General features: G+C 71.4%; 55 protein-coding genes (2 of these 55 only partly in view). 25 read left to right on the forward strand and 30 right to left on the reverse strand.

Annotated elements, in window-relative coordinates; translation table 11 throughout:
- The 3 genes in view from COA07_RS11975 to COA07_RS11985 are tightly spaced (at most 30 nt apart) and all read left to right on the forward strand, a layout consistent with a single transcriptional unit that may run on beyond the window.
- Positions 1 to 1,517: the 3' portion of a TonB-dependent receptor gene (locus COA07_RS11975; RefSeq protein ID WP_066711694.1), read on the forward strand. 1,240 nt of this gene lie to the left of the window's left edge; 1,517 of the gene's 2,757 nt are visible here — the last part of the coding sequence; its start codon lies off the left edge, out of view; the stop codon is at positions 1,515 to 1,517.
- Between the two features lie 30 nt (positions 1,518 to 1,547).
- On the forward strand, positions 1,548 to 3,347 hold the full coding sequence (locus tag COA07_RS11980; protein ID WP_096641054.1) for a methyl-accepting chemotaxis protein: 1,800 nt from the start codon (positions 1,548 to 1,550) through the stop codon (positions 3,345 to 3,347).
- A gap of 5 nt (positions 3,348 to 3,352) precedes the next feature.
- Positions 3,353 to 4,441 carry a DUF2332 domain-containing protein gene (locus COA07_RS11985; RefSeq protein ID WP_245842144.1) on the forward strand — a complete coding sequence of 363 codons (1,089 nt, stop codon included), beginning with the start codon at positions 3,353 to 3,355 and terminating at the stop codon, positions 4,439 to 4,441.
- 107 nt (positions 4,442 to 4,548) lie between these two features.
- Here the strand turns inward: COA07_RS11985 and COA07_RS11990 are convergent, their stop codons facing one another.
- From COA07_RS11990 to COA07_RS12045, 12 genes are read right to left on the reverse strand one after another with little or no spacing between them, the layout of a single operon-like run.
- Positions 4,549 to 5,190: a hypothetical protein gene (locus COA07_RS11990; RefSeq protein ID WP_096641056.1), complete on the reverse strand. Its 642-nt coding sequence runs from the start codon at positions 5,188 to 5,190 to the stop codon at positions 4,549 to 4,551.
- A complete protein-coding gene (locus tag COA07_RS11995) occupies positions 5,187 to 5,645 on the reverse strand; it encodes a hypothetical protein (protein WP_096641058.1) in 459 nt (152 codons plus the stop codon). Before COA07_RS11995 ends, COA07_RS11990 begins: the two co-directional genes overlap by 4 nt.
- Positions 5,642 to 6,979, reverse strand: a complete 1,338-nt coding sequence (locus tag COA07_RS12000; RefSeq protein WP_066713846.1) for a FliI/YscN family ATPase — start codon at positions 6,977 to 6,979, stop codon at positions 5,642 to 5,644. Before COA07_RS12000 ends, COA07_RS11995 begins: the two co-directional genes overlap by 4 nt.
- Positions 6,976 to 7,572, reverse strand: a complete 597-nt coding sequence (locus COA07_RS12005) for a FliH/SctL family protein (RefSeq protein ID WP_169924234.1) — start codon at positions 7,570 to 7,572, stop codon at positions 6,976 to 6,978. Before COA07_RS12005 ends, COA07_RS12000 begins: the two co-directional genes overlap by 4 nt.
- Entirely contained in the window at positions 7,569 to 8,078 is a 510-nt protein-coding gene (locus COA07_RS12010; protein WP_096641061.1) for a hypothetical protein, read from the reverse strand. The genes COA07_RS12005 and COA07_RS12010 overlap by 4 nt, the downstream gene beginning before the upstream one ends.
- Positions 8,075 to 8,845: a type III secretion system inner membrane ring lipoprotein SctJ gene (gene sctJ / locus COA07_RS12015; RefSeq protein ID WP_096641063.1), complete on the reverse strand. Its 771-nt coding sequence runs from the start codon at positions 8,843 to 8,845 to the stop codon at positions 8,075 to 8,077. The genes COA07_RS12010 and sctJ overlap by 4 nt, the downstream gene beginning before the upstream one ends.
- 26 nt (positions 8,846 to 8,871) lie before the next feature.
- On the reverse strand, positions 8,872 to 9,282 hold the full coding sequence (locus COA07_RS12020; RefSeq protein WP_066713577.1) for a hypothetical protein: 411 nt from the start codon (positions 9,280 to 9,282) through the stop codon (positions 8,872 to 8,874).
- A 12-nt stretch (positions 9,283 to 9,294) separates the two neighbouring features.
- Complete coding sequence (locus tag COA07_RS12025; RefSeq protein WP_231738799.1) at positions 9,295 to 9,606, reverse strand: hypothetical protein; 312 nt, start codon at positions 9,604 to 9,606, stop codon at positions 9,295 to 9,297.
- A 43-nt stretch (positions 9,607 to 9,649) separates the two neighbouring features.
- Positions 9,650 to 10,771 (reverse strand): hypothetical protein, encoded by a 1,122-nt coding sequence (locus COA07_RS12030; protein ID WP_096641065.1) that lies wholly within the window; start codon positions 10,769 to 10,771, stop codon positions 9,650 to 9,652.
- A complete protein-coding gene (gene sctC / locus COA07_RS12035; RefSeq protein WP_141396531.1) occupies positions 10,768 to 12,741 on the reverse strand; it encodes a type III secretion system outer membrane ring subunit SctC in 1,974 nt (657 codons plus the stop codon). Before sctC ends, COA07_RS12030 begins: the two co-directional genes overlap by 4 nt.
- A gap of 17 nt (positions 12,742 to 12,758) precedes the next feature.
- On the reverse strand, positions 12,759 to 14,780 hold the full coding sequence (locus COA07_RS12040) for a flagellar biosynthesis protein FlhA (protein WP_083957037.1): 2,022 nt from the start codon (positions 14,778 to 14,780) through the stop codon (positions 12,759 to 12,761).
- The gene (locus COA07_RS12045; RefSeq protein ID WP_141396532.1) at positions 14,777 to 15,463 is read right to left on the reverse strand and encodes a lytic transglycosylase domain-containing protein; all 687 of its coding nucleotides are present in this window, start codon (positions 15,461 to 15,463) and stop codon (positions 14,777 to 14,779) included. The genes COA07_RS12040 and COA07_RS12045 overlap by 4 nt, the downstream gene beginning before the upstream one ends.
- Positions 15,464 to 16,049: 586 nt before the next feature.
- On the opposite strand from COA07_RS12045, the gene sctU reads away from it, so the two are divergent.
- From sctU to COA07_RS12110, 13 genes are all read left to right on the forward strand, one after another.
- Positions 16,050 to 17,201, forward strand: a complete 1,152-nt coding sequence (gene sctU / locus COA07_RS12050) for a type III secretion system export apparatus subunit SctU (RefSeq protein WP_066713567.1) — start codon at positions 16,050 to 16,052, stop codon at positions 17,199 to 17,201.
- A gap of 1 nt (position 17,202) precedes the next feature.
- Positions 17,203 to 17,550, forward strand: a complete 348-nt coding sequence (locus COA07_RS12055; RefSeq protein ID WP_245842141.1) for a FliO/MopB family protein — start codon at positions 17,203 to 17,205, stop codon at positions 17,548 to 17,550.
- Positions 17,547 to 18,557, forward strand: coding sequence for a FliM/FliN family flagellar motor switch protein (locus COA07_RS12060; protein WP_096641071.1), 1,011 nt, complete (start codon positions 17,547 to 17,549; stop codon positions 18,555 to 18,557). Before COA07_RS12055 ends, COA07_RS12060 begins: the two co-directional genes overlap by 4 nt.
- Positions 18,558 to 18,563: 6 nt before the next feature.
- On the forward strand, positions 18,564 to 19,286 hold the full coding sequence (locus COA07_RS12065; RefSeq protein WP_066712821.1) for an EscR/YscR/HrcR family type III secretion system export apparatus protein: 723 nt from the start codon (positions 18,564 to 18,566) through the stop codon (positions 19,284 to 19,286).
- Positions 19,287 to 19,296: 10 nt separating this feature from the next.
- Positions 19,297 to 19,566 carry a type III secretion system export apparatus subunit SctS gene (gene sctS / locus COA07_RS12070; protein ID WP_066485463.1) on the forward strand — a complete coding sequence of 90 codons (270 nt, stop codon included), beginning with the start codon at positions 19,297 to 19,299 and terminating at the stop codon, positions 19,564 to 19,566.
- 1 nt (position 19,567) lies between these two features.
- Positions 19,568 to 20,344, forward strand: a complete 777-nt coding sequence (sctT, locus tag COA07_RS12075) for a type III secretion system export apparatus subunit SctT (protein WP_066712819.1) — start codon at positions 19,568 to 19,570, stop codon at positions 20,342 to 20,344.
- Positions 20,341 to 20,691: a LuxR C-terminal-related transcriptional regulator gene (locus COA07_RS12080; RefSeq protein ID WP_066712818.1), complete on the forward strand. Its 351-nt coding sequence runs from the start codon at positions 20,341 to 20,343 to the stop codon at positions 20,689 to 20,691. Before sctT ends, COA07_RS12080 begins: the two co-directional genes overlap by 4 nt.
- Positions 20,692 to 20,833: 142 nt before the next feature.
- Positions 20,834 to 21,442 carry a hypothetical protein gene (locus COA07_RS12085; protein WP_066712817.1) on the forward strand — a complete coding sequence of 203 codons (609 nt, stop codon included), beginning with the start codon at positions 20,834 to 20,836 and terminating at the stop codon, positions 21,440 to 21,442.
- Between the two features lie 128 nt (positions 21,443 to 21,570).
- Complete coding sequence (locus COA07_RS12090) at positions 21,571 to 22,440, forward strand: DUF6683 family protein (protein WP_096641073.1); 870 nt, start codon at positions 21,571 to 21,573, stop codon at positions 22,438 to 22,440.
- A 28-nt stretch (positions 22,441 to 22,468) separates the two neighbouring features.
- Complete coding sequence (locus COA07_RS12095) at positions 22,469 to 22,663, forward strand: hypothetical protein (RefSeq protein WP_141396533.1); 195 nt, start codon at positions 22,469 to 22,471, stop codon at positions 22,661 to 22,663.
- A gap of 99 nt (positions 22,664 to 22,762) precedes the next feature.
- Positions 22,763 to 23,275, forward strand: coding sequence for a hypothetical protein (locus tag COA07_RS12100; protein WP_096641077.1), 513 nt, complete (start codon positions 22,763 to 22,765; stop codon positions 23,273 to 23,275).
- A gap of 80 nt (positions 23,276 to 23,355) precedes the next feature.
- On the forward strand, positions 23,356 to 24,204 hold the full coding sequence (locus COA07_RS12105) for a hypothetical protein (RefSeq protein WP_096641078.1): 849 nt from the start codon (positions 23,356 to 23,358) through the stop codon (positions 24,202 to 24,204).
- A gap of 80 nt (positions 24,205 to 24,284) precedes the next feature.
- Positions 24,285 to 25,484 (forward strand): CoF synthetase, encoded by a 1,200-nt coding sequence (locus COA07_RS12110; RefSeq protein WP_169924235.1) that lies wholly within the window; start codon positions 24,285 to 24,287, stop codon positions 25,482 to 25,484.
- Here COA07_RS12110 and COA07_RS12115 read toward each other — a convergent pair.
- The 6 genes from COA07_RS12115 to COA07_RS18325 are packed head-to-tail and all read right to left on the reverse strand — an operon-like array spanning position 25,460 to position 31,259.
- Complete coding sequence (locus COA07_RS12115; protein ID WP_169924236.1) at positions 25,460 to 26,437, reverse strand: Rieske 2Fe-2S domain-containing protein; 978 nt, start codon at positions 26,435 to 26,437, stop codon at positions 25,460 to 25,462. The two genes, COA07_RS12110 and COA07_RS12115, sit on opposite strands and share 25 nt — an antisense overlap.
- The gene (locus COA07_RS18320; RefSeq protein WP_169924237.1) at positions 26,434 to 27,564 is read right to left on the reverse strand and encodes a GNAT family N-acetyltransferase; all 1,131 of its coding nucleotides are present in this window, start codon (positions 27,562 to 27,564) and stop codon (positions 26,434 to 26,436) included. Before COA07_RS18320 ends, COA07_RS12115 begins: the two co-directional genes overlap by 4 nt.
- On the reverse strand, positions 27,540 to 28,682 hold the full coding sequence (locus COA07_RS12120) for an ATP-grasp domain-containing protein (RefSeq protein WP_096641084.1): 1,143 nt from the start codon (positions 28,680 to 28,682) through the stop codon (positions 27,540 to 27,542). Before COA07_RS12120 ends, COA07_RS18320 begins: the two co-directional genes overlap by 25 nt.
- Complete coding sequence (locus COA07_RS12125; RefSeq protein ID WP_066713710.1) at positions 28,679 to 29,506, reverse strand: MBL fold metallo-hydrolase; 828 nt, start codon at positions 29,504 to 29,506, stop codon at positions 28,679 to 28,681. The genes COA07_RS12120 and COA07_RS12125 overlap by 4 nt, the downstream gene beginning before the upstream one ends.
- Entirely contained in the window at positions 29,494 to 30,438 is a 945-nt protein-coding gene (locus tag COA07_RS12130) for an NAD-dependent epimerase/dehydratase family protein (RefSeq protein ID WP_169924238.1), read from the reverse strand. Before COA07_RS12130 ends, COA07_RS12125 begins: the two co-directional genes overlap by 13 nt.
- Positions 30,435 to 31,259, reverse strand: a complete 825-nt coding sequence (locus COA07_RS18325; RefSeq protein WP_169924239.1) for a 3-oxoacyl-[acyl-carrier-protein] synthase III C-terminal domain-containing protein — start codon at positions 31,257 to 31,259, stop codon at positions 30,435 to 30,437. The genes COA07_RS12130 and COA07_RS18325 overlap by 4 nt, the downstream gene beginning before the upstream one ends.
- A gap of 247 nt (positions 31,260 to 31,506) precedes the next feature.
- Between COA07_RS18325 and COA07_RS18330 the strand changes: the two genes are divergently transcribed.
- Both COA07_RS18330 and COA07_RS12145 read left to right on the forward strand, forming a co-directional pair.
- A complete protein-coding gene (locus COA07_RS18330) occupies positions 31,507 to 33,207 on the forward strand; it encodes a Tle-like phospholipase domain-containing protein (protein ID WP_169924240.1) in 1,701 nt (566 codons plus the stop codon).
- A gap of 70 nt (positions 33,208 to 33,277) precedes the next feature.
- Positions 33,278 to 34,030 (forward strand): ankyrin repeat domain-containing protein, encoded by a 753-nt coding sequence (locus tag COA07_RS12145; RefSeq protein ID WP_066711136.1) that lies wholly within the window; start codon positions 33,278 to 33,280, stop codon positions 34,028 to 34,030.
- 4 nt (positions 34,031 to 34,034) lie between these two features.
- Here COA07_RS12145 and aguB read toward each other — a convergent pair whose 3' ends face one another.
- Positions 34,035 to 34,886 (reverse strand): N-carbamoylputrescine amidase, encoded by an 852-nt coding sequence (aguB, locus tag COA07_RS12150; RefSeq protein WP_066711137.1) that lies wholly within the window; start codon positions 34,884 to 34,886, stop codon positions 34,035 to 34,037.
- A gap of 103 nt (positions 34,887 to 34,989) precedes the next feature.
- Here aguB and COA07_RS12155 point away from each other — a divergent pair, with 103 nt between their 5' ends.
- The gene (locus COA07_RS12155) at positions 34,990 to 35,235 is read left to right on the forward strand and encodes a hypothetical protein (RefSeq protein WP_066711139.1); all 246 of its coding nucleotides are present in this window, start codon (positions 34,990 to 34,992) and stop codon (positions 35,233 to 35,235) included.
- A complete protein-coding gene (locus COA07_RS12160) occupies positions 35,232 to 36,242 on the forward strand; it encodes a DUF6976 family protein (protein WP_066711141.1) in 1,011 nt (336 codons plus the stop codon). The genes COA07_RS12155 and COA07_RS12160 overlap by 4 nt, the downstream gene beginning before the upstream one ends.
- Before the next feature lie 27 nt (positions 36,243 to 36,269).
- Here the strand turns inward: COA07_RS12160 and COA07_RS12165 are convergent, their stop codons facing one another.
- The 11 genes from COA07_RS12165 to COA07_RS12215 all read right to left on the reverse strand — a co-directional run bounded on the left by COA07_RS12165 (position 36,270) and on the right by COA07_RS12215 (position 51,298).
- The gene (locus COA07_RS12165) at positions 36,270 to 37,604 is read right to left on the reverse strand and encodes a NupC/NupG family nucleoside CNT transporter (RefSeq protein WP_066711143.1); all 1,335 of its coding nucleotides are present in this window, start codon (positions 37,602 to 37,604) and stop codon (positions 36,270 to 36,272) included.
- A 316-nt stretch (positions 37,605 to 37,920) separates the two neighbouring features.
- Positions 37,921 to 39,777: an ABC-F family ATP-binding cassette domain-containing protein gene (locus tag COA07_RS12170; protein WP_066711148.1), complete on the reverse strand. Its 1,857-nt coding sequence runs from the start codon at positions 39,775 to 39,777 to the stop codon at positions 37,921 to 37,923.
- 370 nt (positions 39,778 to 40,147) lie between these two features.
- A complete protein-coding gene (trhO, locus tag COA07_RS12175) occupies positions 40,148 to 41,077 on the reverse strand; it encodes an oxygen-dependent tRNA uridine(34) hydroxylase TrhO (protein ID WP_245842142.1) in 930 nt (309 codons plus the stop codon).
- Positions 41,074 to 41,877, reverse strand: a complete 804-nt coding sequence (locus tag COA07_RS12180; RefSeq protein ID WP_066711150.1) for a LytR/AlgR family response regulator transcription factor — start codon at positions 41,875 to 41,877, stop codon at positions 41,074 to 41,076. The genes trhO and COA07_RS12180 overlap by 4 nt, the downstream gene beginning before the upstream one ends.
- The gene (locus COA07_RS12185; RefSeq protein WP_096641092.1) at positions 41,877 to 43,067 is read right to left on the reverse strand and encodes a sensor histidine kinase; all 1,191 of its coding nucleotides are present in this window, start codon (positions 43,065 to 43,067) and stop codon (positions 41,877 to 41,879) included. Before COA07_RS12185 ends, COA07_RS12180 begins: the two co-directional genes overlap by 1 nt.
- Positions 43,068 to 43,176: 109 nt before the next feature.
- Positions 43,177 to 46,521 (reverse strand): TonB-dependent receptor, encoded by a 3,345-nt coding sequence (locus tag COA07_RS12190; RefSeq protein WP_066712166.1) that lies wholly within the window; start codon positions 46,519 to 46,521, stop codon positions 43,177 to 43,179.
- A gap of 182 nt (positions 46,522 to 46,703) precedes the next feature.
- The gene (locus COA07_RS12195; RefSeq protein ID WP_066712168.1) at positions 46,704 to 47,936 is read right to left on the reverse strand and encodes a cytochrome P450; all 1,233 of its coding nucleotides are present in this window, start codon (positions 47,934 to 47,936) and stop codon (positions 46,704 to 46,706) included.
- A 58-nt stretch (positions 47,937 to 47,994) separates the two neighbouring features.
- Positions 47,995 to 49,245 carry an ABC transporter permease gene (locus COA07_RS12200; RefSeq protein WP_096641094.1) on the reverse strand — a complete coding sequence of 417 codons (1,251 nt, stop codon included), beginning with the start codon at positions 49,243 to 49,245 and terminating at the stop codon, positions 47,995 to 47,997.
- On the reverse strand, positions 49,242 to 50,186 hold the full coding sequence (locus COA07_RS12205; protein ID WP_066712980.1) for an ABC transporter ATP-binding protein: 945 nt from the start codon (positions 50,184 to 50,186) through the stop codon (positions 49,242 to 49,244). Before COA07_RS12205 ends, COA07_RS12200 begins: the two co-directional genes overlap by 4 nt.
- A 63-nt stretch (positions 50,187 to 50,249) precedes the next feature.
- Positions 50,250 to 50,633: a hypothetical protein gene (locus tag COA07_RS12210; RefSeq protein WP_066712983.1), complete on the reverse strand. Its 384-nt coding sequence runs from the start codon at positions 50,631 to 50,633 to the stop codon at positions 50,250 to 50,252.
- Positions 50,630 to 51,298: an EI24 domain-containing protein gene (locus COA07_RS12215; RefSeq protein WP_066712987.1), complete on the reverse strand. Its 669-nt coding sequence runs from the start codon at positions 51,296 to 51,298 to the stop codon at positions 50,630 to 50,632. The genes COA07_RS12210 and COA07_RS12215 overlap by 4 nt, the downstream gene beginning before the upstream one ends.
- Before the next feature lie 94 nt (positions 51,299 to 51,392).
- On the opposite strand from COA07_RS12215, the gene COA07_RS12220 reads away from it, so the two are divergent.
- The 5 genes in view from COA07_RS12220 to COA07_RS12240 are tightly spaced (at most 57 nt apart) and all read left to right on the forward strand, a layout consistent with a single transcriptional unit that may run on beyond the window.
- Entirely contained in the window at positions 51,393 to 52,388 is a 996-nt protein-coding gene (locus COA07_RS12220) for an adenosine kinase (protein WP_066712990.1), read from the forward strand.
- A 46-nt stretch (positions 52,389 to 52,434) separates the two neighbouring features.
- Entirely contained in the window at positions 52,435 to 54,855 is a 2,421-nt protein-coding gene (hrpB, locus tag COA07_RS12225; RefSeq protein ID WP_096641096.1) for an ATP-dependent helicase HrpB, read from the forward strand.
- 57 nt (positions 54,856 to 54,912) lie between these two features.
- Positions 54,913 to 55,353, forward strand: coding sequence for a copper chaperone PCu(A)C (locus COA07_RS12230; RefSeq protein WP_066711452.1), 441 nt, complete (start codon positions 54,913 to 54,915; stop codon positions 55,351 to 55,353).
- Positions 55,350 to 55,829 (forward strand): vgr related protein, encoded by a 480-nt coding sequence (locus tag COA07_RS12235; RefSeq protein WP_066711451.1) that lies wholly within the window; start codon positions 55,350 to 55,352, stop codon positions 55,827 to 55,829. The genes COA07_RS12230 and COA07_RS12235 overlap by 4 nt, the downstream gene beginning before the upstream one ends.
- Positions 55,826 to 56,187 carry the 5' portion of a hotdog fold thioesterase gene (locus tag COA07_RS12240; protein WP_066711450.1) on the forward strand. It continues 106 nt past the right edge of the window, so 362 of the gene's 468 nt are visible here — the first part of the coding sequence; its start codon is at positions 55,826 to 55,828; its stop codon lies off the right edge, out of view. The genes COA07_RS12235 and COA07_RS12240 overlap by 4 nt, the downstream gene beginning before the upstream one ends.

The raw sequence follows: 56,187 nt of genomic DNA on the forward strand, positions 1-56,187 counted from the left end.
GGCTGGTGGGCGGCTATTACGCGCACGAGGACCTGGAGGTCGTCGACAACCTGAAGTTCGGATCGCAGTATGGCGCGTTCGCGGCGTGCCGCATGGTCGCGACGATCAATCCGGCCGCGGCGCTGCGCAACCCGGCCAATGCCGGCTGCCTGAGCACCGCCGGGCGCACCGCGCTGACCGCGGCGGTGGGGCCGACGATCATCGGCGGGATCGACCGGCTGAGCACGATGAGCAACGTCGGCAGCCTGCGCGACGTGTACGACCAGGGCAGCCGCAACTGGGCGCTGTTCACGCACAACATCTTCAAGCTGACCGATACGCTGAGCGTCACCGGCGGCCTGCGCTACACGCATGAGAGCAAGACGCTGAACGCGGCGTTCAACAACAACAACACCGCCTGCCCGGCGCAGCAGGCCGCACTCGGCCCGCTGCTGGGCAGCACCAACGCCACGCTGCGGTCGCTGGCGGCGGGGATCATCACGCTGACCTGCACCGGCAATTCGTCGTCGGCACTGACCGGCCTGCCGATCCGCGACAAGGTGGACGAAGGACAGCTGACCGGCACCGCCGTCTTGTCGTGGAAGCCGGTGCCCAGCACGCTGCTGTACGCATCCTATGCGCGCGGGTACAAGGCGGGCGGCTTCAACCTCGACCGGTCGGACCTGTCGGCGACGGTGTTCGCGACGCCGACCGCGGCCAGCGCGGTGAACCTGCGGTTCGATCCGGAAACGGTCAACGCCTATGAAATGGGCGTCAAGTACAGCTCGCGCCAGTTCACCGCGAACCTGGCGGCGTACCGGTCGGAATTCCGCAACTTCCAGCTGAACACCTTCAACGGGACCAACTACATCGTCCAGAACATCGGGTCGTGCGGCACGTCGCTGAACGGTGCGGACCGCGACGAATCGTCCACCACCGGCGCGTGCACCGGCAAGGTCGGCACCGGCGTGGTGACGCAGGGGTTCGAGCTGGAGGGCGGTGCCTATCCCGCGCCGGACGTCACCTTCACGCTGGGCTATACCTATGCCCACACCCAGTATCGCGACAATCTGGTCGGCAGCGCATCGGGCGAGGCGCTGAACGCGGCGCTGTTCCTGCTGCCGGGCAACCAGATGTCGAACGCGCCGCGCCACACCGTCACCAGTTCGGCCACCTGGACGCCGCCGCTGGGCACGGGCGGGCTGACCGCGCTGTTCTACGTCGATAGCCGGTTGAGCAGCGACTATAACACCGGGTCGGACCTGTTCGCGGAAAAGAACCAGGACGGTTTCTTCCTGGTCAACGCGCGCGTCGGCGTGCGCGGGCGCGACCAGCGCTGGGCGCTGGAATTCTGGGGCCAGAACGTCTTCGACACCGATTACCAGCAGGTCGCTTTCTCCGCCCCGTTCCAGGGCGCGGGCAGCGTATCGCAGGTCCAGCGGTTCGGTTCGCCCAGCTTCGCCACGGGCAATGCGCTGTTCGCCAGCTTCCTGGCCGAACCGCGCACCTATGGCGTGACGCTGCGCTCGCGCTTCTGATCGAAACCTTCACGAACGGGTCGCTCCTCCATGAAGATACCTCGCAAGCTGGGCTGGTCGTTCCTGGCCATCATCGCGACCGCGGCACTGGTGATGGGGGTGTTCCTTGCCACCATCCTGATGATCGCGCGCTCCACCGAGCACAGCAACGACAGCCAGAGCGTCTTTGCCAAGGCGCTGACGCTGGAGACCGCGATCCTGCGCCAGAACAGCCAGTTCCGCGGCTTCCTGGTGACGGGCGACGTGACGTACCTCAAATCCTATGACGAGGGGCGCACCGAGTTCGACAAGACCGCGGTCGAGCTGGACGCGATGCTGGACGACCCGCAGCAGAAGGCGCTGCTGGCCGAGGCGCGCGAGAAGACGCTGGAATGGCGCCGCGACTGGGGCGACCGGCTGATCCCGTGGGTGAAGGCCGGGCGCCGCGACGAGGCGCAGCAGGTGGTGCGCGATGCCGGCAAGAAGGTGCTGGTGAGCGCGATCGCGCTGCCGCTGCGCGCGCTGCGCGCCAAGGAGACCGAGGACCTGGCGGTCTATGCCGAGCGCCAGCGCTGGGCGATCGACACCGCGCTGATCGTCCTGGGGATCGGCACGATCGCGCTGATCGGCATCGCCATCGGCCTGTCGCGGATGCTGACGCGGCAGATCGCGCGGCCGATCACCGCGCTGACCGCGACGATGGCCGAACTGGCCGACGGGCGGCACGATATCCGCGTCACCGGCACGTCGCGCAGCGACGAACTGGGCGACATGGCGCGCGCGGTCGAGGTGTTCCGCCAGACCGCCGCCGCCAAGGAGGCCGCCGACCAGGACCGCGCCGCCGCGATGGCGGCGATCGGCAGCAGCCTGAGCCGCCTGTCGGAGGCCGACCTGACCGCGCGGATCAGCGACGTGCCCGAAGCGTTCCGCCGCCTGTCCGACGATTTCAACGCCGCCACCGGCAGCCTGTCGCACGTGCTGGGTGGGGTGCGCCGCAGCGTCGAGGCGATCAAGCAGAACACCGGCGAGATCAGCGACGCGACAGGCGACCTGTCGCTGCGTACCGAGCAGGAGGCCGCCGCGCTCCAGCAATCGGCATCGGCGCTGGACGAGGTGACGCGTTCGATCCGCGACGGCGCCGGCGCGGCGACCAGCGCGAGCGCGGCGATGGCGCAGACCCGCGCCGAGGCCGAGCAGGGCGGCGATGTGGTGCGCCGCGCGATCGGCGCGATGAACGGGATCGAACAGGCCAGCAACGAGATCGCCGAGATCATCACGATGATCGACGGCATCGCCTTCCAGACCAACCTGCTGGCGCTGAACGCGGGCGTCGAGGCGGCGCGCGCGGGCGAGGCGGGCAAGGGCTTCGCGGTCGTGGCCAGCGAGGTGCGTGCGCTGGCACAGCGGTCCGCCGATGCCGCCACCGAGGTGAAGGCGCGCGTGTCCGCCGCGTCCACCCATGTGCGCGCGGGTGCCGAGCTGGTCGACCAGACTGGCCAGGCGCTGAACCGCATCATCGAGCGGGTGACGAGCGTCAGCACCTCGATCGACGCGGTGGCGCGATCGTCGGACGAACAGGCGCAGAGCCTGGGGCAGATCAACGTCGCGATCGGCGAGATGGACGCGATGACGCAGCAGAACGCCGCGATGGTCGAGGAAACCTCCGCCGCCGCGCGCCGGCTGGTGGAGGAGGCCGAGCAGCTGGCCGCCTCCGTCGCGACCTTCGTCATCGACGGTGCGCCGGTCGTCGCGATGGCCGCGCCGCGGGCCGCGCGCCGTGCCCCCGCTCCCGCTCCCGCCACGTCGGCCGCGCCGCGGCTGGTCGCCAATGGTGACTGGTCGGCGTTTTGACCGATATGTTCGCGGCGATCGACCATCGTCCCGCCGATACGGAAGAGGCCGAGATGACCGCCGCCGCCAGCCCGACCGGCCCGCTGGGCCGCCACGCCGCGGCGGTGCGTGCGATGGGATCGCGCTTCGTCGCCGACGTGCTGGCGGCGGGCGAGCGGCAATTGTGGCGCGCGCCGCGCACCGCCGCGCTGATCGCCGGCTGGCCCGGCGATGCCGCCGCCGATGCGCTGGCGATGCGGTTCCACGCCGCGCTGCACGCGCTGGCGCGGCGCGGCGCCGATGCGGCGCTGGCGGCGCTGTTCCACGATGCGGCGGGCGATGTCGACCGCGGGGTCGGCGCGGCGATGGCGGCGCACGATGCGTTCATTGCCGACTGGATGCGCCATGTGCCGCAGACCAACGAGGTCGGCCGCACCGGCGCGATCATGGCGGCGCTGATGGTCCTCGCCACACGGCGCGCCTTGCCGGTGGCGCTGCGCGAACTGGGCGCGAGTGCGGGGCTGAACCTGTTGCTGGCGCGCTATGCCCACCATCTGGGCGGGGTGGCGGCGGGCGATCCGGCGTCGCCGGTGCGGGTCGCGCCGCGCTGGACCGGCACCGCGCCGCCCGCCGCGCCGGTGACGATTGCGTCGGCGCGCGGGGTCGACCTGCGGCCGCTCGACGTGCGCGACGACGAGGCGTGCGAGCGGTTGATGGCGCATGTCTGGGCCGACGAGCCGGCACGCGCGCAGCGGCTGGAGGCGGCGCTGCGCATCGCGCGCGCCGACCCGCCGCAGCTGGCGCGCGGCGACATCGCCGACTGGCTGCCCGCGCAGCTGGGCGAACCGCAGCCGGCGGGCGAGTGGCGGGTCGTCGTCCATTCGATGGCGCTTCAATATTGCGATGCGCGCGCCCGCGCGGCGGTGGACCACGCCTTTGCGACGGCCGGCGCACGCGCCGATGCGGCGCGGCCGCTGGCGCGGATCGGGTTCGAATGGACCGCGGCGCGCGACGCGGTGCACCTGTCGCTGACGACCTGGCCCGATGGCGTGACGGAGCATCTGGCGACCTGCCACGCTTATGGCGCGTGGGTCGACTGGCACGGGGCGCGCTGAAGTTCACGCGGAGGCGCGGAGACGCGGAGGGTTTTCAGGCGTCTGTGGTGTGACCGCCTCCGTCCGGTTGACGTCTGGCGATGACGCTTCGCGTCGGTGGCCGCGCCTCAGCCCGCCTCGGCCGCCAGACCGCCGATCGACAGGCCGGATTTTGCCAGTGCGTCGCCGAGCGTGTCGAGCGGGGGCGGGGCGCTGCCCGCGGCCATTTCGACGGTGACGTCGAGCAGCCCGTCGGCGGTGCGCACCAGCCGCGCGCCGGTGGCGGGCCAGCTGTCGTTGCCGAAGCGCACCCGCACCTCGCGCGCGCCACGGCCGTTTTCGCGCGTCCACAGATCGGCGAGCATCTGCGCGAAGCCGGACGGATCGACCTGCGGCGCGGGCGGGTGCGCCGCGACCGTCACCGGCAGCGCGCCGGGTTGCGCGAAGCCGCCGAAGCCCTGATCGGCAGAGCGTTCGCCGTCGCGGCGGTCCAGCGCGGCGCGATCGTCCGCCGCGCGCCATTCGCCGTTCGCCAGCGCGTCAGCGCCGCGATCGGTGCCGGCCATGGAGCCGGTGCGTGCGCCGCCCTGCTGCGGCGTCGCGCGGGCGCCGGCCTGCGGCTGCCCCGGCAGCGGCCCCTGCTGACGTCGGGCGTTCGCCAGCGCCTCGCGCATCGCCTGGACGTCCTGCGCCGCAGGGGCGGTGCGCAGGGCGGAGCGGGCGGGGGAGCGCGGCGCGTGGCTGCGCGTGGTGGCCGGGACGTCGCTCATCGGAACCTCCTGATGTCTTCGCTGTCGAGCGCCTGGCGCTCCTCCTCCAGCCGCAGCGCGTGGCGGCGCATCGCGCCGACCCGCGTGGCGACCGCGTCGTGGCGTGCCTGTGCCACGATCATCGCGCGCCGCCGCTCGCCTTCGTCGGCGAGGCATTGTTCCTCGGCGGCGCGGGCCTGCGCGACGGTTTCGCTCGCGATCGACCGGTCGAACCGCGCGCGATCGAGCAACGCGAGCAGCCGTTCGGCCTCCGCCGGGTCGGTGGCCAGATCGGCGCGCGCGGCGTCATGCGCGGCGCCGGCGGCATCGGCGGCGGCATCCGCGTCGCGGCGCGTGCGCTCGGCCTCCTGCGTCGCGGCGCGCGCCGCCGCCAGCCGCGCGGCGGCGGCGCGGACGCGCACGTCGCGCAGGCGGACGAGCTGCCCGGCCTGGCGGATCGCGTCGCGCGCGCTCATCCGCCGATGCTCCTGAGCGCGAGCAGCGCATTGGGCATCGGGCTGCGCTCGGTTTCCGGCTGGCGCAGCAGCGCGTCGATCTCCGGCCGCGCGGCGATGGCGCGATCGGCGAACGCGTCGGCGCCGGGGCGATATTCGCCGACCTGCACCAGGAATTCGATCTCGGCATGTTTGGCCATCAGCGCGCGCACCGCGGTGGCGGCGGCGCGATGATCCGGGGCGGCGAGGCGGGTGAACAGCCGCGACAGGCTGCCCAGCACGTCGACCGCGGGATAATGGCCCGCCGCACCCAGCTTGCGCGACAGCAGGATATGCCCGTCGAGGATCGAGCGCACTTCCTCCCCCACCGGATCGCCGCCGTCCTCATCCTCCAGGAGGACGGTGTAGACGCCGGTGATCGCGCCGTTCGCATCGGTGCCCGCACGCTCGAACAGGCGCGGCAGTTCGGCGAAGACCGACGGCGGGAAGCCGCGCCGGACCGCCGGTTCGCCCGCCGCCAGCCCGATCTCGCGCAGTGCGCGGGCGAAGCGGGTGACCGAATCCATCAGCAGCAGCACGCTCTTGCCCTGGCTGCGGAACCCCTCGGCGATGGCGGTGGCGTGGTGCGCGGCGCGCACCCGTTCCATCGCGGCGCGATCGGACGTGGCGCAGACGATCACCGACCGCGCCAGCCCGTCGTCGCCCAGCGCGTCGATGATGAATTCGCGCACCTCGCGCCCGCGCTCGCCGATCAGCGAGATGACGATCACCTCCGCCTTCGCGAAGCGCGCGAGCATCCCCAGCAGCGTCGACTTGCCCCCGCCGGCGGCGGCGAACACGCCCATCCGCTGTCCTTCGCCCAGCGTCAGCAGCGTGTCGATCGCGCGCACGCCGGTTTCCAGCGGACGGTCGATCAGCGTGCGCTCCATCGGGGAGGGGGCAGGCGCGTGGAGCGGGACGGTCGGCAGGCCGGCGGGCAGGTCGCCCCTGCCGTCGATCGGCCGGCCCCGCCCGTCGAGCACGCGGCCAAGCAGCGCGGCGCCATAGGGGACGCGATCCTCGCCGGGGCGTACCACCACCTCGGCATCGGCGGACAGGCCGCGCACGTCGCCCAGCGGGGTCAGGATCGTGGCATGGCCGGCGATCCCGACCACCTCCGCCATCACCGCATCGCCGGTGGCGGGGACGATCACCTCGCACGTCTCGCCGATGCGCGCGGCGATGCCGGTGACCTTCATCGTCGTGCCGAGCAGTTCGACCAGCCGCCCGCGCCGCTCGACCGTGGTGGAGCGGTGCAGCCGGGCGAGCAGGTCGTCGACCCCGCCGTCCAGCAGCGCGTCGCGCGGGGCGATCATCCCGCGATCCCCCAGGCGCGCGACAGCGCGGCAAGCTGCGTCTCCAGCCCGGCATGGACCTCGCCCAGCGGGGTGGCGAGGACGCAATCGTCGGGGGCGAGCCGCGAGTCGCCCTCCACGCGGGCGCGCGGGCCGAGCCGCGCGGCGGCCGCCGCCACGACATCGGGGTGCACGCGCACCACCGGCAGCGGATCGGGCGCTACCGACGCGGCGGCGCGATCGGCGAGCGCGGCGACCATGTCGCCGGGGCCGAGATCGGCGGCGATGCGGCGGACCACCTCCAGCGCGAGGCGCGCCAGATCGTCGCGCTGCGCAGCGGCACGCGCGGTGTCGGCGGCGGCGAGGCGCAGCAGTTCGTCGCGCACCTGCGCCGCGCCGGTCGCCAGCCCCTCGGCATGGCCGGCGGCGCGCGCTTCCTCGCGCGCGGCATCGGCGGCGGTGCGCGCGTCGGCGGCGGCGGCGTCGCGGATCGCGGCGGCGGCCTCCAGCAGGGTGCGCGCCTCAGAGAAGGCGGGCAGGTCCGCGGCGGGGACGATCGGATCGTCGCGCACCAGCGTCGCGGCGGCATCGGCGTGAATCAGTACGTAGCTCATGCGGCGCCCTCCCGCGCGGCGGCGGCGACCGCGAAGCGCGCCAGCGCGGCGTCGCAGCGGCGCGCGGCGGTCGGCGCCCATTCGAGATAGCGGTGCAGCACGCCCGGCAGCGCCGCGCGCAGCAGGTCGAAACCGAGCGCGTCGATCGCATCCCCGCCGACCGCGCCGACCCCGCCGCCCGGCACGTCGGGGGCGAGCGCGATCGCGGCGTCGAGCGCGCTGTCGCCCGCGCGGCGCGCCAGTTCGCGCAGCCAGTCGCCGTCGATCGACGCGGCGATCGCGGGCGCCATCGCGACCAGCGCGGCGCGCACCGACAGGCGCATCAGCGCCGGTCGCGGGCGTTGCAGCCAGTCGGGCGCCCGCGACAGGTCGGCGAAGCTGGCGGCGACCGGCGCGGGGCCGCGTTCGATCAGCGCACGCGCGCGCCGCTCCCCACGCTCGCCCGCCAGTTCGGCAAGGCTGGCGCCGATCCGCGCCAGCGCCGCGCGTTCCGCCGCCGCGCTCACGGCTGGACGTCCTGCGGCACGATCGCGCGGCGGGTCGCGGCCTGACGCCGCAAGCGCCAGCGGCGCAGGCCCGGATAGGCGAGCGCGCCGACCACCGCGAGCGCACCGATCGCCAGCGCCCAGACCAGCGTGTCGCCGCCGCCGCCCGGGGCGACGGGGGTGCCGACCGCGACCGGTGCCGGCGCGGCGGCGAAGGTTTCGACGCTGACGTTTTCGTATTTCAGCCCCTCGATCGAATTGACGACCAGTGCCTTGATCTTGCCGATCTGGCCGTTGATGTCGGTGCCGGGGCGGTATTTGATGAACACCGAGGCGCTGGCGGGCGCCTTCTGCTCGGCGAGCGGCGCATCCTCGGGCAGCGCCAGATGGACGCGCGCCTGCACCACGCCGTCGATCTCCGTCAGCGTGCGCGACAGTTCCTGGCTGAGCCCCCAGTTGAGCCGCGCGCGCTCCTCGGTGGGGGAGGAGACGAAGCCTTCCTTCTTGAACACGGTGCCGAGCGTCGCGAAATCCTGGCGCGGATAGCCCTGCGACTGCAGGATCTCCACCGCGCGGCCGAAATCGCCCTTCGCGGTGGTGAGCGTCCAGCCGTTCTCGCCCGCGCTGGTCTTGTCGGCCTCGATCCCCGACCGCTGGAGCACCGCGATCATCTCGTTGGCCTGCGCCTCGGTCAGCTTGCCGTACAGTTCGGCGCGGCCGCACGCGGCCAGGAGGAGAAGCCCCAGCGCGGCCAGCACGATCCGCACCTGTCGCACGATGGTGTCCATCCGCCGCTCCTCCTCCCGCCGGCGCGTCACGATTGCTGCCGGAACAGCTGCTGCACCCCGTCGGAGGTGCGGTTGGCGATGTTCGACGTCAGCTGGCAGTGGAACATGAATTCGTGGCACTTCATCGTCAGGTTGACGACCTCGCCCGGGGTCATGTCCGCGCCCTTCGCCGAGGCGGCCTGCGCGTAATCGGCGACATTGCGCGCCTCTCCGTTCACCTTTTCCAGCTGGGTGAACATCGCCTTGATCGCGGGCGACAGCTGGTCCGGCCCGCCCACGGGGGACGCGCCGGATGCTGCTGCGGTCATCGACGACTGGAAGCTGGTGATGTCGGCGATGGACGCATTCGGCCCGGCCTGGATGGTATCGGCCGGCGGCATCGCGATCCCGGCGCCGCCGGCGCCCGCGGCGGATGCCGCAATGGCTTCGATCGACATGTGCGGCCCTCCTTAGCCCTTGCGCGCCATCGTCTCGAGCGCCTTGCCGACGCTGTCGATCGAGCTGGACGAGCTGTTCGCCATGAAGCTCATCCGCATCGATTCGGCGGTCAGCTTCGTGATCTGCGACGGATTGTCGCCGCCCTGGCCGACGCTGTCCGACATCTGTTCGATCCGCGCGGCCTGGCCGTCGAGCGTCTGGCCCCAGGCGTCTGCCAGCGCCTCGAACCAGGTGCCCGGCGCATTGCCCTTGGCCATGCGGTTCCCCGTGAGCGGGGTGGCGGCGATCATGCCGAGGCCGCCGGTGATGCTGTTGTCCGTCACTTGCCTTCTCCTTCGCTTGCCCCTGTTGCCCAAATCCCCGGGTTCAGAACGCCACGCGGGTCTGTCGCCCGCTTTTCTCGAACACGACCATGTTACCCTGAATCGCGACCAGCCGGTGCCCGCTGGGCATCACCGCGCCCGGAAAATAGCGCGCCCCGTCGACGGTCTGGATGAACGCGGGGTCGCCGCCGACGACGGTCGACACCTTCTTCGTCGCATCCTGCACCGTCTTGAGCGGCACATCCTCGGTCGGCGGCAGATCGTCGCGCAGCGACAGGCGGGTCAGCGCGCGCACGTCGCCGCGCACCGCCTGCGCCAGTTTCTGTTCGTCCTCCGGCGCCATCGGGGTCACGCGCAGTTCGATCGCGGTGCGGCCGATCGGGCGCGCCACCGCCTGGATGCCGTTCATCCGCGCGACGTCGACCGCGGAGCGCGCCAGGTCGGCGCTGGTCAGCACCGCGACGCTGCCCGCGATGCCGGTGTCGCGCAGCGTGTCGACCGCGCGCGTGCGCTGCGCATCATTGGCGACCACCCCGGTGACGGTCACCGCGCCGGTCGTCGCATCCTCATGCGCGGACAGGCCCGGCAGCCCGGCCTTGGCCATCGCGCGCTCGACGCGTTCCGGCGGCGTGCCGCGCAGGTGCAGCGCATCGACCATCGGCACCGCCGCGCTGGCCAGCGCGACCATGCCGACCGCGCCCGCGACGATCGCCAGACGGGTGCGGGTGAACACCTGTGCCGCGCCCTCGCCCGCGCGGCCCGCGAACGCCCATGCGTGGTCGCTGGCGCTGGGCGGGGCGGGCGGCGGGGCGGGGACGGTGGCGACCAGCCCGGTGGCATCCGCCCAGCGATCCGACCCGCGTTCGCCCCAGGCCATCGCGATCCCGCCGATCGACAGCGGGACGTAGGGCGGGACGATCGCGGTGCCGCCGACCGGGATGGTGGAGCCGAGCAGTTCGGCCTCGCCCTCCAGCACGGTCGCCTGCGCCGCGCCGTCGGGGGCGAGCGCGAGGTCGACCGCCATCCCCTTCGTCGCGGGATCGCGCACGACGACGTCGTGCCAGAACTGGTGCCCGATCGACACCGCCCCGCTGTCGGGCAGCTGCTTTTCCGTCCCGGCCAGCCGGCCGTTCAGGATGCGCAGCACGGGTTCGGCGACGGTCACCGCATGATACTCCCGTCGGTGCTGAAGCCGGGCTTGGGGTTGATCGGCGGATTGACCGGCGCGGGTGCGACGCGCGTCGTCGTCGCCACCGTGGTCGGCCCGACGCGCGAGCCGAGCGACACCAGCCGCGGGGTCAGCAGGAACAGCCGTTCGGTGCGCGAACGGCTGCGCTGCTGCACCTTGAACAGGTTGCCGAGCAGCGGAATGTCGCCGAGCAGCGGGATCTTGTACGAACTGTCGGCGTCGGCATCGACGGTCATCCCGCCGAGCAGCAGGCTTTCGCCGTCGAGCACCATCGCCTGCGTCGACACGCTGGCGCGTTCGACGATCGGGATGTTCTCGACCAGCGAATCGCGGCTGATCGACCCGTCCTCGATATTGACGAGCATGCGGATGCGCGTCTGGTCCTGATCGCGGAAGACGTGCGGATTGACGCGCAGCACGGTGCCGGCGGTGACGTTGAACAGGTCGACCTCCTCACGCCCCGCGACGCGGACGTAAAAGGTGCGCGTGCGGTCGAAGATCGCCTCCACGTTCGACAGCGTCAGCACCTGCGGCCGGCTGACGACGCGCGCGACGCCCTTGGTCTCCAGCGCCTGGATGCGGCCCAGGAATTCGCGCTGGCTGCCGATGATCGTGGAGATCGTGCCGCCCTGGCCCTGCGGCGTGATCGCGGTCGTATTGTCGCGGCGCGACAGCGCGGGGTTGCGGTTGAGCAAGGTGTCGTTCGACGTGCCGTCGCCGAACAGGAAGCCGAACCCGCCGCTGCCCAGCCGCCAGTTGACGCCCAGCCGGCGCAGCTTGTCGGTGTTGATGTCGATGATCGTCGCCTCGACCTCCACCACCTGCGGTTCGACGTCGAGCGCGCGGATCAGCGAATCATAGGCGGCCATGCGTTCGGGCACGTCGCGCACGATCACCGCGTTCAGATACGGGTTCGGTTCGATCCGCACGATGTCCTGCGTCAGCGGGGCGACCATGTCGCCGCCCAGCCCCCCGCCGGTGCTGCCGAACCCGCCATAGCCCAGCACGTCGCCATTGTCGGTGGGGTAGAGGCCGGGGACGGGCAGGCCGTTGGCGGGCGTCTGCGCCGCATTGGGCATCACCCCGCCCAGCCCCAGCCCCTTCAGCCGCGGCTGGCTTTGCCGCACCAGCCGCGCGCCCAGCGTCGGCGCGCCGCCCGACAGCGCGCTGCCGCCGGGGCGCTGGTTGAGCACCAGGTTCTGGAGGATCGTCGCCAGTCCGGGCAGCCGCAGCTCGCGCCCGCCGGCGGTGCTGACGGTATCCTCGGCACGCGCATATTTGAGGTAGAAGACGCGGAACTCGAGCGGCTGGACCGGCGGCGGCGCACCGAACGCCGGGCCGGCCAGCGGGCTGCCGAGCGGCAGGTTGCCGCGCGCGGCGGTGGCGGTGCCGCCCTGCGCCATCTGCTGCACCTGCTGCACGAAGCGCGGCGTGCCGCTGACGACCAGCGTGCCGTCGGCCGATGCGCGTGCATAGTTGCGCCGGTCGGCCAGCCGCTGCGCCGCGACCTGCCGCACGACGCGCGCGGCCACCGCCGGGCCGACGTTGAGCGTCTGGACGCTGACGTCGTTGGCGCCATAGACGTACAGCGCCGCGCCGTCGTCATAGCTGACGAGGTTGAACGCGCGCGCCACGTCCGAGAAGATCTTGTTCACCGATCCGCGGAACACGCCGTTGACCGTGCCGGTCAGGCTGGGGCTGGGCACCACCGGGCGGCCGACGCGGCCGAACAGGTCGCGCAGGAACGCGCCGATCGGCTGGTCGCGCGGCGACAGCGTCAGCTCCCCCGGTGCCGCGGCGGTCGCGGGGGTCGGCGCGGGCGCCCCGGCCGGTGCCTGGGCGGCGGCCGGCGCCACCGACGCCAGCGACGCGACCAGCGCGATGCCGGCGCGATGGTGGAAGGTGCGCTTGCCCAGCGTCAGCATCGACAGGCGGTGTGGCGTCATGCAGTTGTTCCCCGACATCATTCGGCCGCCATGGCCGGTTCAGTTGTTGTTGTTGTCGCACCGTCGCGATGCGCCAGCCCGGCGGCGGGCATGCCGATCTGCCCGACCATTTCCAGCCGCGTCAGCGACGACAGTTCGTTGAAGGCCAGCACCGGCAGGTCGAACAGGTCCGGCTCGATCAGCTTGCGCACCGCGCGGCGCGCCTCGAACGAGGTGACCAGCGCGTTGGCGCGCGTTTCCTGCGCGGTGGCGGCGATCGTCGCCACCAGATCGCGCGCGACGTCGGGCGGCACGGCCAGGCGCTCGGCCCCGTCGACCAGGCGCGTCGCCTCGCGCACCATGGTTTCCAGTTCGGGCGTCACCACCAGCGCGCGCACCTCGCCATCCGGGGCGGCGGCGTCGATCAGATACCGCTTGAGCGCGACACGCGTCATGTCGGCCAGTCGCGGCACGTCGCGTTCGCCCTGCGCCGCGTCGGTCAGCCCCTCCAGCACGTCGCGCATGTTGCGTAGCGGGACTTCCTCCTCGACCAGCCGGCGCAGCACCTCGGCGATGCGCGCGGCGGGCAGCGCGCGGACGGCTTCCTTGACCACTTCGGGATAATCGTCGCCGATGCGGTTGAGCAGCGTGACGGCTTCCTGCACGCCCAGGAAACGCGACAGATGGCGGCGCAGCACGCCCTCCACCGCGGCGACCAGCGCGGCGGTGTCCGCGCCCGCGCCCTCGCGCAGGCCATGGCCGACGGGCAGTTCGTAGGCGAGCAACTGCCAGGCGGCGCGCGCATCGGGCGCCATGAAGTGGATCGCCAGCCGTGGCAGCGGCACGCCCGAGCGATACTGCAGCCGCTCCAGCATCGCCGCCATCTCCGCCGCCAGCGCATCGCCATCCTCGCGCGAGGGGCGCGGGCCGGACAGTTCCAGCAGCAGCGGGACGACCGGCTTGGGCAGCGCGGGCTCGGCGACCAGCGTCGCGGGCGGCGGCGTTTCGCGGCCACGCGCGGCGATGCGGGCGAGCGGGCCGGCATGTTTCAGGATGATCGGGCGCAGCCGCGGGTGCAGGAATGCGCCGGTGCCGATCGCGCCCGCGCCCAGCCCCAGGAACACCGCCACCGGGAAGCCGGGGACCGCCGCCATCAGCACCGCGATCGCGCCGACGCCCAGCAGCGCGCGGGGGTGCCCCGACAGCTGGCGCTGGATCGTCTGGCCGAGGTTGCTGGTATCTTCCTCATCGGTGGTGCGCGTGACCATCAGGCCCGCGGCCATCGCGCCGAGCAGCGCGGGGATCTGCGCGACCAGCCCTTCGCCGATCGTTAGGATCGAATATTTGTGGGTCGCGGCGCCCAGGTCCATGCCCTGCTGCATCACGCCGATGGCGAGGCCGCCGATCAGGTTGACGACGACGATCACGATCGAGGCGATCGCATCGCCCTTCACGAACTTCATCGCGCCGTCGAGGCTGCCGTGCAGCTTCGATTCCATCTCCAGCACGCGGCGGCGGCGGCGCGCCTCGTCCTTGTCGATCAGGCCCGATCGCAGGTCGCTGTCGATCGACAGCTGCTTGCCGGGCATCGAATCGAGGCTGAAGCGCGCCGCGACCTCGGCCACGCGCTCCGCGCCCTTGGCGATGACGATGAACTGCACGACGGTGATGATGAGGAACACCACCAGCCCGACGACGATGTTGCCGCCAGCCACCATCGTGCCGAACGTCTGGATGATATGCCCGCCATGCCCGTCCAGCAGGATCATGCGCGTCGTCGCGACCGACAGCGACAGCCGGAACAGCGTCGACACCAGGAGGATCGAGGGGAAGGACGAGAAGTCGAGCGGCCCGCGCACGTACAGCGTCGTCAGCAGCAGCATCACGCCGAAGGTGATGTTGATGCCGACCAGCATGTCGACGACCAGCGTCGGCAGCGGCAGGAACAGCGAGCCGATGATGACGACGACGAAGCCGATCAGCGCGACGTCGGCATAGCGCGACGCCAGCCCGACGCGCGGCGCGGTGTCGCTGGAGGCGAGGTAATGCTGGACGCTCATTGCGCGGCCCCCCGCGCGGTGGCGTAGCGGCCGAGCACGTCGCGGACATAGCCCTGCGTTTCGCGATAGCGCGGCACGCCGCGATATTTCCGCACGGCGCCCGGCCCGGCATTATAGGCCGCGACGACCAGCGGCACGTTGTTGCCGAAGCGGCGCTGGAGCTGCTTGAGATAGGCAGCGCCCGTCGCCAGCGCGAGCGGGCGGTTGCCGAGCAGCGCGCGCGGATCGCGCACCCCCAGGCTGCGCGCGGTGGCGGGCATCACCTGCATCACGCCCAGCGCGCCCTTGGGCGACACCGCGCGCGGATCGCCCGCGCTTTCGGTCGCGACCATGGCGGCCAGGAGATTCGGGTCGATGCGATAGTGCCGGCCGATCGCGATCACCAGCCCGTCGGGGGCCGCGGTGCCGCCGCGGCGGCGCACCTGGCGGACCGCGGCGGCGAGCCGGCGGTCGAACCCGGGCATCCGCACCGATACCGGCGTCTGTTCGGCGACGGCGACCGGCGCGATCGTGGCGGCAAGCGGCGCGGCGGCGCTCGCAGGGGAACTGGGCGTAGCGGCAGGTGCAGGGGCGGCGCACCAGCGGCTCGCCTCGCTGAAGCGCGCGGCGACGGCGGCGCCGCAATCGATGCGCGCGGCGGCGGTGCGCGCCGCGGCGACGCCGGGCAGCATGCCCGCGACCATGGCGAAACCGATCAATGCCGTACGGCACGGGAATCGGGAAGCGGCGCGCGCCGGGGCGTCGCGGACCTCCACATATCCTTCAGTGCACATCCCACTCCTCCTCTACGACGCGTCGCGCAATGCGACGGATCGTGCGGCAAGCGGGGTCCTGCGGTACCGGACGACGGGCGTCCGACACCATTAACATGCCCCAGTCCGCCAAATGATAGAAGCGTGAATTCGTTCAGTCCGTCGTGACATTTTCACGTTTCGTCCTGATTGAGGCGAAATGGTGACGTGCCGCGGTTTTGCAGTCGGATCGGTGCAAACCCGCCGGAATCTGCGGAAAATATGATTTATCGCCGCGTCTAATGGGCTGGTTTCGTGTCATTTTGTTGACAAGTACCGAATCGGTGTCGCGATTGACTCGAAATGTTTCCGTGTCGATATGGGAGTGGTCAGACACGCAAACGGGTCCTGCGGTCCGGCACATGATGCGCCCTGGTCATCAGCGCGCGGACGGTAATGGCGGGTGGTTCCGGCGCTTCGATGGCGTGCGGGCGGGGTCGAGGATTCCGCCGGCGCGCCGCGTGGACGGGAGAGCCAGGTGGCCGGAAAGAACGACGGCGGCGACAAGACGGAGAAGCCGACATCCAAGCGGCTGGCCGATGCGCGCAAGAAGGGCGATGTCGCCAAGTCGCGCGACGTCACCGCCACCGCCACGCTGTTCGTCTGGCTGATCGTGTTCATCTTCGGCGCCGGATTCGCGGGCACGCGGATCGCCACCCTGTTCGACCAGAGTTTCCAGATGATCGCGCGCGGCGACCAGCCGTTCGCGGTGGCCGCCGCCTCGCTGGGCGCCAGTGCCCTGTGGGCGCTCATGGCGATCTGCGCCGTCGCGCTGATCCCGGCCGCAATCGTCGGCGTGCTGACCGAATTCCTGCAGGCCGGCGGCGTCTTCACCGCGCAGAAGCTGACGCCGAGCCTGGACAAGCTGAACCCCGTCGAGGGGATGAAGCGCATGTTCAGCATGGATAACGTCATCGAGCTGGTGAAGACGATGGCCAAGGCGGCGCTGATCGTGATGGTCATCTGGCTGGTCCTGCGCGGATCGCTGGGCGAGATCGTCGAGCGGACCGGGCCGCTGCTGCAACCGGCCGCGCAGACCGACGGGCGCGCCGCCGCGGCATCGGTGCTGGGCTTCACCGGATCGCTGGTGCGCCAGGCGCTGCTGTGGACGTTCGCGGTGTTCGTGATGGTCGCGGTGCTGGACCTGGCGTGGCAGAAGCACAGCTTCCTGAAGAAGATGCGGATGAGCCTGCGCGATATCCGGCAGGAGCATAAGGAAAACGAGGGCGACCCGATGATCAAGGGCAATCGCCGCCAGCTGCACGAGGAATGGGCCAACCAGAATGCCGTCGGCGCGGCGCGCGGCGCCAACGTGCTGGTGGTCAACCCGACGCATATCGCGATCGCGATCGATTACGATGCCGAGAGCGCGCCGGTGCCGGTCGTCGCCGCCAAGGGCGAAGGCCCGCTGGCGCAGGCGATGCGCGAGGCGGCGGAGGAAGCGGGCGTGCCGATCGTCCGCCACGTCGCGGTCGCGCGCAAGCTGTACGAGGATGCCGCGGTCGAGGACATCGTGCCGCGCGACATGTTCGAGGCGATCGCGCAGATCATCCTGTGGGCCAAGAAGGTCCGCGCGGGCGAGGCGCCGCAGCACCACGACCTGGGCGAACATCGGTGGGAGACGAACTGAGATGGATTCGGCGATCGGCACCGCGGTGACGGGCCTGTTCGGCATGGTGATCGCGCTCGCGATCGTGCTGGGCCTCGCCTACGTATGCCTGCGTTTCCTGCGCCAGTGGCAGGACCGCGGGCTGGGCCGGCGCGACGGCGAGCCGGACCGCCAGCTGCGGTTCGTCCGCGCGCTGGCGGTGGGGCAGCGCGAACGGTTGATGCTGGTGGAGGCGGAGGGGGAGTTGATGCTGATCGGCGTGTCCCCCGGATCGGTGACGCTGCTGCGCAACTGGGGGGACGGCACACCGCCGGTGCCCGCCGCGCCCGCATTCCATTTGCCGCCCGACGGGCGTGAGGCGGGCGCATGAGCGCGTCGCGCCTGACCGCCGAACGGCCGCTGCCGCTGCGCGACCGGCTGCGCGCGATCGACGCCGATCGCGCCGACCGGCAGACGCGGCTGATCGGGGCGCTGAACGCGCGCCATTCGGGCGCGCTGACGCTGGCGGCGCGCGCCGCCTTTGCGCGCGACCGGCGCGCGGCGGGGGCGTGGATCGGGTTCGAGGCGGGCGCGCAGCGCGCCTATGTCGCGCCGCTGCTGGTCGAGGGCGAGCTGGTGCGGCTGACCGGCGGGGACGGCGTTCCCGATCCGGCGCTGGCCGCGCGGCTGCTGCCCGCGATCGAGCCGTTGCTGGCGGCGCTGGAGGCGGCGCTGGGCGACGACCTGCGCCCCAGCGCGCTGGTGACGGAGGTGCCCGACGACCTGATCCTGCTGCGGCTGGACGCATCGTGCGCGCGGCACACGATCCGCCACCGATTGCTGATCGCGCTGGCCGGCGCGGGGGAAGTGGCCGCCGCGGCGCTGCCCGCCGCGCCGCCGCCCGCGCTGGTCAACACGCTGCGCGCGCGCTGGCGCGCCACCATTCCGGCCCCCGCCATTCCGGCGGCGCGGCGCGGCACGATCGGGCGCGGCGACCTGCTGCTGCTGGGTATCGGGCCGCTGATCGCGCGCCTTTCCATCCCCGGCCGCGACACCGACGTCGCGGCACGGCTTGAACCATCGAAGGGAAGCATGACGTTGCAGGAAGACCTCGTGCCCGCACCCGATGCCGATCCATCGCCAGCCGCGGCGTCCGCGCCGCCGGAATGGGATGCGCTGTCGGTTCCGGCCTGTATCGAGATCGACGGCGGCCTGTTGTCCGCGCAGGACGTCGCCGGGCTGGCGGCGGGCAGCGTGCTGCCGTTGCCGCAGACCGGCGGGACGTTGCGCGTGCGCGTCGTCGCGGGCGGCGCCACGATCGGCAGCGGCGAGCTGGTCGCGGTCGGCGAGGGGTTCGGCGTGCTGTTCGATCGCGTCGCGACCCGCGGCGAGGAGTAGCGCACGATGGACCTGTCCACGTTCACGCCCGGCTCCGCGCTGGTCGTCGTCATCGCGCTGGCGATCGCGCCGTTCTTCGCGGTGATGGTGACCAGCTTCACCAAGATCGTCGTCGTGCTCAGCCTGTTGCGCAATGCGCTGGGGCTGCAGCAGGTGCCGCCGAACATCGTGCTCAACGGCCTGTCGCTGGTCCTGACGCTGTACGTGATGTACCCGGTCGGGCAGCAGATGCAGAATGCGATCGCGCAGAACAACGGCGGCGCGGCGGCGGTGGCGGGGCCGATGGTGCCCGGCCCCAACGGCATGGCGCCGGGCGGCGGGGGCGGCGTGCTGCAGTCGACCAATTCGATGCTCAACGCGGTCGACGCCGGCAAGGAGCCGCTGCGCAACTTCCTGCTGAAGCACAGCTCGCCGACCGAGCGCGGCTTCTTCCTGAAGACCGCGCGCCGCGTGGGCGAGCCGAACCGCGCCGCGGAGATGACCGAGCGCGACTTCATCGTCGTGATCCCCGCGTTCGTGGTGCGCGAACTGAGCCTGGCGTTCCAGGTCGGCTTCCTGATCTTCCTGCCGTTCCTGGTCATCGACCTGGTGATATCGAACATCCTGCTGGCGATGGGGATGATGATGCTGTCGCCGACCACCATCTCGCTGCCGTTCAAGCTGTTGCTGTTCGTGCTGGTCGACGGGTGGGTGAAACTGGCCCACGGCCTCGTGCTGAGCTACGTGTAGGGGGGCTGCGATGAACGGCGATTTCGTCAGCCTGACCAACGATGCGCTGTGGCTGGTGCTGGTGCTGTCGGCGCCGCCGATCATCGTCGCGGCGGTCGCCGGGCTGATCGTGGCGGTGTTGCAGGCCGCGACGCAGGTGCAGGAACAGACGCTGCAATATACGGTCAAGTTCTTCGCGATCGTGCTGACGCTGTTCCTGACCGCGGCGTTGCTGGGCGGATCGCTGTACCGGTTCAGCGACCGGATCTTCACCAACTTCCCGGCGATGATCCAGCACTGACATGGGCGGCTGGGCCGATCAGCTGTTGTTGCTGGGCGTCGCGACCGCGCGCGTCGCGGCGACGTTCCTGCTGCTGCCGATGTTCTCCAGCGAGACCGTCCCCGCGCTGGTGCGCAATTCGATCTTCGTGTCGCTGGGCGTCGTCAGCCTGGCGTTGCAGCCGCCGCTCGACCCGTCGCTGCTGGGGCCGGGGCAATGGGCGACGATCATCCTGAAGGAGGTCTTCGTCGGCATCGTCATCGGCTTCTTCTTCGGATCGGTGCTGTGGGCGCTGGAGGCGGCGGGCAACATCATCGACACCAAGGTGGGCGCGACGCTGGCGCAGGTGGTCGATCCGCTGTCCGGGCACCAGACGTCGCTGAACGGCGCGTTCCTGGGGCGGCTGGCCAGCGTCGTGTTCGTGGCGGGCGGCGGCCTGTCGCTGCTGCTGCGCGTGCTGATGGAAAGCTACGCCATCTGGCCGGTCGCCGCGCCGATGCCGGTGCTGACGGGATCGAGCCTGGCGCTGTTCGAGGGCGAGTTCGGGCGGCTGATGGTGCTGGCGACGCTGTTCGCCGCGCCCGTGCTGACCGTGCTGTTCCTGATCGACGCGGGGCTGGGGCTGATGAACCGGTTCGCGCAGCAGCTGAACGTCTTCACCCTGTCGATGTCCATCAAGGCGTTTGCCGCCACGTTCGTGCTGCTGCTGCTGGTCGGCAGCTACGTCACCGCGATCCTGCGCGACATGGCGAGCCGGCCGGGCGTGATCCACGGCATCCTGACGGGCCTTGCCACGTGACCGCGACGGTGGAGGACGACCGCCTGGCCGCGATCGCCGAGCTGCTGCGCAAGGCCGATGCGCTGCCCGGCGCCGCCCCCGCGCCGGTCGCGCTGGGCGAGCATATGGTGGAGGCCGCGCGCGTCCCCCGGCGCCACCGCGAGGCGTTGCTACGGCTGACCCCGATGGAGCTGACCTGCGTGCGCTTCCTGGGGTGGGGGCGGTCGAATGCCGACATCGCGACGCTGCTGATGATTTCCGACAATACCGTGCGGGTCCATTTGTCCAATGTCGCGCGCAAGCTGGAATTGGACGGGATGCGCGAGCTGGCGGCGCTGGCCGGGCTGCTGTTCTACCCCGCCGACTGATCCGGCCTAATCGTTTCGACTAGCGCGGCTAGTCGTTCCGCGGAGTGCGGGGAAGGCCGCCGCTTCGTACATCCATGACCACGGCGGCACGGGACGTCGGACGGATTGGGCGCCGCGACGGCGCGACGACAGGAGACGCAAGATGGGCTTTCTGGGTGGTATCGGTTCGATCGTGAACCCCCTCAACATCGCGGCGCTGGGCATGGGCCCGGTGGGCATCGGCATGATGTTCGCCCGCCCGCTGGTGTCGGCCGTGGGGCAGCAGTTCATCCAGCAGCTGGGCGACAAGCTGGGCCTGCCGCAGGGCGTGGTCGACATGGCGCGATCGACCTTTGCGCTGCAGGCCGGTGACATCGGCGGTGCGGGCCGCAGCCTGGGCGACGTGGTGCAGGGCTTCGGCAGCCAGTTCGGCGCCAGCCCGTTCGAGGCGGGGGAGGTCGAGCGCAACCTGACCGACCTGATCGATCAGGCGACGACCGACCTGGCGCAGAGCCGCGAAGCGCGCGAGGCGCGGTCGGGCGGCGGGCGCAGCTGGTTGATGGCGCTGGCCGAGAACCTGGGCCGCGTCGCCGACAAGCTGGCGAACGAGATGGACCAGATGTCGCAGACGCTGGGCGATGGCGCGAACAAGTCGTCGCAGAACCTGAAGTTCGCGGCCAAGTCGCAGGAATTCTCGCAGTTCTTCTCCTCGGCCAACACCGTCATCAAGACGCTGGGCGAAGCGTTGTCGCAGGGCGCGCGTAAGCAGTAAGGCGGCGAGCGATCGACGGGGGGCGGGGCGGCATCGCCCCGCCCCCAACGTCGTTTCTGCGGGAACCCTTTGCGCATCCGAAACGTCGCGTCCCGCGACAGCCATCGCCATCTGGCCGGAGCAAGACCATGAACCGAACCCTGCTGCTTTCCCTGCTGACGATCGCCGGCACCGGCGCCGTGCCCGCCGCCGCGCGGGCGCAGGATGGTGCGGCGGTCGATATGACCGGCATGGGCATCTACGCGATGGAAGACAGCGTGATGGAGGCTGCGGGCCGATCGGTCGCGCGGCGCGCACCGGGCGCGGCGGCACCGGCGCGGGCGGTGTCCCCCGCCGCCTTCGCCTATCGCCCGTCGCAGGAGGTGCGGCGGCGCAACGTCGCGGGCTTCGTCAAGAAGCTGACCGCCGCCAACCCGCAGGGCGCGGGCGAGATACGGCGGCTGGTCGAGGATCCGACGCTGTTCGCCAAGATCGACCGCGCGCTGCGCGGCGTGGGCGGGCGGACGGACAATGCCGCCGATGCCTTCGCCAGCTACTGGATCGCCGCCTGGTATGCGGCGCACGGCCGCGACGACACGCCCGATGCCGCCACCTTCGCCGCGGTGCGCCGCCAGGCGGCCGATGCGCTGGGGGCGGTGCCGCAGCTGGCCGGTGCGGGCGATGCGGTGAAGCAGCAGGTCGCCGAGGCCAATCTGGTGCAGGCGGTGCTGATCGCCGCGACGATGGAGGGGGTCGGCCGAGACCCCGCCGCGCGCGGCCGGATCGCGGCGGCGGTGCGCAAGGGCGCACGGGCGTCCGGCCTCGATCTCGACGCGATCGCGCTGACCCGCAACGGCTTCGTGCCGACGCGCCGCACCGGTGCGGTCGATCCGGCGCGCGACGGCGCGGGCGCGGGCGCGGGCGCGGGCGCGGGCGGTGGTGGCACGCTGCTGGGCGCGGGGGCGCTGGCCGCGGTGGCGGGCGGCGCGCTTTATTATCGCAATCGCGCGCGCGGATAGGCGCGCGTCAGCAGAAGGAGTGACGACCGTGAACGTAGCGCCGGTGAACCGTCCCACGGTGGTGATCGATCTGACCGTCACGACCCCGTCGCAGGCGCGCAACGACGCCGCCATCGCGATCCAGCACACCGCAGGCGATATCGCGCGCGAGCCGCCGACGCGGGCCGGGACGGTCGACGAACTGCTGGCGCGTCCCGGCGCGCTCGACCGCTTCGCCGGATGACGGGAGCGGCGCTAGTCGCTTCGATTATGGCGGCCGGGCATCGGCGGCACTAGCTAGGGACAATGACGGCGATCTGCGCCGTCCGAGGACAAGAATGAGATGACCGCGATCGACCGCCTTTCCCCGCTTGCCCCCGCCGCCGCGCTGGATCCGGCGCGCGGAACGACGGCCGTCGACGCGGCGAGCCGTGCGATCGGCGATATCGGGCAGCGGGTGCTCGCCTGGGTCGGTGCGGTGGGCGGCGCGGCGCCGGGTGCGGCGGCATGGGCGGCGCGCGCCGGAAGCGGCGATCCCGGCTTCGTGCCCGACGCGGGCGTGCTGGCGCGGCGCGGCGACATCTATGGCCTGAACGCGATCGCCGGCGACCTGTCGGCGCGGTTTGGCGGTACGCCGACGCAGGAGGGCGACCTGCTGCGTGCGCTGGAGGGCGTCGCGCGCGGCGCGATGGTGCAGGCCGCCGGGCTGTCGGGTGCCAGCGGGGAGCGGCAGATCGCCGGGCTGTCCGCCGCGCTGGACGCGGCGCAGGCGGCGCCGGCGGGCGAGGGGATGGACGGCGTGATCGCGCGGATCGACGCCGCCGCCGCGACGCTGGGGCGGCAGAACGGCTTCTGACGCGGCGCGCGCGCCAGCCGGGAACCACCGGCCGGTCGTACGATTTGGACGCGTAACAATCGCTCGCTAGGATCACGATCATGCTCCGCTCGCTTGTCGCCGCCGCCGGTCTGGCCGCGATCCTTGCCACCCCCGCCGCCGCGCAGCGCAAGCTGACCGTCATCAGCGCCGGCAGCGAACAGGCGCTGGCCACCGGCAAGACCGTGTTGTCGCGCCCGTTCGGCGCGCAACTGGTCGACCGGCTGGCGGTGGTCGGCAGCTATCCCGCCGGCACGACCACCTATCATCTGGTGCGCGGCGATGCGGCGGGGACGTGCCCGTCGCGCTTCGTCGTCGTCGCCACGCGCGCCGGGGCGGCGCCGGCGATCAGCGAGCCGTTCGGCACCTGTGCGGGCACCGCGCGCGGCACCGCGCGGCGCGGCGGCTTCACCGTGACGATGCCGGCGACCGCGGCGGGCGGCCCGGCGGTGCGCTTTGCATGGCAGGACGGGCGGATGTGGTTGATCGGCGCGCGCCCCGCCGGGCAGGCGGATGCCGCCGCGCCCGGTTTCGGCACGCGCCAGGCATCGACCTGCACCGCGCCGACCTCCGCCGATCCGGCGCAGCAGGCCGCGGTGCTCGCCGATTTCGAGGACAGTTACCCCGACGAGTTCCGCCGGGCCGCGACGCTGCGCAAGATCGACATCGCGCCGCAGGAATTGCGGGAGATGGTGGCGGGGCTGGCGTGCCTGGCGCGCTGGCCGGGCGCGGAAAGCGCCGTGCCGGAGGCGGCGACCCCGCTGTTCGCAAGCAAGCGCCACGGCCCGGCGGCGTTCGAGGCGATCGACCAGATCGCGCGCGATCCGCTGTCCGACGTCAACCTGCGCGCCGCGGTGCGCGCGTTCGGCGCCGAGATGCTGTACCGCGTCGACCGGCGCGAGCCGCTCTGACCCCGATCGGCGCGGCGATCGCGGCGCGCGCCTATGCGCTGGCGCGCTGGCGCGCCGCGCGGCTGACCACACGCGCCGCGGTGGAGGCGCATCGCGTGCGCGGGCTGCACCGGCTGGGGCGGCACCTGCACCGGCACATCCCTTATTATCGCGGTATCGACCCGGCGCGGCCGGACGGCTGGCCGGTGATTGACAAGGCGGAGCTGCTGGAGAACTTCGCGGCGATGAACCGTGCGGGCATATCGCTGGACGCGGTGCGCGACGCGCTGGCCGCCGGGGAGACGCGCATCGGCGACCATGCGATCGGGCACAGCACCGGGACCAGCGGCAACCGCGGCTATTTCATCGTCAGCGATGCCGAACGCTATGTGTGGCTGGGCACGTTGCTGGCCAAGGCGCTGCCCGACGCGCTGTGGCGGCGGCATCGCGTGGCGCTGGCGCTGCCGGGCTTTTCGCGGCTGTACGGCGCGGCGGGGGGCGGCAGCCGGGTGACGCTGGGGCTGTTCGACCTGGGCGAGGGGATCGACCGCTGGGCGGGGCGCCTGGCGGCGTTCGCCCCCGACACGATCGTCGCGCCGCCCAAGGTGCTGCGCGAGCTGGCGGGGCGGGGGCTGATCGCGCGCGGGACGATCGCGTTCAGCGCGGCCGAAGTGCTCGACCCCGTTGACGTGCCGGCGATCGAGGCGGCGACCGGGCGGCCGTTGCGCCAGATCTACATGGCGACCGAGGGACTGCTGGGCGTGTCGTGCGACCACGGCACGCTGCACCTGGCGGAGGATGTGGTGGCGTTCGAATGGGAGGCGGCGGGCGACAGCGGGCTGGTGCAGCCGGTCGTCACCGACATGACGCGGCGCGCGCAGGCGATGGTGCGCTACCGCATGAACGACCTGCTGCGGCTCGACCCGCGGACGTGCACGTGCGGATCGGCGTTGCAGGCGGTGGCGGCGGTGGCGGGGCGGTGCGACGATCTGTTCGTGCTGCCGGGAAGCGCGGGACCGGTGACGGTGACCCCGGACGTGCTGCGCAACGCGGTGATCGACGCCGACCGGCGCATCGACGATTTCCGCATCGTGCAGACGCACGCGGCAGCGATCGCAGTGGCGATCCCGGCGGGCGCGGATGCGACGGCGGCGGAGGCGGCGGTGGCGCGCGTGCTGGCGCGGATCGGCGCCCGCGCGGCGATCACCGTCACCCATGGCATCCCCCCGACCGACGCCACCAAGCTGCGCCGCGTCCGCCGCGACTGGCGCGGCGATCAGAGCAGCATGTCGGCCGTATAGCGCTGCGGCGGCGGGGGCATGCCGTTGGCGAACCCCCAGATCGCCGGGCCGAGGAAGTCGAGCGGCCCGCGCGCATAGTCGCCCTCCCGCATCGCCTGTCGCGCCAGCACCCGGCGGTCCTGTTGCAGGATCGGCCAGTGGACGGCGGTGAGCAGCCAGCGCTTCACCGCCGCCGGGATCGCCCCGCGCGGGGTCGCGAAATGCGCGTAGGGGCGCGTCACGGTGGCGCTTTCGGGGACGAACACCACCGCGATCGACAGCGTCGGGCCATGGCGGCCGGTAAAGGCGACCTCGCCGATCGTCGGGGGGTGGAGGCGGCCGATGCTGGTGCCGCGATGCCCCTCCAGCAGGCGCGGCAGCAGCCCGGTGGCGCGCGCATCCTCGACATAGCGGGCGTGCGCGCCGGTCGCGTCGACGGTCACCTCGACCCGCGCCGGGCGGCGGCGGTGCGGCGCGCGGACCAGCCAGGGGTGGACATGGTGCGGATGCGCGGGGTCGAGATGGTTTTCCAGCGCGTCCAGCACGCGTGCGGTCGACGCGCGCGGCGCCCACCAGAAGCGGTCGAGCGTATCGTCCTCCATCACCGCGGGCAGGCGGGGGAAGGGGCCGTCGCCCAGCGTCGTCCACACCAGCCCGCCCGCCACGCGCACCGGCAGCGTGGCGGCCGCGATGTCGGGGACGGTGCGCGCGCCGGGCACCGCGCGGCATCGCCCGTCCGCGCCGAACGCCCAGCCGTGATAGGGGCAGACGATCGCGCCGCCCTGCACGCGCCCCGCCGACAGCGGCATCGCGCGGTGCGGGCAGCGATCGCGCATCACCACCGGCCCGCCATCGGCGGCGAACACGACCAGCGGCACGTCCATCAGCCGCCGCGCGATCGGTCGCGTGCCCAGCCGCGCGGCGAGCGCGACCGGGTGCCAGCCGGCGGCGATGGCGGCGGGCCAGCCGCTCACCAGCCGTGGCGCCGCATCATCGGCACCGCGACGCGTTCCAGCGCCGCGGCGAGCGCGCGGATCGCCAGCGCGCGCGGGCGCGACAAATGCGCGACGTGCATCGCATGATATTCGATTACTCCGCGCGCGCCGCGCAGCCGCTTGAAATGCGCGGCGCCCGCCGATCCGTGCAGCCGCCAGCCGCGCTCCATCGCCATCGTCATGAACATCCAGGAGGCGAGCCGGTAGAGGCCCGCTGCGGCCGGGAAGCGGCGATCATAGCCGACCACGGGCGGCGTCGCGACCCCGGCGCGCGCCATCATCCCCGCCACCGCCAGCACGCGCCCGTCGCCCGTGCGCGCGACGCGATAGTCGATCGACCCGCCGGCCATGGTCGCGGCAACGAAGCGGGGGGTGAACACCGGGTTGAGCGCGCTGTACTTGCCGACATACAGCTGGTGATAGAGGTCCGCGATCCGCGCGGCATCGCCCGCGCGGGCGGGCTCGATCGCCAGCCCGCTGCGCGCCACCAGCCGCCGGTCGTTGGCGAAGGCGTTGCGCGGGCGCCAGTCGCGCGCCGGATCGTCGACCACCCACACCTGCCGCGACGGCACCATCACCCAGCCGTCGGCGCGCGCCGCGCGCGCCAGCGCGGGTGACGACCAGTCGTCGACCGACCGGATCGCCAGCACGTGATCGGGAAAGCGATCCGCCAGGAGCGCGCGGATCGCGGGCAGGTCGGCCCCGTCCCAGGCTCCATGCAAATTCGTCGACAGCAGCCAGTTGTCGACATGGACGATGCGGTCGATCCGCGCCGCGCCCAGCATCGCATCGACCCCGGCCAGCAGCGCGCGCAGCGCCGCCGCCCCGCGTACGCCCATGATCGCCAGTTCGGCGCGCGCATAATCGACATAGGCGGCGCGCGGGGTGCAGACATAGCTGTCGCCGCGCGCGCCGTGGTTGATCGTCACCGGCAGGACGCGCCCGGCGCGGTTCAGCGCGCACCATTCGGTCGTGACATTGGCGATGTGCGCGGGCACGTCGGCCAGCATCGCGATATAGGCGCGCTCCGCCGCTGGCGTATCGCCCCAGGGCGCGTCCGGGGCGGCGGGATCGAACAGGATCATGCGATCGGCCCGCCGTTCCATTCGATATCGGCGGTGGTCTGGCGCGTCGGGCTGCGCCGGCGTGTCAGCCCCAAAGCGGCGAAGCGCGCCGCATCGACCAGCGCGCCCGCCGCGGGCCAGCGGTCGCCGGGGCGGGTGATCGCGTCGCGCCCGGCGTGCCACTGGTCGCGCAGCGCGCGCCAGCGCCCGCCGGCGAGCGCGGCGGGCGCGCCGAGCAGCGCCATCGCGGGCGCCAGGTGGCGACGCGTGCCGGGGGCGGGGGGCGGCACCGTTTCGCCCAGGATCGCCAGCGCCAGCGCGGTGCCGTCGAACAGATGCACCCCGCTGACCGCGCGCGGATTGCATTCGATCGGCACCGCCGCGCCGTCCGGCGTGCGGATCAGGTCGAACGACAGGTGCCCGGTCGCGCCGGTCGCGCCCGCGATGCGCCGCGCCATGTCGATCGCGGGGGGCCAATCGACCGCGTCGAACGCATAGGCCGCCGATCGCCCGTGGCGCCATGCGGGGCGGTAAAGCGCGTGCGCGGTGACGCGACCGGCGTGCGCGGCGGTCCACAGGCACAGTTCCTCCCCCGCGACGAACGCCTGCGCGACCCAGCGGTGTGTCGGCGACGGGCGCAGCCGCGCAACGGTGCGCGGTGACGGGCGGATCAGCGCGGCGGCGGCGAAGCGCGAGAATTCGGGCTTCAGCACGATCCGGTCGAGCGGCAGCGCCGCCAGCGCGGCGGGATCGTCGATCGCGTGCGTGTCGGGCATCGTCACCCCGGCGGCGCGCGCCACGTCGGCGAACAGCGCCTTCGAATGGAGCCGGCGCAGCAGGTCGGGGGGCGGGGCGAAGACGCGCACCGCCGGCGCGGCGGCGGCGATGTAGAACACCTCCTCGCACGTCGGCACGATCAGCGCCGCGCCGGTCGCCTCCACCAGCCGCGCCAGCGCGGTGCGGAACGCGGCGAAGGCAGTGCGCGGCGGGGGCAGGCGGTGGACGGCGAAGGCGGGGCGCGACCAGCGGGCGGCCATGGCGGGGACGCTGTCGGCCAGATGCACCGCCCAGCCGAGCGCGCGGAACGAGCGCGCGATATCGAGCGCGACCGGCGCGCGCGCGCCGGTGACGATGACCGTGCCCGGCACGATTCCGGTCACAGCCCGGCGGCGCACTCGGCGCAATGCGACGGCGTCAGCCGCACGTCGGGATTGCGGCGGTGGAGCAGGTGCAGCTTGTGAAGCGTCGCGCGCCCGGCGGCGGCATCGCCCAGCAGCCGCGCGGTCAGCAGCGGCGGGGGCGTGTCGGTGCGGATCGCCGCGCTGGACCAGGCAGCGTCGGCGACCAGGAAATGCCAGCCGGCATCCTCGCGCACGAACAGCCCCCAATGGCCGGGGCAATGGCCGGGCAGCGGCACCATCAGCAGCGATCCGTCGCCCAGCAGGTCGCGCGCATCGGCAAAGGGCGCGGCATCGTCGGGCAGCGCGGTGGCGGGTGCATCCTCGAACCAGCGCATCCGCGCTTCCATGCCGGGCGGCGCCAGCGCGCGCAGCATCCCGCCGCGCACCGCGGTGAAGCGGCTGCCGCGGTGCAGCGCGGCCCATCCGGCGCGCGCGGCGTGAAGCGTGGCGCGCGGAAAGCGATGCGTCCCCGCCATGTGATCGGCATGGAAATGCGACAGGATCAGGTGGCGCACGTCGTCGGCGGCGATGCCGTGCGCGGCGAGTTGATCGGCCAGCGCCTCCCCCGGGGCCAGATGCGGCGGGGTGGCCCAGCGGTACAGCCGTTCGGGGAACGGGCGTGTCGCGGCGAGGAAGGCGGGATCGTAGCCGGTATCGAACAGGATCGCGCCGTCGTCCGGGTGGCGGATCAGGAAGGCGAGCGCGGGGAAGTCGACCGGCGCCCAGCGTCCGCCGCGGATCGTCATCGCCTGCGGATGGCGGCAGTGGCCGACGCGGAACGCGCGGACGCTCACCGCGCGCATCGGGCATCCAACGCGTGGTCGATCGCGTCCTCCGGCGTGATCGCGGGCGCCCAGCCGAGCACGGCGCGCGCGTGCGACAGGTTGAAGGTGCGCGACCAGCCGAGCGCGGCGACGGTGTAGCGGGTCAGCAGCGGCTCGCGCCCGGTCACGTGCGCGGCGCCCTCCAGCACCGCCGCGCCCGCCATTGCCACAGGACGCGGCAGCGCGACGATACGGACCGGGCGCGCCAGGCGCGCGGCGATCCGCTCCACGATCGCGCGGACGGTCAGCGCCGCGCCGCCCGACAGGTTCGCGGTGGTCGGGGGCGCGTCGGCGGCGGCGATCAGCGCGGCGGCGACGTCGCGCACGTCGGTCAGCTCCACCAGCGCGCGGCCCCCCGCGGGCAGCGGCACCCGCCCGCGCGCGACGGCGCGCAACAGCCGGGGCAGCAGGACCGTGTCGTGCGGGCCGACGATCGCGTGCGGGCGCAGGATGGTGGCGGGGATGCCGGCGTCGCGCACCACCTGTTCGGCCTGCCACTTGGTCGCGGCATAGGCATTGGCGAAGCGTGGGGCGGGGGCGTCGCGCTCGGTAATCCCCATGCGGTCGGCGGTGGTGACGTAGATCGACGGGGTGGAGACGTGGACGAAGCGACGGCACCCGGCGTCGCGCGCCGCCGCCGCCAGCCGCCGGGTCGCGTCGTGATTGATCGCCGCGAACGCCGCGCGCGGCCCCCAGGGCGACGACCGCGCGGCAAGGTGGAAGACGGTGTCGACACCCGCGCACAGGCCGGGGGGTAGCGGCTGCGTCAGGTCGAGCGGCAGGATATCGCGATCCTCCCCACCCGGCGTGCGCCCGGTCGCGCGCACCCGCCACCCGTGTGCGGCGAGCAGCGGCACCAGCGTGCGCCCGACCCCGCCGGTCGCGCCGGTGACGAGCGCGACGCGCGTCACCAGCGGATCACTATGCCGCCCAGCCCGATGCCGGCGGCGCTGCCGATCAGCAGGACGTGGGCGCCGGGCACCAGCCGCCCGGTGGTGCGCGCGACGTGCAGCGCGTGCGGCAGGCTGCTGGCAACCTGGTTGCCGTGGCCGTCGAGGATGTCGACGATCCGCGCGGCATCGCCGCCGATCACGCGCGCCAGATGGCCGATCGCGGGGCGGCTGGCCTGATGCGGCACGATGACGTCGATCGCGTCGCGCGTGACGCCCGCGGCATCCAGCAGCCGATCGAGGAACGCCGGGAACAGCCGCGCGGTGGCGCGGTACAGCGCCGGGCCGTTCATGCGGAAACGCGCCGCGTCGCGGAAGGCGGCGGGATCGGCGAACGGATCGACGCGGGTGCCCCCGGCGGCGAGCGTGCACAGATCGGCATGGTCGCCCCAGCTTTCGAACCGGCTGGCGAGCAGCCGCTGCGTGCCCCCGGCGGCGACCGCCAGCGCGGCGGCGCCATCGCCGAAGATTGCGGCGGTGGCATGGTCGGCCGGGTCGATCGCGCGGCGCGGCAGGTCGGCGCTGGCGATCAGCACCCGCCGCCAGCGTCCCGCGGCGATCCCCATCAGCGCGACGTCCAGCGCGACCAGCGCCGACAGGCACGTGGCGTTGACGTCGAACGCCGCCCCGCCGTGCGCGCCGATGCCCAGCCGGCGCTGGATCAGAGTCGCGGTGCCGGGAATCGGCTGTTCCATGACGCTGGACGCGCCGATCAGCACATCGACGTCGCGCGCCGCCCAGCCGGCGTCGCCGAGCGCGTCGCGTGCGGCCAGCGACGCCATGCCGGAGGTCGTATCGTCCGCGCCGGCGAGCGGCCGGCCTGCCGCGCATCGGGGCGGAAGATGGACGCCGGTCCCGGCGAGCGCGAAGGTCATGACCGCGCGACCATGGCCCGGTGCGCAGGGCCGGCGCAATCGGAAACGCCTGCGGGGGGCGGGGGCGGCGGCGCTCCTAGTCGATCCGATTATGGTTCGGCGCGCGCCCGCATGGGAAACGGCGGACCATGTCGGTGATGCCGCAGGAGGAAGGATGATGGTCGATTCGGTCCAGCGGGCAGCGCCCACGCCGCTATCGTCGCCATCGCTGGCCGGCGCGTCCGCGGGGGCGACGGCGGCGAACCGGTATGCCGCGGGCTGGAATCCGCCCGCGCCGCCACCCCCGCCCCCGCCCCCGCCTCCTCCGCCGCCCCCGCCCGAGCCGCGCGGCTTCCTCGACCGGCTGGGCAGCGCGATCAGCAACGGCGACGTGCGCGACGTCGCCAGCACGGTACGCGACGGGATCGGCGACGCGACCGAGGCGGGCCGCAACGGTATCACCAGCGCGGTCAACTGGACCGGCAGCCAGATCGGCAACGCCGCCGATGCCGCACGCAGCCACATCACCGGCGACGACGTGCTGTCGCAGGGGTTGCGCGGGGCGATCACCAACGCCGAATCGATCACGCGCTTCCAGGTGGGCTTCACCGGCGGCGTGCTGCGCGAGGGCGTCGGGTTGCTCGGCACCGTCGGGCAGCTGAGCGTGACCGCATCCGAATTGCAGGTATCGGCCGAGGCGCGGCAGGAACTGGCGAGCAACGTCGTCGGCGCGGTCGGCAATGCCGCCGACGCGACCGGCCGCTACATCGATTCGGCGGTTCACGATCCGTCGCGGATCGGCAGCGACCTGAGCCGCGCATGGGATGCGACCACCGATGCGGTGGGCGGCACGCTGGACCGTTATGGCCAGGCGATCGCGGAGGGACGCACCGAGGAGATCGGCATGGATGTCGGCACGGTCGCGACCTATGTCGTGCCGGTCGGCGGCGGGCCGGCGCGCGGGCTGCTGACCGCCGGGATGCGCGGCGCGGCGCGCGAGGGTGCCGAGGCGGTGGGATCGACCGTCGCGCGCGACGTCACGCGCCAGGCCGCGAACGACCTTGCCCCACCGCTGCGCGCCGCCAACGATGCCGCGCCGTCGCTGCGCGGGCCGCTGACCGATACGGTCGCGCCGCCGCCCCCGCCGGGCGCGCGCGGGCTGGCGACCCCGGACGTCCCGCCGTCGCCGCTGCACGCCAAGGCGCAGATGGCCGAGCATGTCTATGGCCGCGGCGACCTGCCGCCCGGGGTCAGCACGGTCACCGATGCGGGCGAGCTGCGCGCGCTGAACCTGACGCCCGAGATGCTCGATCGCGGCGCGTTTCATGCGGAGGTCTATCGCAACGGCCCGGCCGGATCGGGCGATTACACGATCGCGTTTCGCGGATCGGGGCCGACGCGCGCGGGCGACTGGGTCAGCAACGGGTTGCAGGGCGTCGGCCTGCCGTCGAACCATTATGCGCGTGCGCTGGAGATCGGGAAGTCGATCGCGCGCGTCGATCCGTCGATCAACGTCGATTTTGTCGGCCATTCGCTGGGCGGGGGGCTTGCCTCGCACGCCGCCAATGCCGCCGGGCGCGAGGCGACGACCTTCAACGCCGCGGGGCTGCACTTCATCTCGCGGTTGCAGGGGCAGGCGGTGGCGCGCGAGGCCGGGATCGCGCCGGGCCATGCCACGAATTACGCGGTGCCGGGCGAGATCCTGACCACTGCGCAGGAAAACCTGTGGCCGCTGACCCCGCGGGCGTTCGGCGACACGCAGCGGCTGCCGTCGGTGATACCGGAGGGCAAGACGGCGTGGGACCATTATGGCCCGCTGGCGCCGGTCAACCGTCATCTGATCGACTGGGTGCTGGCCAGCACCGCGGGCCGGTAAGCGCACGCCGCATCGCTTGACAGCACCGGAGCGCGCCGCGATGCCGCGGCAAAGGCCAGCGGAGCGCAGCATGGACGGGATCGCCACGGACCGGTTTGTCGCAGGGGCCGACCTGCCCGATGCGCGCGCCTTGCGCGAGGCGCCGGGGCTGGGCGCATCGGGCCGCGACCTGATCGACGCGGTGCTGGCCGCGGACGTGCCGCGCGTGCGGTTCCTGATGGAGCGCGACCCGGCGCTGGCGCGGACCGCCGCGGACGGCCGGTCGCTGGCGGAAGTGGCGGTGGCCACCGGCGACGCGACGCTGCTGCGCGAGATACTGTCGCACGGCGTCGACCCGAATGGCGCGGGGGACGATGGCGCGCCGCTGATCCTGGCGCTGCACGCCACCGGGCCGGAGCTGGCCCATGTCCTGCTGGCCGAACATGGCGCGGCGCCGGCACCGGCGGGCGGGGTGCTGGAGCCGGTGCGCGCGGCGATCGCGCTGGAATCGGCGGCGGGGGTGCGGATGCTTCTGGACCACGGGTTGGACCCGAACGTGCGCGACACGCTGGACCGCCGGCCGCTGCACGTCGCGCTCGACATGGAGCGGTTCGCGATCGCCGAGCTGCTGCTGGCCGCCGGCGCCGATCCGTTCGCGATCGACGCGGGCGGCGCGAACCTCGCTTCGTCGCTGGCGATGCCGATGGTCACCGACGCGCCCGAGGAGGAAGCGGCGCGCGCGCGGCTGGCCGCCGGGCTGGCGCGGCTGGGCTGGCCGAAGCCGGCCCCGACCCCGCGCGAGGTGCTGGCGCTGGCGGCGGACGGCCGCTGGCCGCCGCGCTAATCCCTCAGATATCCTGCGTCAGTCGCCCGTACAGTTCCGGTCGGCGATCGCGGAAGAAGCCGAAGGCGGCGCGGTGGCGGCGCGCGCGGTCGAGGTCGAGCGTCGCGGTGATGACGCCTTCCTCCTCACGTCCCAGCTCGGCCAGGATATCGCCGCGCTCGTCGGTGATGAAGCTGGTGCCGTAGAAGGTCTGGCCGTGTTCGACCCCGACGCGGTTGGCGGCGATGACGGGGACGACGTTCGACACCGCATGGCCGACCATTGCGCGCCGCCACAGCCGCGCGGTGTCGAGCGAGGTGTCGTGCGGCTCGCTGCCGATCGCGGTGGGATAGAACAGCAGTTCCGCGCCCATCAGCATCATCGCGCGCGCGGTTTCGGGATACCATTGATCCCAACACACGCCGACGCCCAGCGTCGAACGCTCCGGCCCCTTCCACACCTTGAACCCGGTGTTGCCGGGGCGGAAATAGAATTTCTCCTCATAGCCCGGCCCGTCGGGAATGTGGCTCTTGCGGTACAGCCCCTGCACTTCCCCGTCGGGGCCGATCATCGCCAGCGAATTGTAATGGTGCGGGCCGTCCAGTTCGAAGAAGCTGGTGGGGATCCACACGCCCAGCGCCTCCGCCAGCGCCTGCATCGCCAGCACCGCCTTGTGCTCGCCCAGCGGCGCGGCGTTGGCGAACAGCGATTCGTCCTCGACACGGCAGAAATATTCGCCCTCGAACAGTTCGGGCGGCAGGATCACCTGCGCGCCGCGGCCATGCGCCTCGCGCACAGCGTCGGAAACCTTGGCGATGTTCGCATCGATATCGCCCGAAAAGGCGAGCTGGAGCGCGGCGACGGTGATCTGGGTCATGCGCGCGCACATAAGGTCGCGGGGCGTGCGACGCCAGACGGACTCTTCACGATTGATTGACGGATCGCGTGGTACGTCGCGAGCGACCGACAGGAGAAGATGGATGACCGGATCGGTGCAGATCGCGCCGGCAGGCGACGAGCGATGGCATGCGCTGCTGTCCGGGCGGACGCAACCGGCGTACCGTTGTCTGGCGCTGCGGATCCTGATGATCCGGCTCAAGGGCGACTATGTGCGCGCGATGCCCCACCCCGATGCGGTGGTTGAGGAACTGCGCGCCTTCTTCCGCGACAATTTGCGTTTCGCGGGCGACGATTATCGCAACATTTTCGGGGGGACGGGGCGATGACCGTGGCGGGGCTGGAACGCTCGCTGTTCGACCGCGACGCGGTGGCGGCGATGATCGCGGCGGGCGAGGCGCTGATCCTGGCGGGGGAGGAGCATCTGCTCGCCTCGCTGCCCGCCGGGCGCTGGATCGGCGGTACGATCCCCTATTTCATGACCGCGGAGGCGGGCGGGACGTTCGACCGCGAGCGGTTGTTCGTCCAGCGGCTGCCGCAGGGGGCCAGCGTCCACTGGCAGGGGCTGCTGGACCGCGACGCGCTGCCGCGGCTGGACGCGACGGGGCCGGACAACGGCTATACGGTGATCCTGATGCCGTCGCAGAGCGAGGTGCACCGCGACTTCGCGCTGCACGCGATCGAGTGGCCGGGGCTGTTCCGGCGACCTTTGGTCGGCTGGGTCACCGGGGTGGCGCTCGACCAGGTGGGCATCGACACGCCCAGGGTGTTCGACGGGGCGACCGCGACCGCCAGCGCCGACCGCGCGGTGGTGATGCATGTCGCGCTGCCCGACGATCGTCATGCGCGCGTCGATATCGTCAACCTGTTCACCCAGGCCGACGGCCCGGCGCTGACGTTCGACGAGGGCGACGGCGGGTTCACCGTCGAGCATGTCAACGTCGACGGGGTACGCCGCCGGCTGGTCGATCATCTCGCCGAACAGGGGATCGACACACGCCTGCCGCTGGTCGCCGACTACAATGGCGCGATGATCAACGTCGCGATCGCCAACATCGACGCGGCGACCGGGCGGGTGACGTTCTTCGCGCCCGCCTTTCCGGGGACCATCTATCGCTTCGCGGCGCCGGTGGAGGATTACGAACGCGCGTTCGCGGCACAGATCGCGCCGCGCACCGGCGACCTGGCGTTCGGCTGCAACTGCATCCTCAACTACAATTACGCCGGGCTGGAGGGCAGGCACACCGGCGACGTCACCGGGCCGATGTCGTTCGGGGAAATCGCCTATATCCTGCTGACGCAGACGCTGGTGTACCTCACGATCGAGCGCGACTGACCGGCACCGCGCCCTGACCGATGGGCGTCAGCCGATCAGCAGCCCCGCCAGCGCCGCGCTCATCAAATTCGCCAGGCTGCCCGCCGCCAGCGCGCGCAGCCCCAGCCGCGCGATCGTCGGCCGCTGGTTGGGCGCCAGGCTGCCGGTGACCGCCATCTGGATCGCGATCGAGGAGAAATTGGCGAAGCCGCACAGAGCGAAGGTGACGATCGCGATCGTCCGCGGGCTGAGCTGCGCGGCCTGCTTGCCCAGGTCGATATAGGCGACGAATTCGTTGAGGACGATCTTCTCCCCGAACAGCCCGCCGGCGATCCCGGCTTCGTCCCACGGCACGTTGAGCAGGTACATCACCGGCTGGAAGACATAGCCGAGCAGCCCCTGGAAGCTGAGTTCCGGGTGGCCGAACCACGATCCGACCCCGCCCAGCAGCCCGTTGGCGAGCGCGACAAGCGCGACGAACGCCAGCACCATCGCGCCGACCGCCACCGCCAGCCGCACGCCGGTCTGCGCCCCTTGCGCGGCGGCCATGATGAGGTTCGCGGGCTTCTCCTCGTCGTGCGTCGCCTCGGGAAGCGGTTCGCCCGGCGTGCCTTCGGGCAGCAGCGCGGCGGGGCCGCGGCCGCTGATCCGCGCCTCGGCCAGCGCGATCTGCTGATCCTCGTCGGGCAGGTCGCCGAGCGGCAGCTCGCCCTCCGGCGGCATGACGCGATCGGGCATGATGATCTTGGCCATCAGGATTCCGCCCGGCGCGGCCATGAAGCTCGCGGCGAGCAGATAGTCGATGCGGATCCCCATCGAGGCATAGGCCGCGAGGATCGTCCCCGCGACGCCGGCCATGCCGCTGGTCATCACCGTGAACAGCTGCGCCGGGGTCAGCCCCGCCAGATAGGGGCGGATCACCAACGGCGATTCGCTTTGCCCGACGAAGATGTTGGCGGCGGCGCACAGGCTTTCGACCTTGCTGGCGCCGATGACCTTCTCGATCGCGCCGCCGATCCAGCGCACCACCAGCTGCATCACGCCAAGATAATAGAGGATCGACACCAGGCTGGCGAAGAAGATGATGACCGGCAGCGCGGCGATCGCGAAGCTTTGCCCGCCGATGTCCGGGCTGGCGAGCTTGCCGAACAGGAATTCGGTGCCGCGCTGCGAATAGCCGAGCAGCGCCGACACGCCCGCCGACGCCCCCGCCAGCGCGGCGCGCCCCGGCGTCCAGTAGAGGACGACGATCGCGATGACGATCTGGAGCGCGAACGCGCTGCCGACGATGCGCAGCCGGATCGCACGACGATCCGCCGACAGCAGCACCGCCAGCAGGAGGATGACGGCAATGCCCGCGACGCCGATGAGAAATCTCTGCATTCTGGTGATGATTCCGCGGATTCGATGACCGGCGCGGCCCCCCGCGCAAAGGCGGTACATGGCATGCGCGCGCGGGCATGGCCAGTCCCCCGGAATGGCGTACACTCCCGTCGGGGCGTCTTCCGGCGCAGGCTGGAACGTCATGGGGCGGGCGGGGCGCGCCCGTCGCGGGAGGCCCCAGCCTGCGCTGGGGCGACGCGGCGGGGGGACTGTGTCCCTTTACGTCATCCCAGCGCAGGCTGGGATCTTTGTGGGGCTGGCGCAGCCGCCAAGCCGCGGGAGGCTCCGGCTTTCGCTGGGGCGGCGTCTCATCGCGTTATGCCGTCTCCAGCGCCGCGCTCGCCTCCAGCCACAGCGCCTCGGCCGCCTCAATCCGTTCGGACAGTTCGGCACGGCGCTTCATCAGGTCGGTCATCGTCAGTTTCGACAGCTTCGGGTCGGCGCTGGACGGATCGAACATCGCGCGGTCGATCGCGCTGCGTTCCTCGGTCAGCTTCGCCACTTCCGCCTCGGCGTCGCGGGCGCGCTTCTTCAGCGCCTTGTCCGCTTCGCGGCGCTCGGCGGCGGCGCGGCGATCGTCCTTCTTGTTGCCCTTGCCGCCCGCCGGCTTGCCCTCGCCGGCCAGCACCATGGCGATATAATCGTCGAGCGTGCCGTCGAATTCGCGCGCCTGCCCCTTGTCGACCAGCACCAGCCGGTCGGCGGTCAATTCCACCATATGGCGGTCGTGGCTGACCAGCAGCACCGCGCCGGTATAGGCGTTGAGCGCCTGCACCAGCGCCTCGCGCGCATCGACGTCGAGGTGGTTGGTCGGCTCGTCGAGGATCAGCAGATGCGGCGCCTCGCGCGTGACCAGCGCCAGCGCCAGCCGCGCGCGCTCCCCGCCCGACATGGTGCCGACGCGCGCGGTCGCGCGGTCGCCCGAAAAGCCGAACCGGCCCAGCTGCGCGCGCACCGCCGCGGGCGTCGCGCCGGTCATCGTGCGCGTCATGTGCGCCAGCGGCGTGTCGTCGGGGTCCAGCTCCTCCACCTGATATTGGGTGAAGTAACCGACCTTCATCTTGCCGGTGGCGGACATGTGCCCGTCGAGCGGCGCGAGCTGCGCCGCCAGCAGCCGCGCCAGCGTCGTCTTGCCGTTGCCGTTGCGCCCCAGCAGCGCGATGCGATCGTCGGGATCGAGCCGCAGGTTCAGCCGCGACAGGATCGGCGTGTCGCCATAGCCGACGCTGGCATGGTCGAGCGTGATGAGCGGCGGGCGCAATTCGGTGGGATTGGGGAAATCGAAGCTGAGCGTCGGATCGTTCGCCATTTCCGCGATCGGCTGCATCTTCGCCAGCATCTTGGCGCGGCTCTGCGCCTGTTTCGCGGTCGAGGCGCGGGCGGAATTGCGCGCGACATAATCCTGCAGCTTCGCGCGCTGCGCCTCCTGATTGGCCTTCGCCGCGGCCAGTTGCGCCATGCGTTCGGCGCGCTGGCGTTCGAAGGCGTCGTAGCCGCCGACGTAGAGCGTCGTCTTGCCGCCCTGCAGGTGGAGGATGTGGTCGACGACGTTGTTGAGGAAATCGCGTTCGTGGCTGACCACCACGATCGTCGCGCGACAGGATTTGAGGAAATCCTCCAGCCACATCACCGCCTCCAGATCGAGGTGGTTCGACGGTTCGTCGAGCAGCAGCAGGTCGGGTTGCGAGAACAGCAGCGCGGCCAGTGCGACGCGCATCTTCCACCCGCCCGAGAAGCTGTCGAGCGGACGCTGCTGCGCTTCCTCGTCGAAACCCAGGCCGACCAGGATGCGCGCGGCGCGGGCGGGGGCGGCATGGGCGTCGATCGCGATCAGCCGTTCGTGGATGTCGCCCAGCCGGTCCATGTCCTCGCACCCCTCCGCCTCTGCGAACAGCGCGGCGCGTTCGGTGTCGGCGGCCAGCACCGTTTCGAACGGCGTGCTGTCCCCGGCGGGCGCCTCCTGCGCGATATAGCCGATGCGCGCGCCGCGCGGCATATCGAGCGTGCCGTCGTCCGGCTCCAGCAGGCCGGCGATGACGCGCACCATCGTCGATTTGCCCGCGCCGTTGCGCCCGATCAGCCCGACGCGGCTGCCCGGCGGCAGAGCCGCGCTGGCGCTGTCGAGGATCGTGCGCCCGCCGAGGCGCACGGTGATGCCGTTGAGGTTGAGCATGATGCGCGGCCCTGTACCGCATTGCGGCGGGATCGGGAAGGTGGGGCGGGGGGGGCGTTTCACCGCACGTCATCCCGGCGGAGGCCGGGATCTGCTGTTGGGCGGGCGTTGCTCCCTCGCCAGGGGAAACCCCAGCGTTCGCGGGACCTTTGCAAAACCCACGCCGTCATGCCGGACTCGTTCCGGCATCCACGTTTCCGCACACGGGCAAGCGCCTGATTTCGCGGCACAGTGGACCCCGGAACAAGGCTCTCCTGAGCGAAACCGAAGGGTCCGGGGTGACGGAGGGGAGCGGCAGGAGTACCGACCTCTTCAAAGGTCCCGCGTTCGCTGAGGCGGCGGCGATAGGAAGTTGGGGGCAGTGCGCGCGCTAGTCGAAGCAGCGCCCGACATGCGCCTCGCCGCGTGCTTCGGCGAGGCGTTGCTGACGGTGGCGTTCGGCGGCGGCGGCGCGCTGCGCGTCGTCGCGGGTGGCGTGGCAGGCGGGGCAGCTGACCCCCTCGACATAGAGCGGCGAGGCACGGTCGGCGGGGCCGACCGGCATCCGGCAGGCGTGGCACAGCAGATGCGTGCCCGGTGCCAGCCCGTGGCCGACCGCCACGCGCTGGTCGAAGACGAAACATTCCCCGTCCCACAGGCTGTCGGCCGCGGGCACCTCCTCCAGATAGCGCAGGATACCGCCGTCGAGATGGTGGACCGCCTCCACCCCCTCACCCTTCAGGAAGGCGGTGGATTTCTCGCAACGGATCCCGCCGGTGCAGAACATCGCCACCCGCCGCTTGCCCGCCAGCAGCTCCTCGCGATGCGCGCGGAACCAGGCGGGGAAATCGGCGAAGCTGGCGGTGCCCGGATCGACCGCACCCGCGAAGGTGCCGACCGCGACCTCGTAATCGTTGCGCGTGTCGATCACGAGCGTTTCGGGATCGGCGATCAGCGCGTTCCAGTCGGCGGGCGCGACATAGGTGCCGGCGTCCGCCAGCGGATCCACCGCCACGCCCATCGTCACGATCTCGCGCTTCACCTTCACCTTGAGCCGGTGGAAGGGATTGGCGGCGAACCAGCTGTGCTTGAGCGACAGGTCCGCGCATCCCGGCAGCGCGCGGACGTGTTCGATCACGCGGTCGAGCGCGTCCGGCGCGCCCGCGATCGTACCGTTGACGCCTTCATGCGCCAGCAGCAGCGTGCCCCGGACGCCCGCATCGCGCGCGACCGCCAGCAATGGGGCGCGTACGCCATGCGGATCGTCGAGGCGGGCGAAGCGGTAGAGTGCGGAAACCCGGATCGGCAGGTCGGTGGTCAATGGACGAAGCGCGCCACCACGTCGCGATAGCTGCGGCTGACCTTCACGCTGGCGCCCGAATCGAGCACCAGGAAACATTCGCCGTTGGTGTGCGGCTTCACCTGCTTGACGAGGTCGAGGTTGACGATCGTCGAGCGGTGGATGCGCTGGAACCGGCGCGGGTCGAGCCGCTTTTCCAGGTCCTTCATCGTCTCGCGCAGGATCAGCGTGTTGTCGCCGGTGTAGATGCACATGTAATCGCCGGCCGCATCGATCCGCTCGATCGTGTCGACGTCGACCCGGAAGATCTGCCCGCGATCCTTGATGTTGATCATCTTCTCGAACCGGCTGGCATTGGGCTGTTCGGCATTGCCGTCGCCGATCTCCGCCGCCGCCTCCGGTGCGTGTTCGGCGAGCACTTCCTTCAGCTTCTCCGCCTCGCCGACGCTCTGCCGTTCCGACAGGCGCTGGCGCACGCGGTCGAGCGTGTCGGCGAGCCGCGCCTCCTCGACCGGCTTCATCAGATAATCGGTCGCCTGCGCCTCGAACGCGCGGATCGCGTGATCGGAATAAGCGGTGACGAACACGAACAGCGGGGGTTCGACGTCCAAAAGCCCCTGCACCACCGAAAAGCCGTCGAAACCGGGCATCTGGATATCGAGGAAGACGAGGTCGGGCTTATGGGTCTTGATCGCGCTGATCGCCTCGCGCCCGTTCTGGCACTTGGCGATGATCTCGACGTCGTCGTGCGCCGCGAGGCGTAGCTCCAGCCCCTGGATGGCAAGCGGCTCGTCGTCGACGAGGATGGTACGAATGGTCATCACACCTCTCTGTTCGGTACTTCGAGCTGGAACGGGATCTCGATCTCGACCCCGAACCCGCCCGTCGGCATGGCACGCACATCGAAGCGGTGATCAGGCCCATAGGCCTGCGCCAGCCGCTCCCTGATATTGGCGATACCCACGCCGGTTGAAAGGGATGGCCGCGATTTCGTCGGCATCAAACCCGGGCCGGTGTCGGATACGCCCAGCAGCACCCTGTCGCCGACGAGCCGAACGGTGACGCAGATTTCGGCGCCGTCCTCCTGCGGGGTGACGGCATATTTGATCGCATTTTCGACCAGCGGCTGGAGCAGCAGCGACGGCAGGCGCGCCTTCTCAGCGGCCGGATCGATCTCGAACTTCGGGCGCAGCCGGTCCTCGAAGCGCATCTTCTCGATCTCGAGGTAGAGTTTGAGCGTCTCGACCTCCTGCGCGACGGTGACGTGCGCGGTGGGTTCGTTGGCCAGCGTATAGCGCAGGAACGACGACAGCCGGCTCAGCATCGCGTTGGCACGTTCGGTCTGCTTGAGCAGCACCAGCGTCGAGATCGAATTGAGCGTGTTGAACAGGAAATGCGGGTTCAGCTGGTACCGCAGCATCGCCAGTTGCGCCGACGACGCCTGGTTCTCCAGATGCTCCATCTGGTCGATCTGGTCCTCGACGATCAGGTAGAAATTGATCCCGAAATACAGCGCCGACCAGCCCGCCAGCACGGTGAAGTTGAGGAACAGGGTGCCGAGCAGCAGCGACAGGTCGACGCCGGGCGCGGCGAATTTGATGAAGCTGAACGAAAAGGCGTCGAGCAGCGCGTAGAGGAACGTCGCGGCCGCCAGCGTGAAGATCGTCAGCATGATGCCGGTGACGCGCGGCAGCGAGCGGTAATAGCCGTAGAGCGTCGAGAGCAGCAGCGTGATGCAATAGCCGACGATCGATTCGACGATGACGGGCACGATCGTCTGGAGCGAGAAATTGCCCGACAGCGACGATACCGAACGCAGGATCAGATAGCCGCTCCACCCCGCGGCCTGCAGTTTCCAGAAGGCGCGCGACTTGTCCTCGAAGAACGGCCGCACGAACAGCGGGCGCTGCCCCGCGGCGGAGACATAGCCGGTCGCGGCGGGCGGGCGGGCGGCGGCGGCCCCGGTCGAGGCGACGGGGGCGGGGCCGGCGGGAGCGGGTGACGTTGCCATCGCCCGCCTCTCTACAACGCCGCGCCGCCCGGTGCAAAAACGACGAAGGCCGCCGCCCCGGGGTGGGGCGACGGCCTTCGTGTTGATGGTGCCCGGTGGGCGCCGCAGCTTAGAAGCTGAAGCGTGCGCCGATGCGGATCGTATAGAGCGACGGCGACGCAAATACGGTGTCCGTAGGCGTCGCGTTCGGCAGCGAGTACCGATACTGCGCACACGGCTGCGTGGTGTTCGTCGCCGAGGTGCCCGCGGTGCCGGTCGGAGTGGCGGCGGTAAGACACGTCACGCGCGCCGCGACTGCGGTGTAAGGGAATGAATATTCCCGGACCTGACCCCAGTTCTTGTTGAGAAAATTGGTGAAATTCTCAATGTCGGCGAAAATCTGGATGCGGGAATTGCCGACGAACGTCGGAATTTCCTGCGCAACGTGCAGGTCGATGCGTGTGAACCACTTCGAGTTGAAGGCATTGCGCGGTGCGATGCTGCCCCGGTACTTCGCCAGCCCGGATGACTGGAAGAACGCATCCAACGTCTGTGCCGTCGTGGCGCTGTTGTACGAAACCCGCGGATCATCAATGCCCGTGGGCACGTAGATCAGATAGCGCGACGACGAGCCGGTCGTGCCGAAAATTGCGCTACGGCCACTCGACGTGTCCTGCATCGTGTAGCTGTAGGGGCGGCCGATGCGGGTTTCGCCGAAGAGCGACAGGGTGCTCTTGTAGTCGCCGAAGAAGGCGTGATCGAACGTCAGGTCATATTTGATGTTGTGACGGACCTGATCGTTCGAAACGCCATAGGCAGCGCCATTGGCGTCTTCGAACGCACCGTTGGCATAGTTCGACCCGGCAGTCGACGAGGTCGCCGGCGCCTGATCCTTGATGTTCTGATAGGTATAGCTGACTCCGGCGAACAGCCCGAAGTCGAACGACTTGTTGACACGCGCCACCGCAACGTAGCTGCGGCCACGCGACGTGTTGGTCAGCAGGATGTCGTTCAGCGAGTCGTTAAACGTCGTCAGCGACGTGTAGCGAACACGGCCGTCCGGTGTGCGAGCCGCCGTCGGCACCGAGCGGATGTCGGTGAAGAACACCTGGTCGCGCACCTTGGACCAGAAGAAGTCGCCGCCGAAGGTCCAGCCGCCGCCCAGTACTTCCGGAGTGAAATCGACCGACAACGTGCCGCGCCACTGCGAAGGCAATTTGAACTTGGGATCGACCGCGTTGGTCGCCGCCGCCTGAACACCGCCCGCGAGGTAGGTGTTGGCCGACGCCGGGATCGTCGCGCCGTTGACGTTGGTCAACACGCTGCGCGGGTCGAAATTGGCGGGGAACGTCTGGTTGCCGACGTAGCTGCCGTCATTCAACTGGCGGATGTCGACGGTGTTCGACAGGATGCCGGTGTTCGAAAAGCTGTTCGACGTGTAAACGTCCGGCGCGCCACCACCGAAAATACCAATGCCGCCGCGCACGCTCAGTTCCCGCCCGGGCTTCCAGTCGAAACCGAAGCGCGGCTGGAACAGCCCGCGACCGGACAGGAATTCAGCATTCGTGAAGCCGTAGCGGCCAATGAAGGCGGGATTCAACGACGGGCGGCTCTTGCTGCCGTAAAGGTCGTAACGCATGCCATAGGCGACATTGAGCGTCGGGGTGACAGCCCAGACGTCCTGCACGCCGAAGGCATACTGCCAGTATTTGAACGCTGCCGACGCGAGGTCGGGGTTCGGAACCGGCGTTGCGTTGGTATAGCCGAAGCGCTGCGCATTGCCCGCCTGAAAGTCCGCGATCGAGTCGAAATAATAGGTTCCGGTTGTGCCGCCGCGCGGGTTCGAGTTGCTGAGGAAGGCGTTGAACACATCGACATGCTGAATGTCGGTGAACAGCCGCAGGTCATGACCTTCGCGCGTCAATCGGGCTTGGAATGCGCCGCCCCAGGTTTCGGTGCGCAGTGCATTGGTCTGGCGCGATACGTCCGGTCCGAACGCCACCGTGGCGTAGTTCGGATTACAGGTTACCGAGGCCGCGGCACCGGCCGCACCGGGGGCTGTCCGATCCGATGTGGGCGCTGCGCAGACGCGGAACTCGGCGAAGCCGCGGCCCTGAAGCGGATCCTGGATGCGGGTGTACTTCTTGTAGAAGCCACGTGCCTCGGTCGAGAAGTCATCCGACCATTGCGAGTTGAGCTGAACCACGCCGACATGCAGCTTGTTGCCCGAGACATAGGCGTTCGAGGCGAGGCCGAGGCTCTGCGATCCGGGGGTCGTCACCGTGTTATTGGTGAAGACGATCGAGTCTGACGAGTACGAGTAGGTCGCTGCCAGCCGCTGCGTATCGGACAGATTGGCGTCGAGGCGCGCGACCAGGCGATCGTCCTTGTCCTGGTTGCTGTTGACGACGCCACCCGTGCTGTATCCGTAGCGCGACTGCGCGATCTGGCTGATCTGGTTGACCTGCGCCTGCGTCAGGCTGGAAATGCTGTTGCCGGCGTTGTTGTCGACCGGACCTTCAGCGATCGGACGCGGTGCGCGAACGCGTTCGCCGGCGACCATGAAGAACAGCTTGTCCTTGATCAACGGGCCGGAAAGTTCCGCGCCGTAGTTCTCATACTTGTACTTCGGGGTCGCGATGTAATCGGTCGCGCGTCCCGGACCCGCCTTCGTGGTGTCGCCGCTGAGCCCGTCGGACGAGCGCGAATAGAAGCCCGTGCCGTGGAATTCGTTGGTGCCCGACTTCAGGATAACGTTGATGACGCCGCCCTGGAAATTTCCTTCACGCACGTCATACGGCGCGACCTTGGTCTGGAACTGGCCGATGGCGTCGAGCGGGATGGGCGAGCGGCGGCTGGGCAAGCCGTCCGGGTTCAGGCCGAAATTGTCGGTGATCGGCACACCGTCGACGGTGAAGCGGTTGAAGCGCGCGTTCTGCCCGGCGAAGCTGACAGCACGACCGTTGCCGGTCTGCTCATCGAGGCGCGCGAACGGATCGCGGCGCATCAGGTCGCGAATGTCGCGGTTCACGGAGGCGATGGTACCGATCTTCGTCGCGGTCAGCACATTGGCCGGGCCCTGGCTGACAGTGCGCGCGCTGGAAATCGACGAGGCCGTGACGACGATGTCGGAGGCGCCGCCTTCGGCGGTCAGTTCGACGGGCAGGTCGAAGGACTGCGAAGCGATCGTGTTGATGTCGGTAATCGTGGTGTCCGAGTAACCGCCCGCCCGCACCGTCACCGAGTACGGGCCGCCTGCGCGCAGGCCGGTAGCGGTGAAACTGCCGTTCGCATCGGTGGTCAGCGTGGAGCGCGTGCCCGACGGTACATTGACGACCTCGACCGTCGCACCCGCGACCGGTGCGCCGTTGGACGTCACGGTGCCGCGGATGGTGGAGGTGGTTTCCTGCGCCATGGCGGCTGCCGGCGCGATGAGCGCGACCGCGGCCACGCCCACGAAAAGGTTGTTTCGCATCGATTCTGTCCCCTTTGGCCCCTGGCTCGCAGCGCGCGGGCTATTGCCGTTGGGCGCGCCACTGCGCCGGGAATATGTCGTTCCCGTGACAGTCGCGAGTCTTATCGTTCGGCGCTGCAACACGCCGCGGCGGCGTTGCAAAAAAGAGACAGGGTGGCCGACCTATGGGCCGGCCAACCCCTTCAATAACGGGAGATTTCTACCGGAAGGTGGCGATAGCCGTGGACGAAGCACGCCGCCACGCGATCGGGCGCGCCGGTGACGTTCACGCGCATCCGGCGCTTCGCCATCTCCTCCAGCAGGATCGCGACCTGCAGTTCCGCCAGCCGCGCGCCGACGCAGCGGTGGATGCCGTGGCCGAACGCCAGGTGGCGGCGGGCATTGGGGCGATCGACCTGGTAATCGTCGGCGTTGGGACCGAACACGCTTTCGTCGCGGTTGGCGGAGATGTACCACATCACCACCTTGTCGCCCGCGGCGATCTGCTGCCCCATCAGTTCGGTGTCCTGCTGCGCGGTGCGCGCCATGTGCGCGAGCGGGGTCTGCCAGCGGATGATTTCGCTGACGGCATTGGGGATCAGCGCGCTGTCCGCCTCCAGCTTTGCCCGCTCGGCCGGAAACTGATCGAGCGCGTAGACGAGGCCAGACATGGTGTTGCGCGTGGTATCGTTGCCGCCGACGATCAGGAGGATGAGGTTCCCCATGAACTCATTGGGTTCCATGTGGCTCATCGCGTCCGAATGGATCATCATCGAGATGAGGTCGGGGGTCGGCGCCGCGCCCGCCTTGGCCGCCCACAGTTTCTGGAAATAGGCGCCGCATTCGTAGATCTTCTCGAGCCGCTGCTGGCGCAGTTCCTCGCTCTTGGCCAGTTCGATGTCGCCCATCCAGTCGGACCACATGGTCAGCTTCGCGCGGTCTTCCCAGGGGAAGTCGAAGAGGATCGCCAGCATCTGCGTCGTCAGTTCGATCGATACGCGCTCGACCCAGTCGAATCCGGTGTTCCACGGCAGCGTGTCGAGCACCTCGGCGCTGCGGTCGCGGATGTTCTTGGTCAGCCGTACCATTTCGCTGGGGGTGAAGGCGGGGGCGACGGTGCGGCGCTGCGCGGTGTGGATCGGGCGGTCGCGGCCGATGAACATCGGCATCCGCACCTCGTCCGAGGCGATCGGCGAGATGGTGAAGCCGTTCGCTTCCGAGGAATAGAGATCGGGTAGCGATTCGACCTCGACGATCGGCTTGTACGTGCTGACCGACCAATAGGGGCCGAAATCCGAATCGGCGACCTTGTGCACCGGCGCCTCGGCGCGCAGCCGGCGGAACGGTTCGTGCCAGGTGTCGTCGCGATAGATGTCGGGCCGGCTGACGTCGAACGGATCGACGGGTTGGGTCACTTCCCGGGCCAGGGTCGCCATGGTCACTCTCCTCTTTTGGTTGCGAGAAGAAACCTAACTGACACTGGTGTCAATGGGGTTACTGCGTCCCTCCGCGCGCGAACAGTCGCCGCCATGCGGGCCGGGCGCTGCCCGATTGCAGCACGCCGCGGCGGAACAGCCGCGCGCCGACCGTGATGAAGATCGCGACCCACACCAATTGCCACAGCAGCGCCAGCGCGTGCGGCCACAGCGCGGGCAGCGCGGCGGCGCGGCCGGCCATGGCGTAGGGGGATGACAGCGGGAACAGCTGCGTCGCGATCGCCAGCCAGCCGTCGGGATCGGACGCGCCGGCCGATGCCAGCGCGAACATCGCCACCTGCACGATGGTGACCGGCAGCGACAGCATCTGGATCTCGCGCATCGTCGATGCCTGCGCGCCCACGCCCAGGAAGATCGAGCCGAGCAGCAGATAGGCGGTCGCGAAATAGGCGGCGAACAGCAGCGCGAACGGCCCCGCGCCGACCGCGGGCGACAGCTGCCGCAGCCCCGCGCCGATGTCGCCGGGCAGGAACGCCCCCGCCTGGCTGACCAGCGTCCCCCAGAAGGCGACGAACAGCACCGCGACCCCGAACATGCCGAGCAGCTTGCCCAGGAACACGCTTTCCAGCGGGACCGCGGCGGCCAGCACCTCGATCACCTTGTTGTTGCGTTCCTCCGCCATGGTGCCGACGACCTGGCCCGACAGGAACAGCGTCAGGAAGAAGATGCCGAAGACGGCGCCGAATGCCGACGCATCGCGCCCGCCCGCCGATGGCGCGGCGGTGACGATGCGTTCCAGCACCGGTTCGGCCAGCGCGGGGGCGCCGGCGCGGCGCACCAGCGCGGCGTCGCGCGCCAGCCCGGCGAGGTAGCGCGCCCCGTCCCGGTCGCCGGCGGCATAGGTGACGACGGGGCGGTCGAGCGGGCCGTGAAGTACGGCCGCGACGCTGAGGCCGCCGATCGCGCCGCGCCCTTCCAGCATCGCGCGCGCTTCCTGCGCGGCGTCCCCGGTCACCGGATGCGGGATCAGCCGCGGCGGGGCGCGATCGTCGTCGCGCAAGCTGCGCTGGCGCGCGTCGGCGGCCATCACCGCGCGCACGTCGTCGACGGGCAGCAGCAGCACCAACCGCTGCTTGGCGGCGGTGCCGCGCGTCGCATTGGCCGCGCCCAGTCCGCCGATCAGGCTGAACGACAGCATGATGACCGGCGCGAACAGGAACAGCAGGAAGATCGGCGTGAAGACCGTCGCGGTGAAATCGCGGCGCGCGATCGTCAGCGTCTGGCGCAGGTGGCGGCGGAACGGGGTCATGCGGCGCGCTCCGTCGCGGGGGCGGGGGTGGCGGCGGCCGCCGCCTCGCCGACGATGCGCACGAACGCCTCGTGCAGGCCGGGGCGTTCGATGGCGAGGCCGGCGATGCCGTATCCCGCCGCGATCAGCCGCGTCAGCAGCCCCTCGATCCCCTCCGCCGGCAGCTGGAAGCGCCAGCCGTCGCCGTCGCGCGCGGCATCGGCGGGCAGCAGCCCGGCCAGCGCCGTATCGGCATGATGGGGGACGTAGCGGACCTGCGGCGGCAACAGCCCGCGCGCCTCGTCCACCGTCCCTTCGAACCGGCGGCGGCCGCCCGCGATCACCGCCAGCCGGTCGCACAGCCGCTGCGCATGCGCCATGACATGGGTGGAGAACAGGATCGTCGCGCCGCGATCGCGCTCGGCCAGGATCAGCGCCTCCAGCCGTTCCTGGTTGACCGGATCCAGCCCCGAAAAGGGTTCGTCCAGCACGATCAGGTCGGGGCGGTGGACGACCGAGCCGAGCAGCTGGACCAGCTGCGCCATGCCTTTCGACAGCTTGCGGATCTTCTCGTCCGCCGCATGGCCCAGCCCGGCGGCCTCCAGCATCTCCGCTGCGCGAGCGCGCCCGGTGGCCCAGTCCAGCCCGCGCAGCGCGCCCATGAACGCGATCGCCTCGCGCGCCTTCATCGCGGGATAGAGGCCGCGCTCCTCGGGCAGATAGCCGACGCGGTCGCCGGCATCGCGCGGGTGGCGCGCGCCCAGCAGGATGCGCTCGCCCTCGTCCGGTTCGATGATGCCCAGCAACATGCGCAGCGTCGTGGTCTTGCCCGCGCCATTGGGACCGAGCACGCCGTAGATCGCGCCGCGCGGCACCACCAGGTCGACGCCATCGACGACGCGCCGGTCGCCGAATCGCTTCACCAGGCCGTCGGCGACGACGGCTGACGGATGGGATGACACGTAGCGCCCCTTTTGACTGCCCAGCGCGCGGTGGTAGCCGCGCCGCCGCGCCGCGCCAATCGCTTACTTGCCGCCGGTGCGGCGCGCGATCGCGGCGGCGCAGCTGGCGCGGTCGATGCTGCTGCCGTCGCGCTGGCGGGTGTCGACCCAGGTGACGCGTGGCTCCGCGCCCGCTTTCGCCGGATAGAGATAGGCGTCCATGACGCAGATCGCGCTGGTGAACTGCAGCTTGCGCGCGGTGCCTTCGCGCACGTCGGCATCGGGCTGCCCGAACTGGCGCACCAGCGCGGCGGCATCCTGCCCGACGACGTTGCCAAGGCCGGTCTGCGGGATCGGGATCAGCGGCGCGCGCGCCGCGCCGCCCGACGCGCCGGTGGTGGCGCAGCCCGCCAGCAGCGCCAGCGCGAACGGCAGGATCAGGAGGCTGGCCCGCGGCTGCGGTTTCATCGGTCGGTCCCGTGGTAAAGGTGCGTCGCCATCGCGGCGCCGATCACCGGCGCCAGGATGTTGAGCAGCGGAACCACGAACAGGGCGGTTCCCGCAAGCCCCAGCGCGAACCGCCGCCCGGCGGTCGCCGCGCGCCAGCCCCGCATCGCCGCAGCGTCCATGTGGCGCGCCGCCACCATGTCGGTCAGGTCGCGCCCCAGCAGCCAGGCATTGACCACGAAGAACGCCGCCGCGGTGCCCACGCCGGTCACCAGCAGCGCGACATAGACCGGCATCATCAAAAGGTTCACGCCCACGAACCGCGCCGCCGATCCGGCGCCCATCGCCAGCCCGCGGTGGAAAGGCACCGCGCGCGCGCTGGCGAGGCGATCGGGGTAATGGCGCCGCTCCACCGCGGCGACGATCGTGTCCGCGAACAGCCCGACCACCAGGATCGCGACCGCGCGGAACAGCAGCCACAGCGCCAGCACCGTCACCAGCGTCGCCGCCACGCCGGCCAGCGCGCCATGCCACGCCACGTTCGCCAGCAGCGCGTCGATCCCCCACCACAAGGCACCGCCCAGGGCGGCGAAGATCGCCAGCGTGATCGCGAGCGAGGCGGCCAGCACGCGGCGCACCGGCGGATCGCCCAATTGCCCGACGGCCAGGAAGAACGCGCGGATCATCGCCCGCCAGCGTTGCGCCGCGCGACGCGGTTGCGCAAGGGCACGCGGCGCTTTACGCGGGCGGGCTTACGCTTTCCCAGCCAGGATCACATCCTTGACCGAACCCCGTTACGACGTGGTCGCGATCGGCAATGCCATCGTCGACATCATCGCCCCCGCGACCGACGCCTTCATCGCCGATAACGGCATGACCAAGGGCGCGATGGCGCTGGTCTTCTCCCCCGAGGAAGCCGACGCGCTGTACGGCAAGATGGGGCCGGGGCAGGAGGTGTCGGGCGGTTCGGCGGCGAACACGATCGCGGGCATGGCCGCGCTGGGCGCCGAATGCGCGTTCATCGGGCAGGTCGCCGACGACCAGCTGGGCGCGGTGTTCGCGCACGACATCCGCGCCGCGGGCATCCGTTTCGACACCGCCGCGCGCGCCGGTGCGCCGACGACGGGGCGCTGCCTGATCTTCGTGACGCCCGACGGGCAGCGCACGATGAACACCTTCCTGGGTGCCTCGCACTACCTGCCGGAAGCGGCGCTGGACCGCGATCTGATCGCCGATGCGCGCTACCTCTATCTCGAAGGCTATCTGTGGGACCCGGAGGAGCCGCGCGCCGCGATGCGCGCCGCGATCGAGGTGGCGCGCGCCGCGGGGCGCAAGGTGGCGTTCACGCTGTCCGCCGAATTCGTCATCGACCGCCACCGCGCGGCGTTCCACGACCTGATCGACCAGGGGCTGATCGACGTTCTGTTCGCCAATGAGGCGGAGATCATGTCGCTGACCGAGACGGGCGACGTCGAGGCGGCGATCGACGCGGTGCGCCACAAGGTGCCGCTGGTCGTCGTGACGCTGAGCGAGCGCGGCGCGTGCGCGATCGCGGGCGATGCGCGCGTGTCGGTGCCCGCGCAGTCGATCGACAAGGTGGTGGACACCACCGGCGCAGGCGACCTGTTCGCCGCCGGCTTCCTCCACGGGCAGGCGCGGGGGCAGTCGCTGGAAGCGTCGCTGACGCTGGGCGCGATCTGCGCCGCGGAGGTGATCCAGCATTTCGGCGCGCGCCCGATGGCGGACCTGAAGGCGCTGACCGCGGGGGTCGCCTGACAGGCGCCCGGACCGTGTGACAGGCAGTGACGTGCGGGCGAACCGGATGACCCTTCCCATCCACGCCGTCCTGCCCGATCTGCTCGCCGCGCTGCGCGCGCGTTCGTCGGCGGTGCTGGTCGCGCCGCCGGGCGCGGGCAAGACCACCGCGGTCGCCCCCGCGCTGCTGGCCGAGCCATGGTGCACCGGCGAGGTGCTGGTCACCTCGCCCCGCCGGCTGGCGGCGCGCGCGGCGGCGGAGCGGATGGCGGCGCTGGCCGACGAGCCGGTCGGGCGCACCTTCGGCTATGCCACGCGGCTGGACACGAAACGGTCGGCGGCGACGCGCGTCACCGTCGTGACCGAGGGCATCCTGACCGCGCGGTTGCAGAATGATCCCGAACTGGCGGGCGTGTCCGCGATCCTGTTCGACGAAGTGCACGAACGCAGCCTGGACGGCGATTTCGGGCTGGCGCTGGCGCTGGATGCGCAGGGGGCGCTGCGCCCCGACCTGCGCATCGTCGCGATGTCCGCCACGCTGGACGGCGCGCGCTTCGCCGCGTTGATGGGCGATGCGCCGGTGGCTGAAAGCGCGGGGCGCAGCTTCCCGCTGGAACTGCGCCATGTCGGGCGCGCGGGCGAGGCGCGGATCGAGGACGATATGGCCGCCGCGATCCGCCGCGCGCTGGCGGAGGAGACGGGCGGCGTGCTCGCCTTCCTGCCGGGCGTCGCGGAGATCGAGCGGACGGCCGAGCGGCTGGGCGACCTGACCGGCGTGCGGCTGCACCGGTTGCACGGCAGCGTGGACCCGGCGGCGCAGCGCGCGGCGATCCGCGCCGAGCCGGACGGCGCGCGCAAGCTGGTGCTGGCGACGTCGATCGCCGAGACCAGCCTGACGCTGGACGGCATCCGCGTGGTGGTGGATTCGGGGCTGGCGCGGCGCCCGCGCTACGACCGTGCGGTCGGCATGACCCGGCTGGTGACCGAGCGCGAGAGCCAGGCGGCGGCGACCCAGCGCGCGGGCCGCGCCGCGCGGCAGGCGCCGGGCGTCGCCTATCGCCTGTGGGAGGCGGCGGCGACCGCGGGGATGCCGCGGTTCGACCCGCCGGAGATCCTGGAGGCGGACCTGTCGGCGCTGCTGCTCGCCACCGCGATCTGGGGCGTCGCCGACCCGCGCCAGCTGGCGTGGATCGACCCCCCGCCCGAAGCCGCGGTGGCGGAGGCGCGCGCGCGGCTGGCGGGGCTGGGCGCGCTGGACGACGACGGGCGGCCGACCGCGCATGGCCGCGCGATGGCGGCGCTGCCGATGGCGCCGCGGCTGGCGCACATGCTGTTGCTCGCCCCCGACAAAAGGCTGGCCGCCGAGGTCGCGGTGCTGCTGCAGGAGCGCGGGCTGGGCGGCCCCGATGCCGATCTGGAGGTACGCTGGCGACGCTGGCGCGGCGACCGTTCGGCCAAGGCGGACAGCGCGCGCGGACTGGCGAAACGCTGGGCAGCGATGGTGCGCGGCGGTGCCGAGGGGGGCGGGGAGGGGACGATCGCGGGATGCGTCGCGCTGGCCTTCCCCGATCGCGTGGCGAAGCGCCGCGATGCGAGCGGCGAGCGCTGGGCCTCGGCGGGCGGGCGCGGTTTCCGGCTCGACCCCGCGGCACCGCTGGCGCGGCAGCAATGGCTGGCGGTGGCCGAGACGCAGGGGATGGCGGCGGGTGCGCGCATCCTGTCCGCCGCCGCGATCGACGCCGATGAGGTGGAGGCGATGTTCGCCGACCGGATCGCGACCCACCGCACCGCCAGCTTCGACCTCGCGACCGGCGCGGTGCAGGCGCTGCGCGAGCGGCGGCTGGGCGCGATCCGCGTGTCGAGCGGTCCGGACAGCGCCGCCGATCCCGCGACGATCGCCGCGGCGCTGGTGGAGGGGGTGCGCCGCCGCGGGCTGGCGCTGCTGCCGTGGTCGGCGGGGGCGGCCGCGCTGCGGACGCGCGCGGCCTATGCCGGCGTGCCGCTGGACGATGCGACGCTGGTCGCGCGGCTGGACGAGTGGCTGCCCGCGCTGGTGGCGGGCAAGCGCCGGTTGGACGCGATCGCGCCGGGGGCGCTGACCGATGGGCTGCGCACGCTGCTGGGCTGGGACGCGCTGCGCCAGATCGACCGGCTGGCACCCGCCGACTTCACCAGTCCGGCGGGGTCAACCCATGCGATCGACTATGGTGCGGAGGCGGGGCCGACCGTGGAGTTGCGCGTGCAGGCGCTGTTCGGGCTGGACGTCCATCCGGTGGTGGGGGAAGCGCGCGTGCCGTTGGTCCTGTCGCTGACCAGCCCGGCGGGACGGCCGATCCAGACGACCCGCGACCTGCCCGGTTTCTGGCGCGGCAGCTGGAGCGCGGTGGCCAAGGAGATGCGTGGCCGCTACCCGCGCCACCCCTGGCCCGACGACCCGGCCGCCGCCAGCGCGACATTGCGCACCAAGAAGGCGGATGCGCGGCGGTAGGATTGCGGGCGGGGCCACGGCTTCGTAGGCAGGGGCGACAGGACGGGAGACGATGCGATGCGGATGATGGCACTGGCACCGGTGGTGATGATGGTCGCAGCCTGTTCCGGCGCACCGCAGACGCCGGTCGCGGGCGATGCCTATGTCCGGTTGGCGGCGGTCCCGGGGCGGCCGGCGGCTGGCTATGCCGTGCTGCACGGCGGGGCGAAGGACAGCGCGCTGGTGCAGATCACCGCGCCCGGCGTCGCGCGCATCGAACTGCACAACAGCCGCATGACCGGCAACGGGATGATGGCGATGGACGCGGTGAAGGCGCTGCCGGTGCCCAGGGCGGGGACGGTCACGCTGGCGCCGGGCGGCTATCATGCGATGCTGTTCGGCGTGCCGGCGGGCGTGACGCCGGGCACCAAGTTGCCGCTCACCTTCCGCTTCGACGACGGGACCGCGGTGGAGGTGCCCGCGACCGTGATCGGCGCGGGCGAGGCGGCGCCCGAGTGACCCGGCGCGCGCTGACCGCGGGCGAGGTGGCGCTGGCGCGGTCGGTGTATGGCGACACGATCGACTATGCCCGGGTCGGGCTGGCGCGGCGCAAATGGGCGTTCTTCCAGCCGCGCAATGTGGTGATGGCGCCGGCCGGGACGATCCACTTCCACCCGCGCGGCGACCTGTGGCGTGACGATTTCGCCGCTGCGCCGCTGGATGCGCAGGGGCTGTTCATCCACGAGATGTGCCACATCTGGCAGCACCAGCGCGGCGTCTGCCTGCCGCTGGCGCGGCATCCGTTCTGCCGCTACCATTATGCGATCCGCCCCGGCTGGCGGCTGGAGCGATACGGGATCGAGCAGCAGGCGGAGATCGTCCGCCATGCCTTCCTGTTGCGGCGCGGGGCGCGGGTGCCCGGTGCGCCGGAACTGGCCCGATACGAGACGATCCTTCCCTTTCCCACCGGCGCAGGAGCGACGCGGCAGGCATGACGACCACGACGAACACGACGATCTGGCATGGCGGCACCCCCGATCTGGCGCGGCTGACGGAAGCGGGCGCGACGTCGATGCCCGGTTTCCTGGGGATCGAGTTCGTCGCGGTGGGCGACGACTGGCTGACCGCGCGGATGCCGGTGACCGAGCGGACCAGGCAGCCCTATGGCCGGCTGCACGGCGGCGCCTCCGTCGCGCTGGCCGAGACGGTCGCGTCGGTCGCGGCGATGGCGACGCTGGACCCGGCGGTGTCGGCGGCGGTGGGGATGGAGATCAACGCCAACCACCTGCGCCCCGCCGGCGACGGTTACGTCCACGCCACCGCCCGCGCCGAATCGCTGGGCCGCACCAGCCA

Origin of the sequence: Sphingomonas adhaesiva (assembly GCF_002374855.1) — a bacterium.
GTDB lineage: Bacteria > Pseudomonadota > Alphaproteobacteria > Sphingomonadales > Sphingomonadaceae > Sphingomonas > Sphingomonas adhaesiva.

Bases quoted from the DNA above. Each gene is read 5' to 3' on its own strand.
- COA07_RS12065 (WP_066712821.1), top strand. From the start codon at position 18,564: ATGGACCTGTCCACGTTCACGCCCGGCTCCGCGCTGGTCGTCGTCATC.
- COA07_RS12100 (WP_096641077.1), top strand. From the start codon at position 22,763: ATGACCGCGATCGACCGCCTTTCCCCGCTTGCCCCCGCCGCCGCGCTG.
- COA07_RS12170 (WP_066711148.1), bottom strand. From the start codon at position 39,777: ATGCTCAACCTCAACGGCATCACCGTGCGCCTCGGCGGGCGCACGATC.
- COA07_RS11990 (WP_096641056.1), bottom strand. From the start codon at position 5,190: ATGAGCGACGTCCCGGCCACCACGCGCAGCCACGCGCCGCGCTCCCCC.
- COA07_RS18325 (WP_169924239.1), bottom strand. From the start codon at position 31,259: ATGGCGTCGCTGGCCGCACGCGACGCGCTCGGCGACGCCGGCTGGGCG.
- COA07_RS18330 (WP_169924240.1), top strand. From the start codon at position 31,507: ATGATGGTCGATTCGGTCCAGCGGGCAGCGCCCACGCCGCTATCGTCG.
- COA07_RS12195 (WP_066712168.1), bottom strand. From the start codon at position 47,936: ATGGCGACCCTGGCCCGGGAAGTGACCCAACCCGTCGATCCGTTCGAC.
- sctC (WP_141396531.1), bottom strand. From the start codon at position 12,741: ATGACGCCACACCGCCTGTCGATGCTGACGCTGGGCAAGCGCACCTTC.
- COA07_RS12020 (WP_066713577.1), bottom strand. From the start codon at position 9,282: ATGTCGATCGAAGCCATTGCGGCATCCGCCGCGGGCGCCGGCGGCGCC.
- COA07_RS12190 (WP_066712166.1), bottom strand. From the start codon at position 46,521: ATGCGAAACAACCTTTTCGTGGGCGTGGCCGCGGTCGCGCTCATCGCG.
- COA07_RS12090 (WP_096641073.1), top strand. From the start codon at position 21,571: ATGAACCGAACCCTGCTGCTTTCCCTGCTGACGATCGCCGGCACCGGC.
- COA07_RS12125 (WP_066713710.1), bottom strand. From the start codon at position 29,506: ATGCGCGCGGTGAGCGTCCGCGCGTTCCGCGTCGGCCACTGCCGCCAT.
- COA07_RS12165 (WP_066711143.1), bottom strand. From the start codon at position 37,604: ATGCAGAGATTTCTCATCGGCGTCGCGGGCATTGCCGTCATCCTCCTG.
- COA07_RS12145 (WP_066711136.1), top strand. From the start codon at position 33,278: ATGGACGGGATCGCCACGGACCGGTTTGTCGCAGGGGCCGACCTGCCC.
- sctT (WP_066712819.1), top strand. From the start codon at position 19,568: ATGGGCGGCTGGGCCGATCAGCTGTTGTTGCTGGGCGTCGCGACCGCG.
- sctS (WP_066485463.1), top strand. From the start codon at position 19,297: ATGAACGGCGATTTCGTCAGCCTGACCAACGATGCGCTGTGGCTGGTG.
- COA07_RS12210 (WP_066712983.1), bottom strand. From the start codon at position 50,633: ATGAAACCGCAGCCGCGGGCCAGCCTCCTGATCCTGCCGTTCGCGCTG.
- COA07_RS11995 (WP_096641058.1), bottom strand. From the start codon at position 5,645: ATGAGCGCGCGCGACGCGATCCGCCAGGCCGGGCAGCTCGTCCGCCTG.
- COA07_RS12055 (WP_245842141.1), top strand. From the start codon at position 17,203: ATGGATTCGGCGATCGGCACCGCGGTGACGGGCCTGTTCGGCATGGTG.
- COA07_RS12005 (WP_169924234.1), bottom strand. From the start codon at position 7,572: ATGAGCTACGTACTGATTCACGCCGATGCCGCCGCGACGCTGGTGCGC.
- COA07_RS12185 (WP_096641092.1), bottom strand. From the start codon at position 43,067: ATGGCAACGTCACCCGCTCCCGCCGGCCCCGCCCCCGTCGCCTCGACC.
- COA07_RS12085 (WP_066712817.1), top strand. From the start codon at position 20,834: ATGGGCTTTCTGGGTGGTATCGGTTCGATCGTGAACCCCCTCAACATC.
- aguB (WP_066711137.1), bottom strand. From the start codon at position 34,886: ATGACCCAGATCACCGTCGCCGCGCTCCAGCTCGCCTTTTCGGGCGAT.
- COA07_RS11985 (WP_245842144.1), top strand. From the start codon at position 3,353: ATGTTCGCGGCGATCGACCATCGTCCCGCCGATACGGAAGAGGCCGAG.
- COA07_RS12155 (WP_066711139.1), top strand. From the start codon at position 34,990: ATGACCGGATCGGTGCAGATCGCGCCGGCAGGCGACGAGCGATGGCAT.
- sctJ (WP_096641063.1), bottom strand. From the start codon at position 8,845: ATGGACACCATCGTGCGACAGGTGCGGATCGTGCTGGCCGCGCTGGGG.
- COA07_RS12160 (WP_066711141.1), top strand. From the start codon at position 35,232: ATGACCGTGGCGGGGCTGGAACGCTCGCTGTTCGACCGCGACGCGGTG.
- COA07_RS12200 (WP_096641094.1), bottom strand. From the start codon at position 49,245: ATGACCCCGTTCCGCCGCCACCTGCGCCAGACGCTGACGATCGCGCGC.
- COA07_RS11980 (WP_096641054.1), top strand. From the start codon at position 1,548: ATGAAGATACCTCGCAAGCTGGGCTGGTCGTTCCTGGCCATCATCGCG.
- COA07_RS12105 (WP_096641078.1), top strand. From the start codon at position 23,356: ATGCTCCGCTCGCTTGTCGCCGCCGCCGGTCTGGCCGCGATCCTTGCC.
- COA07_RS12180 (WP_066711150.1), bottom strand. From the start codon at position 41,877: ATGACCATTCGTACCATCCTCGTCGACGACGAGCCGCTTGCCATCCAG.
- COA07_RS12000 (WP_066713846.1), bottom strand. From the start codon at position 6,979: ATGATCGCCCCGCGCGACGCGCTGCTGGACGGCGGGGTCGACGACCTG.
- COA07_RS12215 (WP_066712987.1), bottom strand. From the start codon at position 51,298: ATGATCCGCGCGTTCTTCCTGGCCGTCGGGCAATTGGGCGATCCGCCG.
- hrpB (WP_096641096.1), top strand. From the start codon at position 52,435: ATGACCCTTCCCATCCACGCCGTCCTGCCCGATCTGCTCGCCGCGCTG.
- COA07_RS12060 (WP_096641071.1), top strand. From the start codon at position 17,547: ATGAGCGCGTCGCGCCTGACCGCCGAACGGCCGCTGCCGCTGCGCGAC.
- COA07_RS12045 (WP_141396532.1), bottom strand. From the start codon at position 15,463: ATGGTCGCGGGCATGCTGCCCGGCGTCGCCGCGGCGCGCACCGCCGCC.
- COA07_RS18320 (WP_169924237.1), bottom strand. From the start codon at position 27,564: ATGGAACGGCGGGCCGATCGCATGATCCTGTTCGATCCCGCCGCCCCG.
- COA07_RS12230 (WP_066711452.1), top strand. From the start codon at position 54,913: ATGCGGATGATGGCACTGGCACCGGTGGTGATGATGGTCGCAGCCTGT.
- COA07_RS12040 (WP_083957037.1), bottom strand. From the start codon at position 14,780: ATGAGCGTCCAGCATTACCTCGCCTCCAGCGACACCGCGCCGCGCGTC.